Here is a 56342-nt window from a genome sequence, read left to right on the forward strand (position 1 = left end):
TCGCATTCGTCGACATGAGCAGCCTGACCACGGCCGACCTGGCCGACCCCCTGCATCCCAACGACGCCGGCTACCAGAAGATGGCCGACGCCTTCCACCGCGGTGTCCAGTCCGCCGACAGCGCCGGGTGGCTGAAGAACCCCGCCCCCGCCCCCGCCCGCGTGCAGTCCGGCATCGCCGGCAAGTGCATGGACGTCAACGGCGCCAACACCGCCGACGGGACCGCCGTCCAGACATGGAGCTGCGGCGACAGCGCCAACCAGTACTGGTCCGCCTACACCGACGGCACCCTGCGCTCCCTGGGCAAGTGCCTCGACACCGCCGGCGGGGCCACCGCCAACGGCACCAAGATACAGACCTGGACCTGCCACGGCGGCTCCAACCAGGTCTGGCAGCCCTACAACGGCGGCTACCGCAACCCCGCCTCCGGCCGCTGCCTCGACCTACCGGGCTCCTCCACGACCGACGGCACACAGCTCGTGCTGTGGGACTGCAACGGCGGCTCCAACCAGAAGTGGACCACTCTGACCACCGGATGACCCCCGCTCCCGTGGCCTGAGCCCGGCTCGTGCCACGGGCTGAACGACGCGTGGGACGGCAGGCGTCAGACTGCCCAAGCCATCCGCACGGTCGTCGAGGGTGTGTGCGCGGCGGGCGAGGACCGGCCGCTGCCGCTGGTCCGCTCCGCGTGGGCGGGCAACCGGCGTCACGGAGCAAACCCGCTGTCGAGCTCCGCACTCATGGGCGCGGTGAGGGTTCGCCGGAGCTCGGGGATGCCTGGGTGCCGTGGTGCACAACCTGGTCATGCTCTTCGCCGGCCTGCTGCACGCCCACCGACGCCGACGTCCTCCGCACGGGCGGCGCCCGCCCGTCACTTCCGCACTGATGTCCCGAAAAGCGGGGGCTCGCCCGATCGCAGGTGTTCCCTCAGCCACTGCTCGGTGTTGCTCACGTGCAGCAGTGCGGCAGCCTGGCTGAGGGCGGCGTCGCGAGTGGACAGGGCGTTGAAGATCGCCTCGTGCTCTGCGAGGGTGCGGCCCGCGGCCTTGTCGTCGACCAGACCGCGCCAGATGCGGGCGCGCAGGGTCCGGCCGGAGATCCCTTCGAGGAGGGTGAGGAGGCTCTCGTTGCCCGTGGCCGAGACGACGGCCCGGTGGAAGGCGGCGTCGTGGGCGTTGAGCAGTTCCACGTCGTCGCGGGCCTCGCGCATGGCGTCCAGGTGTCGCTTGACCTCGGCCAGTTGGGCGTCGGAGATCCGAGTGGCGGCCAGCGCCGTGGCGACCGGTTCGAGGAGTCGCCGTACCTCCATGAGGTCCTGCAGGGCGGCCGAGTCGCCCTGGAGCAGCTCCACCGCGCCACCGAGCCCCTCCAGGAGCAGGCTCGGCTGGAGGCTGGTCACATAGGTGCCGTCGCCTCGCCGGACTTCCAGGACCCGCGCGACGGCCAGTGCCTTGACCGCTTCCCGGGCGAGGTTGCGCGACAGGCCCAGCTGGGCCGCCAGGTCCGGCTCCGGCGGCAGCTTCGAGCCCGGCGGCAGGGCACCGGTCCGGATCAGCTCACGGATCTGCTCGATGGCCTTGTCCGTCAGAGACACCGCGACTCCCTCCCCCACCGTGCCCCGCAAGCACATCCGACCTGATCAGCCCCTGGGCGCGGAGATCTTGCCAGAGACCGTCAGGTACGCACTGATCTTGGAGTTTCGCGTTCCGTACGACCTGTTCCGGGGTCCGCATGCCGAGGGTGACGTTGATGATACTTGGATGCGTCCACGGGAAGGCGATCGCGGCGGCGGGCAGGGTGGTCCCGTGCGCCTCGCAGACCTGGGCGATCGCCCGGGCACGGGCGATCAGGTCCGGCGGGGCGTTCTGGTAGTCGTACTTCATGCCCTCGGCGGGCCGGTCGAGGGAGAGCAGTCCCGAGTTGAACACGCCTGCCGCCACCACGCTCTTGCCGAGTTCGCGTGCGGCGGGCAGGACGTCGTCCAGGGCCGACTGGTCGAGGAGCGTGTAGCGCCCGGCGAGCATCACCACGTCGGCGGCCGTCTCGCGCAGGAAGCGGGCGAGCATGGCCGACTGGTTCATGCCGGCGCCGATCGCGCCGATCACGCCCTGGTCGCGCAACTCCGCGAGCGTGGGCATGGCCTCCTCGGCCGCCTGCCGCCAGTGGTCGTCAGGATCATGCAGATAGACGATGTCCAGCCGGTCCAGGCCGGTGCGCTCCAGGCTGTCCTCGATGGAGCGGAGCACGCCGTCGCGGCTGAAGTCCCACTGTCGTCGCAGGTCGTCCCGTACGACGAAGCCCTCGGTGTCGACGCCGCGCGGCTGCTCGTTGGGCACCAGCAGCCTGCCCACCTTGGAGGAGATGACGTACTCGTCACGCGGTCGGCCGCGCAGGGCGGCGCCCAGACGGCGTTCGGAGAGGCCGAGGCCGTAGTGCGGCGCGGTGTCGAAATACCGGATGCCGGCTTCCCAGGCCGCGTCGACGGCGGCTGTCGCGTCCTCCACCGGCGTGACCTGGTAGAGGTTGCCGATCACGGACGCCCCGAAGCCGAGCTCGGTGAGGGAGACGGACCTGTTGTGGATCTTCCGCTGCTGCACGACGTGCTCCTGGGCTGTGGACGATGGGGCGCCGGTCAGCGTCTGACGTGGGCCGAGCCGCCCGCGATCAGTGCCTCGACCTCGGCGAGCGTGGCCATGGAGACGTCTCCGGGCGTGGTCATGGTGAGCGCGCCGTGGGCGGTGCCGTAAGCGAGGGCGCGCTCCAGGCCGGTGCCGCCGAGCAGTCCGTGGATGAGGCCGGCGGCGAATGCGTCGCCGGAGCCGATGCGGTCCAGGACGTGCAGGCCGGGCATACGGGGGCTGGTGACGAAGCCGGTTTCGGCGGACCAGGCGGCCGAGGACCAATCGTTGACGCCGGCCGAGGGCACCTCGCGCAGAGCCGTCGCCCATACCCTCACCTCGGGCAGGAGGGCGGCGACGGAGGCGAGGGCGTCGGGCACCTCGTCGGCACTGACTCGCACGCCGCCCGGACACGGCCCGGCCAGGCCCAGCGCGCCCACCACGACGTCGGCGTGCCGGGCGAGGCGCAGGTCGACCTCGCGGGCGGCGTCGGCGCCGCCCCGGCCGGCCCACAGGCTGGGTCGGTAGTTGGGGTCGTAGGAGACGGTGACCCCGTGACGGCGGGCCGCCGCCATGGCCTCGTCCGCGACGTCCACGGTGGTGTCCGACAGCCCCGCGAAAATGCCGCCGGTGTGGAACCAGCGCACCCCGGCAGTGAACACGGCGTCCCAGTCGACGTCCCCTTTGCGCAGCTGGGACACGGCGGTGTGCGCGCGGTCGCTGACGCCCAGCGCACCACGGATGCCGTAGCCGCGTTCGACGAAGTTCAGGCCGTTGCGGGCGGCGCGGCCGATGCCGTCGTCGGGCATCCAGCGGATCAGCGAGGTGTCGACGCCGCCCTGGAGGATCAGGTCCTCGACGAGCCGGCCCACCGCGTTGTCGGCGAGCGCGGTCACGACCGCCGTCCGCAGACCGAAGCAGCGCCGCAGCCCGCGTACGACGTTGTACTCGCCGCCGCCCTCCCACACCTGGAAGGTGCGGGCGGTGCGGATGCGTCCCTCGCCCGGGTCGAAGCGGAGCATCACCTCACCCAGGGCCACCACGTCGGTCACGTCATGCTCCTCTCCACCGCGTCGGCGGTCAGCCGACGGATCTCGTCGTAGTCGCCGCGCTCCAGGTGGTCGGCGGTGGCCATCCAGCTGCCGCCGACGGCGAGGACCGCCGGGTGGGCGAGATAGGCGGCCAGGTGGGAGGCGTCGATCCCGCCGGTCGGCACGAAGCGCACCCCGGGGAAGGGCGCCGCGAGCGCTCGCAGCGTCGGCACACCGCCGAGCGGCTCGGCGGGGAAGAGCTTCACGGTGGCGAGGCCCGCCTTCAGCGCGCGCATCAGCTCGGTGGCGGTGGCGATGCCGGGCACCACGGGCACCCCGAGCTCGCGGCATTTGGCGACGACCTCCTCCTCGAAGCCGGGCGAAACCACGAAGCGGGCCCCGGCCGCCACGGCCCGCTCCGCCTGCTCGGGCGTGAGGACCGTGCCGGCGCCGACGGCCAGGCCACCGTGGGCGGCCATCTCATTGAGCACCTGCTCGGCGTCCGGTGTGCGGAAGGTGACCTCGGCGCACCGGGCGCCCCCGCCGGCGAGCGCGTCGGCCAGCGGGCGGGCGGTCGAGAGGCGCCGCACCGTCAGTACCGGCAGCACGCGGGCTCCGGCCAGTGCGGAGGCCAGGTCCGTACCGGTCACCGGCCCAGCCATCCGCCGTCGACGGGCAGGACGACTCCGTGGACGTAGGCGGCGGCGTCGGAGGCGAGAAACACCGTGGCGCCCGCCAGGTCGTCGGCGTCGCCCCAGCGTCCGGCCGGTATGCGGTCCAGGATCGCCTTGCTGCGTACCGGGTCGTCCCGCAGCGCCTGGGTGTTGTCGGTGGCGATGTAGCCGGGGGCGATGGCGTTGACGTTCACCCCGCGTGGGGCCCACTCGTTGGCCAGCGCCTTGGTCAGGCCGGCGATGCCGTGCTTGGCGGCCGTGTAGCCCGGGACAGTGATGCCGCCCTGGAAACTGAGCAGTGACGCCGTGAAGATGACCTTCCCCCGGCCGCGGGCCACCATCGCCGCGCCGACCGCCCGGGTCAGCGCGAACTGGGCGTTGAGGTTGACCTGGAGCACCAGCTCCCAGTCCGCGTCGCCGTGTTCGGCGGCCGGGGCACGGCGGATCGTGCCCGCGTTGTTGACCAGGATGTCCACCGGCCGTTCGCGCCCGGCGAGTTCGGCCCCCAGCGCCCGTACGGCCTCGGCATCGGCGAAGTCGGTCCGGATCGCCTCGAACGTGCGGCCGGCGGCCAGCACGTCCTTCTCCACCGCGCTGCCGGACTCCTCCAACGAGGCGCTGACTCCGATGACGTCCGCGCCGGCTTCGGCGAGGGCGCGGGCCATGGCCCGGCCGATGCCGCGACGGGCACCGGTGACGACGGCCAGCTTGCCGGTGAGGTCGAAGGCGGTCATACGGTGGCTCCCTGGGTGTCGTCGGTGCAGTCCACGAGGATCTTCATCACGTCACCGCCGCCCTCCAGGGCCTCGAAGGCGGCGGGTGCCTGCGTGAGCGGCACGACCTTGCTGATCAGCCGGTCGGCCGGGATCGTGCCGTCGGCGACCAGGGCGACCGCCTTCTCGAAGTCGGAGCGGTCGTACAAACGAGCGCCCACCAAGGTCAGTTCGCGCCAGAAGAAGCGGTGCAGGTTGACCTCACGGGGCCGGGGGTGGATGGCCACCAGGCACAACCGTCCGCGCACGCCGAGGACTTCGACCGCCGTGTCCACGCCGCCCGCCGCGCCGGACACCTCGAAGGCGACGTCCGCGCCCGCGTCCCCGGTCCACTGCCCCACCAGCGCGGGCACGTCCTCGTCCGCCGGGTTCCACGTCGCCATCCCCAACTCCTCGGCGAGCGACCGGCGGTGGGGGTTCAGCTCCACCACCCGGACGTCGGCGCCCGCGGCCCGCGCGACCAGCGCGATGAGGATGCCGACCGGGCCACCGCCGACCACGACGACGTTCTCCCCCGCCGCGACCCCGGCCCGGCCCACGTCGTGCACGGCGACCGCGGTCGGTTCGACGAGCGCGGCCCGGTCCAGGGGAAGGGAGTCGGGCAGCCGGACCAGTGTCGAGGCGGGCACGGTCCAGCGCTGCTGCATCGCGCCCGGGGAGTCGATGCCGATGAAGTCCAGGTGCTGGCAGACGTGTTGATGCCCGGAGCGGCAGGCCGGGCAGGTGTCGTCCCAGCGCAGCGGCATCACGGTCACCGCGTCGCCGGCCTGCCACCCCTCCACGTCGGGACCGACGCGTACGACGCGGCCGGACATCTCGTGTCCCAGAACGGCGGGTGTGGCGACCCGGGCGTCCATGTCACCGTGGAAGATGTGCAGGTCGGTGCCGCAGATGCCGACGAAGGCGGGGGCCAGTTCCACCTCGCCGGGACCGGGAGCTGAGTGCGAGGCGGGAGCCGTGTCCAGGGTGCGGGCGGATGTGTAACGGACGGCCAGTGTCATCGTGTCGTCAGGGTCCCTTCAGCGCGGACGCCGATGGTCAGCAGCAGGTTGGCGTAGGTACGGGTGTCGGCGGTGACGATGGCGAGGGCCAGGTCGGGTGAGCGGGCGGCGTCGTAGAACTCGAAGCGCCCCAGCGTGTCGACCGGGAGGGGCGCGAGCATCGAGCGGTACTCGGCGATGGCCGGCGGCTCCGGTTCGTCCTCGGGCGGCACCATCACCTGGGCCGCCTCGACGGGCAGGGCGCGCAGCAGGACGTCGAGGACGGTGGTGACGTCCAGCAGGCCGGGGGCCAGGTTGAGGTGGACGGTCCTGGCGCGCTCGCCGGTGGCGGTGCTCGCGGGGTAGTGACCGTCGGCGAGCAGGACTCGGGCGCCGTGGCCGGCTCCGGCCAGGGATTCGAGGATGCCGGGGTGGAGCAGTTCCGTCAGGAGCATGCTGTCCCCTCCTTCGTGGGGGCGGGGGTCAGGCGGTAGAAGGTGGTCGCGGTGCCGGCGAGCACGGCGTGGATCTCGGAGTCGGAGCAGCCGTCCAGGAGTTCCTCGACGGTGGCGGCCCAGCGGTTCCAGCCGCCGGCGAGGACGCAGACCGGCCAGTCGGAGCCGAACATCAGCCGGTCGGGGCCGAAGGCGGAGAGCAGGGCGTCCCATACCGGGCGGATGTCGTCAACCGTCCACTTCTCGTGGTCGGCCTCGGTGACGAGACCCGAGACCTTGCAGCGGACCTGGGAGTGCCGGGCCAGCGTGCGCAACTGCTGTGCCCAGTCGGTCAGTTCCCGCCGCGCGATGGGGGGCTTGCCCGCGTGGTCCAGGACGAGCGGCAGCTCGGGGAGCCGTTCCGCGAGGCGGATCGCCTGCGGGAGCTGGTGGCTGCGGACCAGCACGTCGTATCCCAGCCCGCGCTCCCCGACCGCCCGCAACCCGCGCTCGACGTCGGGTCGTTGGAGCCAGTGCGGGTCCGACTCGCCCTGCACGACGTGTCGTACGGCCCGCAGGTAGCGGCCTGGGGGCCCGGTCCTCAGGTCGTCGAGCACGTCGCCGATCGCGGGGGACGTCAGGTCCGCCCAGCCGACGACGGCGCCGATCAGCGGGTCGCTGCCGGCCAGGGCTAGGAGGTCGCGGGTCTCGGGCAGGGAGGCGATGCACTGGACGACGACCGTGCGCGTCAGCGGGCGACCGGCGATCGTCCGGGTGGCCGCCGAGCGCAGGTCGTGCGCACCGAAGCTGCGGCGGATCGGCTCGTGGCCCGGCTCGTCCAGCCAGGGCTGCGGCCTCACATGCAGGTCCCACACGTGGTGGTGGGCGTCGACGAGCCCCTGGGCATCAGACACGGGAGGTCCAGACGGGGCCGTCGGGGTAGGCGTACTCCTTGAGGGACTCGGCGTGCATCTGCGCGCTCAGGCCCGGCAGCGTCGGCGCCAGGTAGTGGCCGTCGACGATGCGCACCGGGTCGACGAAGTGCTCGTGCAGATGGTCGACGTACTCGATGACCCGGTCCTCGGTCGTGCCGGAGACGGCGACGTAGTCGAACATCGACAGGTGCTGGACCATCTCGCACAGGCCGACCCCGCCGGCGTGCGGGCAGACCGGCACCGCGAACTTGGCGGCGAGCAGCAGGATCGCGATGTTCTCGTTGATGCCGCCGACCCGGGCGGAGTCGATCTGCACGATGTCGACCGCGCCGGCCTGGAGGAGCTGCTTGAAGACGACCCGGTTGGCGATGTGCTCGCCGGTGGCGACCTTGATGGGACTGACCGCCTTGCGGACGGTGGCGTGGCCGAGGATGTCGTCGGGGGAAGTGGGTTCCTCGATCCAGTACGGCTTGTATTGGGCCAGGGTGCTCATCCAGTCGATCGCCGCCTGGATGTCCCATCTCTGGTTGGCGTCCACGGCGATGCGGATGCCGTCGCCGACCGTCGCGCGGGCGGTGCGCATGCGCCGTACGTCGTCCTCCAGGTCCGCGCCGACCTTCAGCTTGATCTGGGTGAAGCCGTCGGCGACGGCCTCGCGGGCCAGGCGGGCCAGCTTCTCGTCGGAGTAGCCGAGCCAGCCGGGGGTGGTGGTGTAGGCGGGGTAGCCCCGCTCGAGCAGGCGGCTGATGCGGTGCTCGCGGCCGGGCTCGGCGTGGCGCAGGATCTCCAGGGCTTCCTCGGGGGTGAGGGCGTCGGACAGCCAGCGGAAGTCGACCTGTGCGACCAGTTCCTCGGGCGACATCTCCCCGAGAAAGCGCCACACGGGCTTCCCGGCCCGCTTGGCCGCCAGGTCCCAGGCGGCGTTGACGACGGCGCCGGTGGCCATGTGGATGGCGCCCTTCTCCGGTCCCAGCCAGCGCAGTTGGGGGTCGTGCACGAGGGAGCGGGAGAACGCGCCCAGGTCGGCGCAGACCTCCTCGACGGACAGGCCGACCACGTGCGGGGCCAGGGCCGCGATGGCGGCGGCCTGTACGTCGTTGCCGCGGCCGGTGGTGAAGGCCAGAGCGTGGCCTTCCAGTCCGTCGCCCGCGTCGGTGCGCAGGACGACGTAGGCGGCGGAGTAGTCGGGTTCGGGGTTCATGGCGTCCGAGCCGTCGAGGTGTTCGGAGGTGGGGAACCGCACGTCCAGGACGTCCAGGGCGGTGATGCGGGCGGATGAGGGCACAGTGGAGGTCATGGCGGCAACTCCTGTGAGGGGCAAGGAGGGATCGGCCCCCTTGCGGCGAGACGTGAACGCGGCCGAGGTCGGGCGGTCGGGGACGGCCGCCCGGGTCACTCCTGGACCTTGCCGCCGGTGATACGGGAGATGGCGAGGGCGACCAGGATGATCAGGCCGTTGAGGGCGCCGATCCACTGGGCGGGGACGCCGCCGAGTGTGAGCACGTTCTGGATCATGAACAGCAGCAGGATGCCGCAGAAGGCGCCGAACATGGTGCCCTTGCCGCCGTTGAGGCTGATGCCGCCGATGACGGCGGCAGCGAAGACGGTGAAGATGTAGCCGTTGCCCTGCGCGGAGGCGACGGAGGCCAGGCGTCCGGAGAGCATCAGTCCGGCGAGCGCGGCGAGCACGCTGCCGGTGACGATGACGATCCACAGCACCCGGTCGGTGCGGATACCGGCCGCCTTCGCCGCGTCGACGTTGCCGCCGATGGCGTACAGCGAGCGGCCGAAGCTGGTCCAGCCGAGCACCACGATGGCGACGGCGAACAGCACCAGGCAGATCCAGATCGACGCGGGCATCCCGAACCACTCGGCGGTGCCCAGGTAGAGCATCGACTCCGGCAGCTGGAAGAACGTCTGGCCGCCGGAGATGCCGGTGAGGACGCCGCGCAGCACGATGAGCATGCCGAGGGTGACGATGAAGCCGTTGAGCCCGAACCGGATGATCAGCAGGGCGTTGACCACGCCGACGAGCGCGCCCACGGCGAGGGTGACGGGGACGGCCCACGCGCCGGAAAGCAGTCCGAGTCCGTGGCCCGCGCCGACCGGCACCACCAGCCAGGCCGCGACGCCGGGTGCGAGGCCCATGGTGGACTCCAGCGACAGGTCCATCTTCTTGACGATCAGGACCATCGTCTGGGCGAGGACCAGCAGGGCTATCTCGGCCATGGTCTGCAGGACATTGATCAGGTTGTCCGCCTGCAGGAAGACCGGGTTGATGATCTGTCCGACGACGGCGATGACCACGATGGCCGGGACGAGCGCGAGGTCGCGCAGGCGGGCCAGGGGTATCCGGCCGCCGAGCAGCGCGGTCCGCTTGGGCCCTGCCTCTTCCGTCTTATGGGCGGGTGTGTCCGCGAGGGCGGTTTCAGGCATCGAGGTCCACTCCTTCCATCGCGGCCACGAGGTCATGGTCGTGCCAGCCGCGGGCGATCTCCGATGTCACACGGCCCTGGAACATCACCAGGACCCGGTCGCACATGCGCAGGTCGTCGAGTTCGTCGGAGGCGATGAGCACTCCGGTACCGGTCCGCGCGGTTTCCTCGACCTTGTCGAGGAGGAACTCCTTGGAGCGCACGTCCACGCCCGCGGTCGGGTTGATCAGGACCAAGAGCTTCGGGTCGTCGGCGAGGGCACGGGCCATGACGACCTTCTGCTGGTTGCCTCCGGACAGGGCGGAGACGGGCAGGTCGGGTCCGGGAGTCTTGATGGCCAGGTTCTCGATCAGGCCCTGGGCGAGGAGATCCCGTCGGCTGCGGCTCAGGAACCCGCTGCGGCCCAGCCGCCCCGGCACCGACAGGGTGGCGTTGTCGGCGATCGACATGTCGGGGACGAAGCCCTGGTGGTGCCGGTCCTGGGGGACGAATCCGGCGCCGGCGGCGAGCGCGGCGGGCACGCTGCCGGGCCGGGGCCGGTTGCCGGCGATCTCCACGTCGCCCGCCGTTGCCGCCCGTAGTCCTACGACGGTCTCGGCGACCTCCGTGCGCCCGCTGCCGGCGGCGCCCGCGAGGCCGACGATCTCCCCGGCACCCACCTGGAAGCTGACATCGCCGTAGGTGGCGCCACTGTCCAGCGCGCGCACGGAGAGCGCGGGCGTGACGGTGGTGGCGAGGGAACTCGACCGCTCCTGCAGCCGGTCGGCCGCCGCCTCGCCGGTCATCGCCGCGACCAGTTCGGTGCGGGGCAGTTCCGCGACCGGGGCGGTCACGATGTGCCGGGCGTCCCGGAACACCGTCACCATGTCGCAGATCTCGTAGACCTCCTGGAGGTGGTGGCTGATGAACAGGAAGGTCACCCCCTGGCGCTGCAGGTCGCGGATCCGGTCGAAGAGGCGGTTGATGGCCGCCCCGTCGAGCTGGGCGGTCGGCTCGTCGAGGATGATGAACCGGGCGCCGAAGGACAGCGCCCGGGCGATCTCCACGAACTGCCGCTGCTCCACGCTCAGATCACCGGCCGGGCTCTGCGGATCCACGTCCACCGACCACGTCGACAGCAACTCCTGTGCCCGCCGGCGCACACCCTGCCAGCTGATCAGCCGGCCGCGGCCGCGGCCGTGCCGGTTCAGGAAGAGGTTCTCGGCCACGGTCAGCGTGGGGATGATCGTCGACTTCTGGTAGACGCAGGCCACACGCTCTCGCCAGGCGTCGCGGTCGGCGAGTCGTGGTGCGGGGCTGCCGCCGAAGGTCACCGTTCCCTCGTCGGCGGCCTGGAGGCCGGTGAGGACGGACACCAGGGTCGACTTGCCGGCGCCGTTGCGGCCGACGAGCGCGTGGGTCTCACCGGGCCTGATGGTGATCCGGGCGCCGTTCAGGGCCACCGTCGGACCGAATCGCTTGACTATGCCCGCCGCCTCGACGACGGGCAGGCCCGAGGGGACCCGTCCGTTGTCCGCCGGGACGGGCGCGGGGGTGGCCGTTCGCTCCCCGTCGCTCATCTCAACCGCCTTGTGCTGGATAGCCGTTGGGTTCTGAAGAAGGGATGTCAGCCGAGGTTGTTGCCCCACAGCGACTTGTCGTCGCTCTTGATGCTGGGCACGCCGCCGTAGGTGCCGCCGTCGGCGGTGACGAGCGGGGCGGAGAGCTGGTCCTCGAGCAGTCCGTCGCGGACCTTGATGATCGTGCTGTCATGGTCCGTCTTGCCGGGCTTGAACGTCTTCCCGTCGATCGCGGCCTTCAGGTAGTACAGGGCGTACTTGGCGTAGAGGTCAGCCGGCTGCGAGACCGTGGCGTCGATCTTCCCCTCGGCTATGGACCTCAGCTCCTCGGGGATGCCGTCGTTGGACACGACGAAGACGTGCTTCTTGTCCTTCGGGTCCACCAACAGCCCCTTCTGCTTCAGGACTTGCAGCGTGCCGGACAGGGCGAAGCTGGACTGCATGTAGACGCCCTTGATGTCCGGGTGCTGGGTCAGCCGCGTCTGGAGCTTCTGCGCGGCGACCGCGCCGTCCCAGTTGGTGGCCTCACCGAACACCTTGATGTCCGGGTAGTTCTTCTTCATGCAGTCGCTGAACGCCTCGGTGCGGTCACGGCCGTTGATGGAGTCCAGGCCGCCCTGAAGCATGACGACCTTGCCCTTGCCGCCGAGCTTGGTCCCGAGGTACTGGCAGGCCTTCTCACCGTAGGCGCGGTTGTCGGCGCGTACGACCATGAACACCTTGCCCGTGTCGGGGCGGGTGTCCACGGTGACGACCGGGATCTTCTTCGCCTCCATCTGCGCCAGGGTCGGGGCGATGGCGGCGGTGTCCTGCGGTGCCATCGCGAGGCCCTTGACGCCCTGACTGATGAAGGTCTGCGCGTTGGCGGTGAGCTTGGCGACGTCGTTCTGCGAGTTGGTGGTCTTCAGGTCCAGCCCCAGCTCCTTGGCGTACTGGGGCGTGTACTTGATGTACGAGTTCCAGAAGTCGGTGTCGGAGCGCGGATAGTCGACGCCGACCAGCGGCACGCCATTCGATGACCCCGTGGTGGTGGAGCCGCTGCCGCAGGCACTGAGCAGCGCCAGAGCTGACAGGGTGGAGACGACGGAACAGAGGGCGGTTCTGAGTCTCATCGGTGCTTCCTCACGCCGGTCCCGTAGCGGGAGTTGCTTCGCCTCGACGACATCTGCGTATCGCCGCGCAGCAGAGATGGGATGTTTATAGGCCCGATCTCGAGGCGCTGTCCAGCCCTCTGTCGACTTTGCAGTGAAGTCCCAGCTCGTCTCGCGCGGCAAGGTCAAGGGTGGACAAGATCCATCCCATCAATCATCGCTATCGAGCAGGATCAATCAGCCATGAGGCCCAAGAGGCATGCCATGCCCGCTCGGTCCGGAGGAGGCGGAGGCGGCATCCGGCGTCATCGCATCCACATGCCGCGCTTGATGCAAGCAAGTTGATCTCCTGACACTCCCTTGCGTTGGCTCAAGCGTCGAAGCGCTTCCTAGCACTTGCCGGCAACGGACCGTCCACGCACCGGGGGCGGTGGTCTCGCCCCTGACGGGCGGCGCGCCACCCGTTCGCGGGCGAGTCGGCCCCCGCCCTTCGAGACCCGCCGACCCCAACCAGCTCCCCGTGAGGCACAGCAAATGGAGGCGGCCCGCATCGGCGGACGCACTGCGGACGCTGCTGCGAGAGGACGCGCAGGCCCCGGCCTCGGTCGCTCTGGCACCCGGCCCCCGATCGCGCCAGTCGGAGCGCCGTGGAGCGGGGGCCGATCCAGGCTGGACGCAGCCGCTGGAAACCAGCACTGACGGACCCGGCGGTCCGGACGGAGGCGTGGCGGGTGGAGATGGCCGACAAGCAGGACGCGCCCACTGCCGTTGTCGTGGTGGACCCGGACGGCACAGTGAGCGGCTGGAGCGAGGGGGGCCGGCTGCTGCTGGGCTGGACGGCGGAGGACACGGTCGGGCGCCCCGTGACGGATCTGCTGGTCGATCACGCGCCGCCCGGCTTCCCCGAGGGCTACGGCACCGGCCCCGACCCCACGGGCTTCATCCTCCTGCGCCACCGGGACGGCTCCACGGTGGACGCCGTAGTGACGGCTCACCCGCTGTTCGGCCCCGACAGGCGGGCCCTGGGCACGTGATGACCGTCCAGCGTTGGGGACGCCGCCCGGTGGTCGCCGACCGGGCCTTCGAGCAGTCTCCCTTCGCTCCGGGCGTCTACGACCCTGAGCTGCGGTTCCTGTCAACGCCTCCTCTGGCCGGGTGATCGCGCACTCCGAGGAGCAAGTGCTCGGTGAGAAGTACCGCGAGGTGCTTCCTGAATTCGACCGCACGCTGTTTCCCGAAAGGGACGACAAGCCCTGCACCGACGCGCTGGCCGAGGTGGCGAGGACGGGCGAGGCCACACGTCTCATCACCGTCTTCCGCCCTCGCGGCAGCAACTGCGCCAATGCCTGGGCCACCAGCTTCTGGCCCGTCCGGGATGCCGAGGGCAGGGTCCGCGCGATCGCCAACTGGGGATTCGACATGAGCGCCGAGTACTGGGCTCGGCAACGCCTGCTCCAGCCGACCGGCGAAACCGGGGCCACCTGCCTGTACGCCGTCTACGACCCGGTCTCCCGGCGCCTGACGCCGGCGAGAGCCGGGCCATCCCCTGCCGCTGATCATCTCCCCGGACGGCACCAGTACCCCGGTACCCGCCCAGCCGGGACCGCCGCTCGGCATCGGTGGTCTGCCGTTCGAGGCCACCGAGCTCGAACTGCCCGAGGGCAGCCTGCTCGCCCTCTACACCGACGGACTGCTGAAAAGCCGCGAGCGCGACGCCGACCAGCGGACCGCCGAACTGCAGCGCGCCCTGGACCCCTCGGCCACCTCACTGGAGGCCCTGTGCGACACGGTGATGAACGCGATGCTCCCCGACCGGCGCACCGACGACGCGGCCCTGCTGCTCGTTCGCACTCATGCGCTGGATCCCCACCACGTCGCCGACTGGGACGTCGAGCCACCGATCAGGCTCCGGCTGATCCGCGACACCTCCCTGATCGACAGCGAATTTCCTGGCGCGCGGCACACCAGCAACGGCAAGACGATCTGGTGCGCGCAGACCCTCCCCGCCTCTGGGCCGTAATGAGATCTCAGCCCACGGAGCGGCACCGGCCGAACGGCAAGGCACGGCAACGGCACTGCTCGTCCGTACGGGAGCCCGCCGCCTGGCGAGGGCCGGCACCACATACGAGGCCGGCGACGACCGAAGAAGATCCGTCAGGTGACGTCATACCGGCCTCCGTTGCCTGGGGTGTCGTCGCGCTTGACGAGCCGGACGATGTGTGTGCTGTAGGACAGGCGGTGTTCCCAGCGTCCTCGACCCGTCCCGTGTGAACTACACGGCCTTGACCTTACGAAGAATCGCTTTCCATCCCATGTTTCGACGCGATGCCTACCCACTACACGCCAATTGCATTACGTTTCCGTTCTTGAAGCCGCCCAAACATGTGATGACTGGCGGGTTTCTAGACAAGGAACGGGATCGTGGACATCACCAGAAGACAGCTCGGGCAGCTCGCCGCGGTCGGCGCCGGGGCGCTCGTGTTGCCCGGCATGCTGCCACCGAGCCGGGCGGCGGCGGCCGTTCCTCCGGCCGGTGCGTGGGGCGATCAGGGCGACGGCACCTACCTCAATCCGATCATCCCGGCCGACCTCAGCGACTGGGACTGCATCCGGGTCGGTGGCGACTACTACGGAATCACCAGTACGTTCGGGTACTCGCCCGGCATGGCCGTCCTGCACTCGAAGGACCTGGTCAACTGGCGGACGCTCGGCGGCGCGGTCGACGATGTCACCCGTATCGGACCGGCGCTGAACTGGGACCGGATGAACCGCTACGGGCGTGGCGTGTGGGCCGGGGCCATCCGCCACCATGCGGGGCGGTACCGGGTGTACTTCAACACGCCCGACGAGGGCTTCTTCATGACGTCGGCCCCGTCGCCGACCGGACCCTGGGAGCCGTTGCACGCGCTGTGGCGGACCTCCGGCTGGAACGACGTGTGCCCGTTCTGGGACGACGACGGCCAGGGCTACCTGGTCACCACGAACTACGCGGACAGCTACAAAATACATTTGTTCAAGCTGTCCGCGGACGGGAAGTCACTGGTCGGCCCGTCCACGGTCATCCACCAGTCGTCACGCAGCGAGGCCAACAAGCTGTACAAGATCGACGGTGTCTACTACCACCTGTTCAGTGAGGTGAAGTCCGAGGGCCGGGTGCTCATGATGAACCGTGGCTCCAGCCTCCACGGCCCGTTCGAGACCAGGCAGTTGCTGCACGTCAACACCTCGGTGGACCGCGAGCCCAACCAGGGCGGGCTGGTGCAGACTCCGGGCGGGGCCTGGTACTTCGTGACCCATCACGGCCACGGCGGCTGGGAGGGGCGTGTGCTGTCCCTGCTGCCGGTGACCTGGGTGGACGGCTGGCCGATCCTCGGTGAGGTGGGCGCGGACGGCATCGGCACCATGGTGTGGACCGGCCAGACCCCCGCCGGCGGCACGCCCGGCATGCCGGTGGACGCGCTGCCTCCCGTGGTGACCAGCGACCTGTTCACCGACACCCGGCTCAAGCCGCAGTGGGAGTGGCACTACCAGCCACGCGCGGACCACTGGTCGCTGACCGAACGCCCCGGCTACCTGCGGTTGAAGGCCTTCACACCGCTGGCGGCCGACAACCTGACCAAGGCCGGGAACACCCTCACCCAACGCGTGCTGCGCACGGCGGGCGGCGCGACGGTGACCGTCCGCCTCGAACTGGCCGGCCTCACCGACGGCCAGCACGCCGGACTGTGCCACTACGCGGCCACCTACGCCGGGCTGGGCGTGCGGCGCTCCGGGACCACCACCACGATCGCCCACAACGAGGGCGGCACCCTGACCTTCGGGCCGGAGATCATCCAGAACGCGGTGTGGCTGCGCACCTCCTGGGACGTCAACGGGGTCAGCCGGTTCTCCTACAGCCTCGACGGGAGCACGTTCACCCCGTTCGGCGGCACTTACCAGCTCACCTGGGGCGGCTACCGCGGTGACCGGCTCGGCCTCTACACCTACAACCCCAACGGCACCGGCCACGTCGACGTCGACTCGGTGCATTACACCATCGCACCCACCAGGACCCACACATGCGTCAGCGTGCGCAGCGGCAAGGTCGTTGACGTCTTCCGCGCGTCGAACGCGGACGGCGCTGCCGTGATCCAGTGGCCCGACAACGGCAAACCGAACCAGCAGTGGGCCTTCCAGTCCACGGGGGACGGCCACCACACCATCACCTGCGTCGGCAGCGGCAAGGTGCTCGACGTGGCGGGGTCCTCGACGGCGGACGGCACGGCGGTCGTGCAGGCGACCGCCGACGGCCGGACGAGCCAGCAGTGGCAGCTGCGCCCGCAGACCGGGGGCGAGTTCGTCCTGGTCAACCGCAACAGCGGCAAGGTGCTCGATGTCAAGGCAGGCAGCACCGCCGACGGCGCCGCGCTGATCCAGTACCGCGACGTCGGCAGCTCCAACCAGCGATGGACCTTCCGCCGCGTCACCGGTTAGGTGACGCCGACCACGGCCTCGTTCGACGCCTTCACCAGCTCCTGTTGCTCTTACTGCCCCCGCCGCGTCTCCCCCTGATCCCCGCCACCGCTCGCAGGCCCTCTGCCGCCCGGATTCCGCACCCCTTCAGCAGAAAGAGGACTTTTCACAGTGGACCACTCCATGGATCGCAGGCGCTTCCTGACCACCGCCGCACTGGCCGCGGGAGCAACTGCCCTCCCCGGCGGCCTCCTCCCGGGGGAGGCCGCGGCCGCCGTACCGCCGCAGATCACGGTTCCCGACCGCGGCATCTACGACACCTCCCCCGCCTCCTCCTGGACCGACGGCTTCCTCACCGGCAACGGCGAGTACGGAGCCATCATCCACGGAGCGGCCACGCTGGAGAAGGTGGTCTTCAACTACCACCGACTGGTGCTGCCGAACGGCACGCGCACCGTGAAGCCGCCCGTGATATCCGGGCGTCTGGAGGGCGTACGCGACAAGGCACTCGCCGGGGACTACTCCGGCGCCAACGCAGACTTCGCCTCCGGGTGGTCACTGCGCTGGACGCAGACGTACCACCCCGCGTACGAACTGCGCATCGACACCCCGGGCATGACCACGGTCAACGACTACGGCCGGGTCAATGACTTCCGCACCGGCGAGGTCAGCTCCAGCTGGACCGACCAGTACGGCACCTGGACCCGCAGAGCCTTCGTCTCCCGCGCCGACAACGTGATCGTCCACGAGCTGATCCCCGCCCCCGGCCGCACGGTCGACACCACGCTGAGCGTCAACACCGCGCTCGACGGGCTGCCCACCAGCCTGAGCTTCGCCACCCGCGCCACCGTCAGCAACGGCAACGGCTACCTGAACCTGCGCGGCACCTACCCCTCCGGGAGAGGCGCCTTCGGCTATGAGGGCGTCACCCGGGTCGTCGCCTCCGGCCCGGGCGCCTCCGTCAGCGTCAGCGGCTCCACCCTCGTGGTGGCCAGGGCGACCAGAGTGGTCCTTCTGACCAAGCTGGACCGCTACGAGACCTCCACCGCGTGGGACTCCGAGCCGCTGCACGCCGAGTTGGCCGCGCTCGGCGCCGACTACGCGGCGCTGCGCTCCGCGCACACCGCCATCCACAGCGGGCTGTACGACCGCTCCCACCTCGACCTGGGAGTCTCCGACACCGACCGCAAGCTCTCGGTCAGCGAGCTGATAGCCCGCCAGAACGCGGACCGGAGCGCCATAGACCTCGCCCTGCTGGAGCGCCTCTACGACTCCGGCCGCTACCTCTTCATCAGCTCCAGCGGCGTCCTGCCGCCCCGGCTCACCGGCATCTGGACGGGTTCCTGGAACGGTGCCTGGGCCGACGACTTCACCACCGACGCCAACGTCAACCTCCAGGTCGCGGGCGGCAACATCCTCGACACCACCGACGTCATGAAGGGCTACTTCGACCTGGTCCTGGGCCAGCTCGACGACTGGCGCACCAACGCCACCAACCTCTACGGCGCCCGCGGCTTCCTCGCCCCGTCCCGCACCGACGGGGAGTACGGCCACATGCTGCACTTCAACAACGGCTCCTTCCCGGGCCACACCTGGACCGGCGGTGCCGACTGGCTGCTCTACCCGCTGCTGGAGTACTACGAGGTCACCGGCGACACCGACTTCTACCGGAACAAGCTGGCGCCGGCCCTGATGGAACTGGCCCTGTTCTACGAGGACTTCCTCACCCGCACCGACTCGGCCGGCAAGGCGGTCTTCGTGCCGTCCTTCTCCATGGAGAACTCCCCCGGCAACACCGGCGTGTGCCTGTCGATCAACGCCACCGGCGACATCATGGCCGGCAAGCACGCCCTGCGGGCCGCCATCGACGCGGCCGACACCCTCGGTGTGGAACAGGGCAGCGGCCAGGGAGTCGCACGCTGGACCGCACTGCTGCGGAAGATCCCCGACTACCGCGTCAACGGCGACGGCGCGCTCGCCGAATGGTCCTGGCCGACCTTGACCGACCGCTACAACCACCGGCACATCCAGCACCTGTACGGCGCCTGGCCGCTGCACGAGATCAACCCCGAGGAGGAACCCTCGCTCGTCCGACCGGCGCTCAAGGCCCTGGAGAACCGCGGCGACCAGAACATCTCCGCCCACGGCAGCCTGCACCGCGCCCTGGCCGGCGCCCGGCTGAAGGACGGCGGCAAGGTCTACGACAACCTGAAGAAGATCATTGGCAACAACATGGTCTTCAAGTCGCTGATGACCTCCCACAACCCGAACCTCGACATCTTCAACGCCGACGCCGCGCACGCCCTGCCCGGCGTACTCGCCGAGGCACTGATCTACTCCCGCCCCGGCGTCCTGGAGATCCTCCCGGCCCTGCCCGAACAACTGCCCAAGGGCTCCATCACGGGCGTACGGGCACGCGGCCGCATCCGTATCCACACCTTCGGCTGGGACCTGTCCGCACGCACCGCCACCCTGTCCGTCACCTCCGCCGTCAACCAGGACGTCACACTCGTCAGCCGCCGGGGCATGACCGCAGTGACCACGTCGGCGGCCGTCGCCTCCTCCTCACTGGGCACCCACGCGCGTAAGGTCTCGCTGGTCGCCGGGCAGCGCACGGACATCACCGTGTCCCTGCTGAGCGGCTGGTTCCGGCTGGTCAACCGGCGTAGCGGCAAGGTCCTGGACGTCTCCGGCGCAGGCACTGCCGACGGCGGGAAGATCATCCAGTACACATCCTCGGGCGCTGTCAACCAGCAGTGGCGGTTCCTGCCCAACGCCGACGGCTCCTTCCGCCTCGCCGCCCGCCACAGCGGCAGAGTCCTCGACAACCCCGGCGGCTCAGGCCAGAGCGCCCAGCTCATCCAGTGGCAGGACACGGGCGCCGACAACCAGCGGTGGAAGCTCGTCGACGCGGGCAACGGCTACCACCGGCTCGTCAACGTCCGCAATGGCTGGTGCGCGGACGTCGAAGGCGGATCGGCGGCCGACGGCGCCCGCGTCATCCAGTGGCCGGTCGGTACCGGCACCAACCAGCAGTGGCAGCTCGACGCCCTGTGACGGAACGGCGCGGTGCGGCTCCCCAGCCGCACCGCGGCGGGCTGGTGGCAGGGGCGACCGTCGGCGCGAGTGACCTGAACCGCCGCGGCGGCCGGGATGGTGGGCGTCTCCCCACGTCTGCCGCGGCGGCGCGCGGGCCGGGAGGGGCCGGGCTCACCACAGCGGCTGTCTTCCTCCTTCACGCCGGCCCGTCGGGGTCACTCTCCGACGGCATCGCTGGCAGACCGTCTTCGAGGGCCCGCCGAGCTTCTGCGAGCTGTGACTCGGCTTGTTGCAGGGCAGTGATCAGCTTCGGGAGTCCTGTGCCTGCAGCCGGATCGCCATCGGCACCATCGGTGTATGTCTCGAGGGTGCGTGCCAGCCGGAGGAGGGCGTCCCGGGCCGCTCGTTGTTCGTCCGCTTCGAGATGTTCCGAGCATCGAGGTGGGCACAGGCGCGAGTGAACATGTAGTTGCGACGGTCTGTGACCGCTGGAGAGACCTGTCCGCGTTTTTCGTTTCAGGTCGCCTGCCTGGCCAGCCTGTGCAGGGCCCGCACGGCAGGTGATCCGGGGTCGGCTGTGATCAGGACGACTTCCTGGTCATCCTCGGGCACGAGCAGGACGTCGCAGTTCAACCGCAGCGTGCCGGCTTCGGGGTGGTCCAGGGTCTTGGTGCGGTGCCCGGGTGCGTGGACCGGACGTGTCTGCCAGATCTGCCGGAACTCCTCACTGCCGGCGTGCAGTTCGGCCAGCAGGGCGGTCACCTGCGGGTCGTGCGGGTAGCGGTCGGCGGCCCGGCGCAGCCGCGCCACCACGATGTGCCCGAACTCCTCGGCGCTGGAGCTGTCGTACAGCTGTCCCTGGCTCAGGAAGCGGCGCCGGGCCAGGTTCGTTGTCCCGCATGCGAGGTCGCCGCCGAGCAGTGCCTGGGCCAGGGGGTTCCAGGCGACGACGCCGTACGCCGCGTCGGTGACGATGGCAGCGGTCTCCGGCAACCGCTCCAGCATCCGGGCCACGTGCGGGCGTACCCGCCGCACGGCGCTGACGCCGGGCGGCACGCTTGATCCCGCCAGGTGGAACAGGTGGCTGCGCTCGGCCGGCGTGAGTCGCAGGACCTGGGCCAGCGCGTCCAGGATCCGGGGCGATGGCCGCGGCCCCCGGGCCTGCTCCAGCCGCGTGTAGTAGTCGACCGACATGTGGGCGAGTTCCGCCACCTCCTCGCGGCGCAGGCCCGGCGTACGGCGGGCGGTGCCCGTCGTCATCAGTCCGGCCTCGTGCGGACGCAGGCCCGCCCGACGGTCCCGCAGGAAGCGGGCCAGCTCCTGCCGCGCCATGCCACCTCCTCCCACTGCCTGGTACAGACTGTCCCTGGCAGGGCGCCCACCGCCAGGGGACCGTAGTTTCCATGAACGATCGCATAGCTCTGGTCACCGGTGCCAACAAGGGCATCGGCAAGCACATAGCCCGGCTGCTCGCTGCCGAGGGCCTCACCGTGTACGTGGGCGCCCGCGACCTGAGGCGCGGACAGCGGGCCGTTGAGGAGATCGGTGCCGGCGCCCGGCTGCTGGTCCTCGATGTGACGGATCCGGACGGCATCGCACGAGCCGCGGCTCAGGTGGAACGCCTGGACGTGCTGGTCAACAACGCCGGCATCTCACCGTCACTCGCCTCGCCGGCCGTCACCCTCGTCGAGGAATACCGACGCACGTACGAGACCAACGTGCTCGGGGTGGTGGCGGTGACCAACGCCTTCCTGCCCGCCCTGGGCCGGTCCCCGCATCCGCGCATCGTCAACGTCTCCAGTGGCACCGCGTCGCTGACCTGGAGCACAAACCCCAACCCCCAATTCACTCCGGGAAGCGGTGGCGCTGCCGCCTACCGGTCGTCCAAGGCGGCCCTCAACGCCCTCACCGTCTTCTACGCCCAGACGCTGGCCGAGGACGGCTTCAAGGTCAACTCGCTCGCCCCCGGCCTGCGGGCCACCGATCTCAACCCCCGGGCCGCCGCTGCCGGCGGCGACCCGGCCGAGGCAGCGCAGGGTGCCCTCCGCCTGGCCCTGCTGCCGGACGACGGCCCCACCGGTGGCTTCTTCTCCTGGGACGGGACGCCCGTGCCCTGGTGATTGGTGATCAGTCATGGGCGGCGTCGGGGACGGGTGTCCCAGCGGTGGGTCGTCCATGCCTGGCGGATCAGGCTACGTACGGTGATGACGGCGTCGGCGAGGTCGAAGAGGGCGTCGATGACGGTGGCACGGCGCTCGTAGCAGCGGGCGAGGCGGTGGAAGGCGTTCTGCCAGGCATGGGTGCGCTCCACGTGCCACCTCCGACTTGCCTGGATCCAGGTGGACGGTGATGTCGTCGGGTAACGGTCCGAGGTCCTCCAGGCGGTCCAGGGGCGGGGCGAGCAGCGGGGAGTCGTGGCGGTTGGCCCCGACCAGGACACGGCCCAGTGGAATGCCGTAACCGTCCGTCATGCCGGAGCGTTTCAGGCCCTGTTTGCCGCGGTCGACCGGGGAACGCCCGGCCACCTCGCCGCCGCCGGCAAGAGTCCTGCCACAGCTGCCCACAGACAGCCACACCGTGGAATCGCCAACCGCACCGGCCTGAGCCATCCAGCCGTTCGGACGCCTCCCGGCAAACAGATGGAAGACAGTGAGAATTACCCGACCGCCTTCCATCCTGCGGCCACCAACGCTGACACGTTTCCGCAGGTCAGCGCACCCTCCCCCGCGGCTTCAACGGCACCGCCGGCAGTTCCGGAGCAGGCAGCGGGTCACCGTCGTACCCCTTCACCTCCCCGAACCGCCGCCCCGCCATCCAGTCCTCCCGCGCCTGGACGATCTCCTCCTGCGTGCGCCCGATCCAGTTCCAGAACATGACCAGTTCCTCCTCGAACGGCTCACCGCCGAGGAGCATCAGGTCGGCGTCCGACTCGGCGCGCAGCGGGAGTTCGGTGCGGCCGCAGCCGAGGTAGAGCATGGAGCCGGGCAGGACCGGTACGCCGTCCACGTGGGCCTCGCCGGACATGGACAGGACGGCGTACTCGAAGTCCGGTTCCAGCGGGAGGCGTACGTCGGCGCCGTGTGACAGGGCGAGGTCCGCGCCGACGATCGGGGTGTACGTCGTGCCGGGTGACGACGCCCCGTCGATGCCGCCCAGGATCAGCGTGGCCCGCAGCCCCGGCGCCATGACGACCGGCAGTTCGGCGTGGTGTTCGAAGTGCGGGTCGGTATGGCGGTGGGCGTCCGGGAGGGCGACCCACAGCTGGGCGCCGTGCAGCAGGCGGGCGTGCGACTTCGGGCTCTCCTCGGAGTGGCTGATCGCCCGGCCGGAGGTCATCAGGCCCAGCTCGCGCGGGTGGATCGTCTGGAGGCTGCCCGTGGAGTCGCGGTGCAGCACCTCGCCCTCGTGCAGCCAGCTCACCGTCTGCAGGCCCATGTGCGGGTGCGGCGGCACCTGCATGCCGGGCTCGTCGGCGATGTCGTCGGGACCGTAGTGATCGACGAAGCACCAGGCGCCGACCATGCGCCGGCCCAGGTTGGGCAGCAGGCGGCGGACCTCGGTGGATTCGCCGAGCTTGACCCGGCGAGGGCTGAGGAGTTCGCGTACGGGCTCCGCCACGACAAAGCCGCGGCCGCCGCAGACGGCGGGAACCGCCTCGCGATCAAGATTGCTCATGTCGCCCAACCTAGCCCCGCCGGGGCCGCCTCGTCAGTCCGTACCCCGCGGCTGGCTCGATGCGTTCGAGAAATAGTAGCCATGTACATAGTCGCCATGTATGGTATTTCGTCATGAGCAAGGATTCCGAGAACGCCTCCCCCGGGTTCCTCGTATGGCGCCTTTCGACGAAGTGGCGGGTCGCCGTCGACCGAGCCGTCACCCCGCTGGGGCTGACCCACGCGCAGTACGCGCTGCTGGCCTCGCTGTACGGCATGCAGCGCCACGGCGAGCGCCCCAGCCAGCGACGCCTCGCCGACCACACCGGGCTCGAACCGCTGTACGTCTCCAAACTGGCGCGAACCCTGGAGACCGCCGGCCTCATCGAGCGCACCCGGGATCCCCGCGACCCGCGCGCGGTGCAGCTCGCGCTGACCGAGCAGGGGCGTGAGCGGACGAGGCAGGCGATCAAGGTCGTCCAGGGGCTTCTGCAGCAGTTCCTGGAGCCGCTCGGCGGGCTGGACAGCGCGCGCACCCGGGAGTTCACGCGTGATCTGGCGATCCTGCTCGACGTACCCCTCGACCCGTCCGCCGCCAAGGAGCAGTCATGACCACCAGCACGACCACCGGTACTCCCACCCCCACTCCTCCGCTCAATCCCCGCGTCATCGCCCTGGCCCACTACGCCAGCCGTGCGCTTCTGGAGCATGTGCTCTCTCGCCACGACGTGACCTTCCAGCAGTCCGTCACCCTCCGGCTGGCCGCCGTCGCCGAGGGGCCGGTGGAGCGGGAGCGCATCGTCGACGGTGTGACCGGCGCGTTGAAGATTTCGGCGGCGGAAGCGGGCTCCGTCGTCGATGAGCTGGTCGCCGCGGAACTTCTGGCCGCTCGGGGGCCGGCGCAGGTGCGGATCACGGACGCCGGGCGGGAGTTGTACGAGCGGACTTCCGCCGAGACCGCACCGATCACCGCCCGGATCTACGCAGGTATCCCCGCGGACGATCTCGCCGCCGCCGGACGGGTACTGACCCTCATCACCGAGCGGGCCGACGCCGAGTTCGCGGCTCTGGGCGCGCTCCACGAGTAGTGGAATATTGAACCACTCTTCTCCGTTGAGGGCGGCGAAGGAGGTCAGAGTGGAGACGATGTACTACGACCACGGAACACCGGCCGAGCGCTGGGAGCGCGCGCAGCTGTTCTTCGACGCCAAGGACTACGCGGGTGCCGCGCGCGTCCTCGGCAAGCTGGTCGAGGAGGTGCCGGAGCAGACCGGGCCGCGGCTGCTGCTGGCGCGCTCCTACTACCACTCGGCCCAACTGGGGCGCGCGGAGGGCGAGTTGCGCGTCATCGTCGAGCGCGACCCGGTCGAGCAGTACGCCCGGCTGATGCTGGGCCGCACCCTGCAGCGGCAGGGACGGCACGAGGAGGCCGAGCCGCACATGCGCCTCGCCTCGGCGCTGGCGGGCGACTTCGAGTAGCCGTGAAGCATGCTTGGGGCCCGGTTCCCCCCGGAACCGGGCCCCAAGTCGTTCACTCCCCTTGCTCAGCCGTTCAGCTGCTGGGCTGCTTGGCCGCTCGGCCCCGCCGGTGCGCCACCTCTCCCAGGATCACGTCTACGACCACGAACGCCGCCAGCGAGATGCCCAGCAGCGGCACGAAGTAGCCGATCACGGCGACGACCGCCACCAACGGGACCAGGATCTGCGGCGGCACCTGCTGCCAGGCGCCGCGTGGAATGGGCCGGCCGAAGGCGGAGTCCCGGCCGCGCTGCCACCACATGCGGTAGCCCCACACGATCAGCAGGATCAGGGAGAGTGTGAGGCCCATCAGGAGGATCTGGTTGGCCAGGCCGAACAGGACCCCGGTGTGCAGGTCGATGCCCCAGCGGGTCAGCTTGGCGAGCACCGGATAGTCGGCGAACCGCAGCACATCGGTGACCTCGCCGGTCGCCGGGTCGATCGCGACCGAGTCCTGCTTCGTCGGCCAACTGCGCTGCACCTGGCTGACGACGTACGCGGACGAGGCGTCGGCGGGCGGCACGATCTCCACGGGGTCGCCGAGGCCCTCGGCGCGTGCCGCCGCGAGGACCTTGTCGAGGCCGACGCCGTGTTCGCCGCTTCCGCCGCTGGCGGCGGCGCCGCCATGGCCCCCGTGTTCCCCGCCCGTCGACGCCGAGATGGACGGGGTGGCCTGTCGGAGCGAGGTGCGCAGTTCGTCGATGTTGGCTCCGGCGTACGTCGACCAGGTCAGGCCGGTCGCGGAGAGGAAGAGGAAGCCGAGGGCGGCCCAGGCGCCGACGGTGCCGTGCAGGCCGAGGGTGCGGCGGCGTCCGCTGGTGCCCCGTACCTTGCGCAGGGCGCGGCGGCGGGAGAACCACAGCACCAGGCCGCCGGCCGCGATCACCCACAGCCAGCTGGCCGCGAGTTCGCTGTAGAGGCGGCCGGTCTCACCGAGACGCAGGTCGCGGTGGAACTCGTCGATCCAGGTGCGCAGGGGCAGCGCGCCGGTCGAGCCGTACTGTTCGAGGGCGCCGCGCACCTCTGCGGTGTACGGGTCGACGAACACGGCCAGCTTGTGGTCGGCGTCGACGCCCTTGACGCCCGACAGCAGCACCCGGGTGGACTCGTCGTCCGCCGGGGAGGGCCGTACCGCCGACACGGTGCCCTCGGGGTGGGCCTTGCGGGCGGCGGCGACCTGTTCGGTGATCGGCAGTTTCTCGTCACCGACCGGGACGTACATCTCGTGCGCGTACACGAACTTCTCGGCCTGGAACGCGCCGGCGTACAGGAAGCCGGTGGCCGCGGCGACGAGCAGGAACGGCGCGACCAGGACGCCGGCGTAGAAGTGCAGGCGCAGGATCAGCGGGCGCAGCGGTGCCCATCTGCGGGGTGACGGCGCCAGGGCGTCGGGTTGTGACGCCTCCGCCGGGGAGGTCGTGGGAGCGGTGGACATCGGCGGCTTCTCCGGGGATGGGGAGTGGGGAGTGCGGAGTTCTCTGGCGTGGCGTCCCAGTAGTCGGTAGGAGGAGGCGCCGAGTTCCCGTCACCTCAAGTGACGTACGCCACAAGGGAATCCGCCGGTGATACGTCCGTCATGGCATCCTGGCGCGATGGCACTTCCGAACCATCGCGCTCCGCTGGCCGAGCAGGTCGAGCAACTCCTGGCCACCGAGGGCCCGTTGCCCATCGTGGCGGCCGGCGACCCGGTGCTGCGGCGTCCCGCCGAGCGCTTCGAGGGGCAGCTGGCGCCCACGCTGCTGGCCCGCTTCGTGGAGGCCCTGCGCCTCACCATGCACGCGGCGCCGGGGGTCGGCCTCGCCGCGCCGCAGGTGGGTGTGGGGCTGCGGATCGCGGTGATCGAGGATCCGGCGCCGGTGCCGGAGGAGGTGGCCCTGGTGCGGGGGCGGGTGCCGCAGCCGTTCCGGGTGCTGGTGAACCCGTCGTACGACGGCGCGGGTTCCGCTCGTGCCGCGTTCTTCGAGGGCTGTCTGAGCGTCCCGGGCTATCAGGCGGTGGTGGCGCGGCCCGCCGAGGTGCGGCTGACCTGCGAGGACGAGCAGGGGAGCGCGGTGGACGAGGTGTTCTCGGGGTGGCCCGCCCGGATCGTGCAGCACGAGACGGACCACCTCGACGGCATGCTCTATCTGGACCGGGCCGAGCTGCGCTCACTGTCCTCCAACCAGGCGATGGCGGAGTACTGGGCGCAGCCGGACCCGGGTGCGGCGGCCGGTGCCCTCGGCTTCGAACTGCCGCGCTGAGTACGTCAGTTGTCCCGGTACGACTCCAGCAGCCGCAGCCACACCTCGCTGATCGTCGGGTACGACGGGACGGCGTGCCACAGCCTGCTGATCGGCACCTGTCCCACGACCGCGATCGTCGCCGAGTGGATCAGTTCGCCGACGCCGGGGCCGACGAAGGTCACTCCGAGGAGGATCTCGCGTTCCAGGTCGACGACCATGCGGGCGCGGCCCCGGTAGCCGTCGCCGTACAGGGACGCGCCGGAGACGGAGGCGAGGTCGTAGTCGACGGCGCGGACGCGGTGGCCGGCCTGTTCCGCCTCCGCCAGTGACAGGCCCACGGCGGCTGCCTCGGGGTCGGTGAAGACGACCTGGGGGACGGCGGCGTGGTCGGCGGTGGCGGTGTGGGCTCCCCAGGGGTCGGATTCGAGGATGGGGACCCCGGAGGCGCGGGCGGCGATGGCCGCGCCCGCGATGCGGGCCTGGTACTTGCCCTGGTGGGTGAGGAGGGCGCGGTGGTTGGCGTCGCCGACCGCGTACAGCCACTCGCTGCCGGTGACGCGCAGGCTGTCGTCGACCGCCAGCCAGGAGCCGGGCTCCAGGCCGATGGTGTCCAGGCCGATGTCGTCGGTGCGCGGGGCGCGTCCGGTGGCGAAGAGGATCTCGTCGGCCTCGATCCGGCCGCCCTGGTCGGTGACGACCACGACCGTGCCGTTCTCCCTGGTCACCGACTGGACCGAGGTCCCGGTGCGGACGTCCACGCCCGCCTCGGTGAGCGCGTCGGCGATCATTTCGCCGGCGAAGGGCTCCATGCGGTTCAGCAGGCCCTTGCCGCGGACGAGGAGGGTGACGCGCGAGCCGAGGGCCTGCCAGGCCGTGGCCATCTCGGTGGCGACCACTCCCCCGCCGACCACGACCAGCCGCCCGGGCACACTCTGGGCGCTGGTGGCCTCGCGGCTGGTCCAGGGCTTGATCTCGTCGAGTCCCGGCAGGTCGGGCAGCACGGCCCGGCTGCCGGTGCAGACGGCGACGGCATGCCGGGCGGTCAGGACATGCCGTGTGCCGTCGGGGCCGGTCACCTCCACCGTGCGGGGTCCGGCGAGGCGGCCGTGGCCGCGGTAGAAGTCGGCGCCGATGCTGTTCAGCCACTCGACCTGGCCGTCGTCGTGCCAGTCACCGGTGAACGCGTTGCGCCGGGCGAGGACCGCGGCCGCGTCCAGTGGGCCCTGTACGGCCTGACTGAGGCCCGGCAGGCGGCGGGCGTCGGCCTGGGCGAGGACCGGGCGCAGCAGGGCCTTGCTGGGCATGCACGCCCAGTACGAGCATTCGCCGCCGACGAGCTCGCTCTCCACCACCGCGGTGGCCAGTCCGGCCGCCCGGGTGCGGTCGGCGACGTTCTCGCCCACCGGCCCGGCTCCGAGCACCACGACGTCGTACGCGTTGGAATCCGTTTCCGTCATGCGCTCAGTCTTACGGGTGGTGTGCGACGTGGCCACACGGGTACGCGCGCGGAATACGTGACCGTACGGTCGTGTTGTCGCCGACGGCTTCGCCCGTACACCAGCAAGAGGGATTGAGGGATAACGCCATGAGCAGCACCGTGGAGCTCACCAAGGAGAACTTCGACCAGACGGTCACGGACAACGAGTTCGTCCTGATCGACTTCTGGGCGTCCTGGTGCGGGCCGTGCCGTCAGTTCGCTCCGGTCTATGAACAGGCCGCCCAGGACAACCCGGACCTTGTGTTCGGCAAGGTCGACACCGAGGCGCAGCCGGAGCTGGCCGCCGCCTTCGGTATCCAGTCGATCCCGACGCTGATGATCGTCCGCGACCGTGTCGCCGTGTTCGCGCAGCCGGGTGCCCTGCCCGAGGCCGCCCTCACGGACGTCATCGGGCAGGCCCGCAAGCTCGACATGGACGAGGTCCGCAAGGCCGTCGCCGCCCAGCAGGCGGAGGCCGAGCAGGACGGCCAGTAGGGCCTAGAAGGGGTACGCAGCCACGTCGCCGCGCACCGTCGTCCAGCGCACGTCGGTGAACGCCTCCAGGTTGGCCTCGCCACCGAACCGGGCCCCGGTGCCGGAAGCGGCGATGCCTCCGAAGGGGGCGACGGCCTCGTCGTTCACGGTCTGGTCGTTGATGTGCACGATCCCGGTCGGGATCCGCTCGGCCAGATCCAGGCCGCGGGCGGCGTCGCCGGTGACGATGCCGAGGGAGAGGCCGTAGGAGCTGGCGGCGGCGAGCGCGGCGGCCTCGTCGGCGGTGGCGAAGGGGCGTACCGGCGCGACCGGGCCGAAGACCTCCTCGGCGTACGCGGGGGTGTCGTCGTCGACACCGGCGAGCACGGTCGGCCGGTAGAAGAGCTGCTCATGGGTGCCGCCGGCCGCGAGCTTGGCGCCCCGGGATGTGCTGGCCTCCACCAGGCCGTGCACCTTGCCCAGTTGACCGGCGTCGATGAGCGGGCCGAGGTGGACCTGGGCGCGGTGCGGGTCGCCGACGGCGAGGGCGTCGGCCTTGGCCGCGAGGCGCTCGACGTACTCCTCGTAGAGGGACTCGTGGACGAGGTGGCGGCCGGTCGTCATGCAGATCTGGCCCTGGTGGAAGAAGGAACCCCAGGCCGCCGTGGAGATCACGGCCTCGATGTCGGCGTCCTCCAGCACGATCAGGGCGGAGTTGCCGCCCAGCTCCAGATGCGCGCGCTTGAGATGGCGTCCGGCGGCCTCGCCGACGGCCCGGCCCGCGCCGGTGGAGCCGGTGAAGGAGATGACCGGCACCCGCGGGTCGGCGACGAGGGCCTGGCCCGCCTCGGGGCCGCCCGGCAGGACGTGCAGCAGCCCCTCGGGCAGACCGGCCTCGGCGAAGACCGCGGCGAGGGACAGGCCGCCGCAGATCGCCGTGCGGGGGTCCGGCTTCAGCACAACGCCGTTGCCGAGCGCGAGGGCGGGGGCCACGGAACGTATGGACAGGATCAGCGGGGCGTTGAACGGCGCGATGACGCCGACGACACCGACCGGCACCCGGCGTGTGTACGAAAGCCGGGGCGCCTCGCTGGGCAGGACCTGTCCGGCAGGGCGGGAGGCGAGGGCGGCGGCCTCGTAGCACTCCTGGGCGGCGACGTGCAGCTCGAAGTCGGCCTTGCCGGGGATGGAGCCGGACTCGCGGACGAGCCATTCGCGCAGTTCGTCGGCGTGCGCGGTGAACAGGTCGCCGGCCTTGCGCAGGACGGAGGCGCGCACGAAGTGCGGGACGCGCGCCCACTCGGTCTGGGCGGTGCGGGCGGCCTCGGCGGCGGTGGCGATGTCCTCGGCACCGGCCAGGGTGACGCTGCCGAGCGTGTCGCCGGTGGCGGGCTCGGTGACGGCGTACTCGCCTCCCGCGAGGGTGCGGGGCTGCCAGGTCCTGGGGTCGAGCAACGGCATTGCGACTCTCCGTTCGATCACCGGGCGGGACTCACACGGGGAGTGGAAGTCCCGCGTAGTTCGTCGCCAGTTCGGCGGCGGCGTGGCGGGATGCGGTGATCCGGCGCAGACGTGCGAGCTGCATCCGGTGGTCGAACGCATCCCCGTCTGGTTGAGCATGCAACATCTTAGTCATGTCATCCGAGAAGCGGGTGGCCTGCCACACACGCTGAAGGCACAACTCCGAGTACCTGTCGAGAAGCTGTGTGTCGCCTGTGCGATGCAGCCGGGTGAGGCCGCGGGCCAGCACCCGTACGTCCGACACCGCGAGGTTGAGGCCCTTGGCGCCGGTCGGCGGGACGATGTGGGCGGCGTCCCCGGCGAGCAGAAGGCGGCCGTGCCGCATGGGTTCATGCACATAACTCCGCATCGTCGTCACCGACTTGGACATGATGGGGCCGCGGTGCAGGGTCCAGTCGCCGTCGATCGCGAAGCGCGCGGCGAGTTCGTCCCAGATGCGGTCGTCGGGCCAGTCGTCGGGGTCGGTGCCGTTGGGGACCTGGAGGTAGAGCCGGGACACGGTCGGTGAGCGCATGCTGTGCAGGGCGAAGCCCCTCTCGCCGCGCGCGTAGATCAACTCATCGCCGGACGGGGCGACTTCGGCGAGGACGCCGAGCCAGGAGTAGGGATAGTCGTGCGCGTAGGAGCGGGCGGTTCCGGCGGGGAAGGCGTCGCGGGAGACTCCGTGGTAGCCGTCGCAGCCGGCAACCCAGTCGCAGGTCAGCGTCCGCTCGCGGCCCTCGTGCCGGAACCGTACGACGGGCGTGGCGCTCTCCGGCTTCTCGACGGCGAGCGCCTCGGCCTCGTACAACAGCGGTGGCCCGTCGGCGAGTTGGAGGGCGACGAGGTCCTTCACGATCTCGGTCTGCGCGTAGATCGTCACCGTACGGCCGCCGGTGAGGGCCGGGAAGTCGATGTGGTGGCGTTCCCGCTCGAAGCGCAGCTCGATGCCCTGGTGCACCAGGCCTTCGCGCTCCAGCCGCTCGGCGGCGCCGGCCTCGCGCAGCGCGTCGACCGTGCCCTGCTCCAGCATCCCGGCCCGCTGGCGCTGCTCGACATACTCCCGGGTCCTGGCCTCCAGGACCACGCAGTCGATACCCGCGCGGTGCAGCAGCCGGGCGAGGAGCAGTCCGGCGGGACCGCCGCCGATGATGCCGACCGTCGTGCGCATCCGTACGCCTCCTGGCTTTCGACGGTACGTCGGCCGGGCCGCCGGGGCCTGCCGGCGACGGGGCTCAGCTGGAGTCGCGGTGCACCACCGTCGCCCCCAGCACCCTGTGCGTTCCGGGCGCTGCGCCGGGGTCGCGCACCGCGCGGTCGACCAGCTCCGCGAGGTCGCGGCCGGACGGCAGCTCGATGTGGACGGTGCTCAGCCTAGGCCGCAGCAGCCGTCCGAGCATCAGGTCGTCGGCACCGATGACGGCGACTTCGGCGGGGATCCGGACGCCCCCGTCCTTCAGGGCGCGCGTCAGCAGCATCGCGTACTCGTCGTTGTAGGCGAACACCGCGTCGAGGCCGAGGTCGCGCCAGCGGGCGGCGAGGCGGGCGGCGGACTCCTCGTCGTAGGCGAGGGGCAGCGTGGTCACGGCGGCGTCCGTGCCGTGCAGGGCGCGGCGCACGCCTTCGAGGCGGGGCGCCGAGAATGCCTCCAGGCCGTCCTCCTCGGGCACGACGACACCGATACGGCGCCTGCCGCGGTCGTACAGATGGCTGCCGGCGCAGTGGCCCACGGCCTCGTAGTCCATCACCAGGGCGTGGGCACCCTCGACGGATTCGGGGCCGAGTGTGACCACGGCGCGGGCGCCGGAGCGCTTGAGCACGGTGACGCCCTTCGGGCCGAGTCCCGCCCCCGACACCAGGACGGCGACGGGGCGCAGCTCGGCCCAGGCGCGGGCGGCCTCGTCGCCGTGCAGGCCGACGCTGCCGTGCTGGACGACGGTGTAGTCGAGGCGGCCGAGGGCCAGCTGGAGGTCGCTGAGGAAGTGGCTGTAGAGATGGCCGGCGGCGAAGCTCGGCGTGGGCATCAGGACCATGCGGCTGTGCCCGGCGCGCAGGCTGCGGGCCGCGGCGTGCGGGACGTAGCCGAGTTCCTTCGCGGCCTCGTGGACCCGGCGGCGGGTGGGTTCACTGATCCGGACGGCACTGGTGTTGTTCAGGACGTAGGAGACGGTCGCGCGCGAGACGCCGGCCAGGCGGGCCACATCGGCGCTCGTGGGTACCGAGCGCGTTGCGGGGAAAGCGGGCGCGGGCGTTTTCGGTATCTGCACCATGACGTACCGCATCTTTGCAGAAGCTCTGCGTGGACCTCCGGCCAGGGCCCCCGCCCGTTCACCCCACTGTGCGCGTCACCCGGTCGACCAGGTCGAGCCAACCCTTCTCCAGGCGCTCCATGGGCATCCCGCACTGCCTGGTCAGGTGGTTGATCAGGGCGGGGTCCAGATACGCCAGGAGCGTCTGGGCGAGGAGGTCGCAGTCGGCATCGGGGTCGATCTGCCGCAGCAGCACCGTGACATGGGTGCGCAGGGCCTGGACCGAGGGGTGGGAGTACCGGCGGGTCGGCTCCGGCTGGGCCGCCAGTTCCAGGTCCAGCCGGTCGACCGCGCGGTAGAGGACCGCCACGCCGAACGCCCTCAGCCGCTCGACGGGCGGGGCGCCCGGGCCGAGCGGCGGTGGGCCGCCGAGGAAGTCGGCCTGGAGATTGCGCGCGGAGTGGTCGAGCAGGGCCGTCAGCAGGCCGGTGCGGTCGCCGAAGCGGCGGAAGACCGTCCCTTTGCCCACGCCCGCCTCCGCGGCCACGGCCTCCATGGTGACCCCGGCCGCGCCGTGCTCCGCGATCAGCCGCGCGGCGGCGTCCAGCAGCCGGGCGCGGTTGCGGGCGGCGTCGGCACGCAGACAGGGCTCGTCTGGGGCGGAGCCGACCTCCAGCAACTGGGGCCCGCCGAGGGGCTCCTGTGGCTCCTGCGGCTTCGGGAAGGGCGGCTCGGATGCGGACATGAAGCCAGAGTAAAGCATCGGGAATGAAACTGGACCGCGGTCCGGTTATGGTGGTACACATCTAAACGGACCTCGGTCCGGATCGTAACGGCAGTGTTTCAGCGCAGTGTTTTCAGCCCCTTGGAGTTCGCATGTCTGTTCGCATCCTCGCGCTCGTCGGCAGCCTTCGCGCCGGTTCGCACAACCGTCAGCTGGCCGAGGCGGCCGTCAAGCTCGCTCCCGAGGGCGCCGAGGTCGTGCTCTTCGAGGGCCTGGCCGAGATCCCCTTCTACAACGAGGACATCGACGTCGAGGGCGGCGTCCCGGCCGCCGCCGCCAAGCTGCGTGAGGCCGCGCAGGCCGCCGACGCCTTCCTGCTCTTCTCCCCCGAGTACAACGGCACGATCCCGGCCGTGCTGAAGAACGCCATCGACTGGCTGTCCCGCCCCTTCGGCGCCGGCGCCTTCGGCGGCAAGCCGGTCGCCGTGGTCGGCACCGCGTTCGGCCAGTACGGCGGCGTATGGGCGCAGGACGAGACCCGCAAGGCCGTGGGCATCGCCGGCGGCAAGGTGCTGGAGGACGTCAAGCTCTCCATCCCCGGTTCCGTGACCCGCTTCGCCGAGACCCACCCGGTCGACGACACCGAGGTCGCCGCGCAGCTGACCGAAGTCATCGCGCGCGTCCACGGGCACGCGGGCGAGGCCGTCGCGGCCTGACCCGTCGCCGAGAAGGGCCGGAGCCGAGCGCTCCGGCCCTTTCGCACGCCTCAGGCCACCGCCTTCGGCGCCAGTTCGCGCAGTTCCGCCAGTGCCGCCGCCACCGCCGGGCGTTCCCGGCAGCCACGGCGGGTGCAGGTGAGCACCTTGCGGTGCGGGTCGCCCGTGCAGCGCACGCGGGCGATCGGCAGGTGCGGGGTCAGCTGGGCCAGCCGTGGCACGAGGGCGACGCCGAGCCGGTGGGCGACCAGGTGGGCGGTGACATTCCAGTCCAGGGCGTGATGGAGCACGTCAGGGGTGAAGCCGGCCGCGCCGCACGCCTCCATCACCCGCGGACGGCAGGGGCTCCCCAGCACCGGCGCGATCCAGTCCTCGTGCGCCGCCTCCGCGAGGTCGACGCGCTCACGTCCGGCCAGCGGATGGTCGGCGTGGACGACGAGGTCGTACGGGTCGTCCAGCAGCGGTTGCTGATCGAAGCGCGCATCGCCCAGCGTCGGGTTGTGCGGGGTCACCTCCACGACGGCCAGGTCGGCCTCACCCTCGAAGAGCAGGTCGAAGCTCTCCGGCGCTCCCGTCTCCCGGATCCGCACGGTCAGCCGGGGATGCCGCTCCCGCAGTCGTACGGCCATCGGCGCGAGCAGCACCGGCACGGACATGGGGAAGCCGCTGACGCGCAGTTGCCCGGCGGGGGCGCTGTACTCGGCGCGCAGGTCGAGTTCGGCCTCCTCCCAGCGCGCCGCGATCGCGTCGGCGTGCGCGAGCAGACTCTCGGCCGCCGAGGTGAGCCGCACCCCGCGGCCCTGCGGCTCCAGCAGGACGACGTCCAGGTCGCGGGCCAGCTGACGGATCTGCTGGGAGGCGGCGGACGGGGTGAAGTGCAGGGCGTGGGCGGCCGCGGTGACCGTGCCGTAGTGCGCCACGGCCCTCAGTACATGCAGTCGGCGCAGGTCAATCATGAAGTCCACGCTTCAAGGTGACGTCCATAAAGTCAACCTGGACGTGTACGAAAGCTCGTCGCACCCTTGATTGTGTCGCGACCATCGATCAGTCACACGAGGAGCGAGGAGTCACCATGACCAGCACGACCGGCACCGTCTGCCCGCACTGCGGATGGCCCGACGGCGCCGAGCCCTTCCAGATCGTCTCCCGGCACATGACGGCGGCGGGCGGCACGGTGTGGACGCGGTGCGGCTGCGGTTCGCTGCAGGTGAGGGTCGTCGACGCCCGCGGGATGCGGATCGTCTCGCGCGGCCGCCCCGCCGACACCGGCACCCGGTCCGGCACACCGTGCCGCTGAGCCGCCGGGCTCAGTCGAGCCCGGCCAGCCGCTGTACGGCGGGAGCCGCGAAGTTCTCGATGAACGCCGCCGGCTCCCCCGTACGAGGGCCGAGAATCACCGTGTCGATGCCGAGCTTGGTGTAGCCCGAGATGTCCCGGGTGAAGGCGTCGAGGTCGCCCGTCATGGCGGCCTCGCCCGAGTAGACGACGGTCTTGCGGATCTCGTCGTAGTCGCGCCCCTCGGTGTCGCAGTGGCCGCGCAGCACGTCGAGCTTGTGCCTGACCTCCTCCGGCGAGGTGAGGAACAGATTGCACGCGTCGCCGTACCGGGCCACCAGCCGCAGGGTCTTCTTCTCCCCTCCCCCGCCGATCATGATCTCGGGGTGCGGGGCGCTGACCGGCGCCGGGACGCAGAGGGTCTCGGCGAGCCGGTGGTGCTTGCCCTCGAAGGGGCCGTTCGCCTCCGGGTCCCACATCTGGAGGCAGATCCGCAGGGTTTCCTCCAGCCGCTCGAAGCGCTCGGCGACCGGCGGGAACGGTACACCGAGGCCCTCGTGCTCGCGGTCGTACCAGGCCGCGCCGATACCGAGGGCGGCCCGGCCCCCGGACAGCACATCGAGAGTGGTGACGATCTTGGCGAGCAGCCCTGGGTGGCGGTAGGTCACGCCGGTCACCAGGGCGCCGAGGCGGACCGTGGAAGTGTGTGCGGCGAGGAAGCCGAGGGTGGTGTACGCCTCCAGCATGGGGTCCTCGGCGCGGTCGTTGAACTCCATCTGGAAGTAGTGGTCCATCACCGACAGCCAGCTCACTCCGGCCGCCTCGGCGGCGGCGCCCGCGGCGGCGAGTTCGCCGCCGAGCGCGGGACCTCCCCCGGGGTGGTCGAACCGGTTGATGTGCACGCCGACCCGCATGTCCTGTCTCCGTTCGCCCCGACCTGGCCCCCGTCACCGACGACGCTAGATCTTCGAGCGCTCTCGAAGTCAAGCCCGGTCGGCCAGTTGGTCACCGAGCGCGGTGCGCCGGTACAGCACGCGCCGGCCGTCGCGGGCCCGGCCGACCAGTCCCGTGGCGTGGAGCACCCTCAGATGCTGGGAGACCGCGCCGGGCGTCACGCCGAGGCGGCGGGCCAGCTCGACCGTGGGCAGCGGTTCGGCGAGCAACCGCAGGATCGTGGTCCGGGGTGCGCCGAGCAGGGCGGCGAGGGCGGAGTCGCCGGGGTCGGGGCGCGGTTCCCACAGGGTGGCGGCGCCCCTGCCGGGATAGGCGAGCATCGGGGGTTCGTCGGCGCTGACCGGGGGCGCGGGCTTGTGCGCGAACAAGGACGGCACCAGGCGCAGTCCGCGCCCGGATCCGTCGACCTCGTGCCGGCCGATCATCTGCTCGACCCGCAGCACACCGTCGCGCCAGCGCACATTGCGGTGCAGATCGGAGAAGAGGAGCTGGGCACCGCCCATGGCGAGCTGCCGGGCGCGGTGGGTGATGTCGGCCTCCAGCACGAGCCGCATACGCGGCCAGTCCGGACCGATGGCCAACTCCCAGTAGCGCAGCAGCAGTTCGGACAGTTCCTCCAGCAGCTCCGCCACATGTGCGTCGCCGGGAGCGGTGGTCTGCCGGAGCGCCTCGGGCAGCGGGTGCGGGGCGTGCGTGGCGAGCAGGTCGCGGCGTACGAGTTCGGGTGGCGTCGCCCGTACGACGGCGAGCTGGTCCTCCAGCGCGGGCGCGAACGTCGTCGGGCGCGGGGTGAGGAAGTCGGGCAGGACCAGAGTCTGTCCGACCAGGGCGCCCAGCAGCCGGGCGTCGGCGGGGTCGAGGCGGTCGAGCACCGAGCGGCGCCACGGGGTGTGCAGCGGGAAGAGGGCGGGGGCGCGCAGGGCCCGCAGGCTGCCCATGACCTCGCGCAGCGGCGAGATCGCGAACCGGGTGTCCGCGAGGTCGTCGACGTCGAGCAGGAAGCTGATCATTGAGCCCCGGGCTAAATCCTTTGGCAACCGGCCGTCACCGGCGTGGACTTCGGCACATGACGGATCACGACCACCGGCAGACTACCTCCGCGATCGCACTGCTCGCCTTCGCCTGCGGAGTCGCCGTGGGCAATGTCTACTTCCCGCAGGCGCTCGGCCCGTTGGTGGCCGCAGGCCTCGGTGTCCCGCCCGACGCGGCCACCACGGTGGTGACGGCGACCCAGTTCGGCTACGCGGCCGGCATCTTCTTCCTCGTCCCGCTCGGCGACCGGCTGCGGCCCCGCCGGCTGCTCGTCACCCTGCTCGCGGTGACCGGGCTCGGCCTGCTCGCCGCGAGTACGGCGCGGACGCTGATGCCGCTGCTCGCCGCGAGCGTCCTCGTCGGCGCGGCCACGGTGATCGCGCCGCTCGCGGGCCCGCTGGCGGCCGGTCTGGTGCCCGCCGAGCGACGCGGCGTGGTCAGCGGCACCCTGCTCAGCGGCTGCCTCGCCGGGATGCTGCTGTCCCGAGCGTTCGGCGGCGCCCTCGGCGACTGGCTGGGCTGGCGGGCGCCCTACGTCGCCGCCGCGGCGCTGTCCCTCGTGGTCGCGGCCCTGCTGGCCCGTCTGCTGCCGCAGCTGCCCCCGGCCACCGCGACGTCCTACCCCGCGCTGCTCGCCGCACCGCTGCGGCTGCTGCGCACCGAGCCGGAACTGCGCCGCTCGTGCCTCTACCAGGCCTCGCTGTTCGCCGCGTTCTCCGCGGTGTGGACCGGCGTGGTGCTGCTCCTCACGGGCCCGGCGTACGGCCTGGACACGACGGCCGCCGGGCTGCTGGCCCTGGTCAACGCGGGGACGATGCTGGCGACGCCGGTAGCGGGGCGGCTGGTGGACCGCAGGGGCGCGGACCCGGTCAACCTCGTGTGCTTCCTCGTGGTCGGAGTGTCGGCGCCGGTCCTGGCGTTCGGCGCGCTGGGCGGCGTACCCGGACTGGTCGCGCTGGTCGTCGGCACCCTGCTCCTCGATGTCGGCATGCAGTCCGGGATGGTCGCCAACCAGGTGCGGATCTACGGCCTCGGCGCCGATGTCCGCAGCCGTCTCAACACCGCGTACATGACCTGCTCCTACCTCGGCGGCACCGCGGGCTCCTGGCTGGGCGCCCATGCGTACGGCCGCTTCGGGTGGATCGGGGTGTGCGCGCTGGTCGCGGCACTCACGGCGGTGGCACTCACGCGCCATCTGCTCCCACGCGCTCGGCCCCGGCCGGTTCCTGCCGCTCCTGACGCTTCGAGGCGCGCAGACTGGTCACCGTCGTCACAGCCAGGACGAGCACGATGAAGCCCAGCGAGAACGGGATGCTGATCTCGGGGACATGGACCCCGGACTCGTGCAGCGCGTGCAGCACCAGCTTCACGCCGATGAAGCCGAGGATGATCGACAGGCCGTAGCTGAGGTGGACCAGCTTCTTCAGCAGACCCCCGATGAGGAAGTACAGCTGCCTCAGACCCATCAGGGCGAAAGCGTTGGCGGTGAACACGATGTACGGGTCCTGCGTCAGCCCGTAGATCGCCGGGATGGAGTCCAGGGCGAACAGCACGTCGGTGGAGCCGATCGCGAGCATCACGACCAGCATCGGGGTCATGACCCGCTTGCCGTTCTGCTCGATCCACAGCTTGGTGCCGTGATAGCGGTCGGCGACACCGAATCGCTCCTCCGCCATCTTGAGCAGCTTGTTCTCCTGGTACTCCTCGTCGTGCTCGTCCTTGCGGGCGTCCTGGACGAGCTTGTAGGCGGTCCAGATCAGGAAGGCGCCGAAGAGGTAGAACACCCAGGAGAACGTGGAGATGATCGCCGCACCGGCCGCGATGAACCCGGCGCGCAGCACCAGCGCCATGATCACGCCGACCATCAGGACCCGCTGCTGATACTGGGAGGGGACCGCGAACTTCCCCATGATCAGGACGAAGACGAAGAGATTGTCCACGCTCAGCGACTTCTCGGTGATGTAGCCGGCGAAGAACTCGCCCGTGGGCCCGCCACCGCCGTAGAAGTACAGCCCGAGCCCGAAGAGACAGGCCAGAACGACCCAGACGAGCGTCCAGGTGCCCGCTTCCCGGACGGAGACGTCGTGGGGTTTGCGGCCGATGAAGAAGTCCACGGCGACCAGCGCGCACAGGGCCACGATGGTCAGCAGCCAGACGGCGAGGGAAACGTTCACAGGTGCTACTCCTGGTGCAGGTGGGGCGTTGACAGCGTTGTCTGCGTGCGGCAGGTTCATCCACCCCCGGCGGGTGAACAGCGGGTCATCTCCTGGCAAGCTCCAGGTCACGGGCGTGCCACCCGCCGGGCGGCGGGGAGGTTCCGCCGAACGGCGGCCCTCGGCCCGGTGCCGGGGCACGGATGCTGGCCGCAGAGCCGCCGGGCACGCTCGTGCCCCTGTGTGAGGAGACGCCATGACCCAGGCCCCGCCGCCCCCGTTCGACCCCGAGCTCGCCGCCGCGCTGGAGCTCATCAAGGACGTGATCTCGCCCGGCCTCACGATGGACGAGATAGCCGACGTCCGTCAGGGGCCGGGGATCGAGATGCTGGCCGAGCTGGATCTGACCATGGACGGCTTCTTCGAGGTCGAGGACCGGGCGGTGCCGGGCCCCGAGGGCGCGCCGGAGATCTCGCTGCTGATCTGCCGGCCGGCCGTGGCGGCGGACGCGGGCCCGCGGCCCGTGATCTACCACGTGCACGGTGGCGGCCTGATCCTCGGCGACAATCGCGTCGGGGTCGAGGCCGCCCTGTCCTGGGCGAAGGAACTGGACGCGGTCGTGGTGTCCGTGGAGTACCGGCTCGCGCCCGAGCATCCGTACCCGGCGCAGATCGAGGACGTGTACGCGGGTCTGGAGTGGACGGCGAAGCACGCGGCCGAGCTCGGCGGCGACGCCCGGCGGATCGTCGTCGCCGGGGCGAGCGCCGGCGGCGGGCTGTCGGCGGCGCTGGCGCTGCTCACCCGGGACCGCGGGGGTCCGGAGCTGATCGGGCAGATGCTGATGTGCCCGATGCTGGACGATCGCAACGACAGTCCGTCCACGTACCAGATGGCGGGGCTGGGCATCTGGGACCGCACGGCGAACGAGACCGGGTGGACGGCGCTGCTCGGCGAGCGGCGGGGCGGGGCGGACGTGCCCGCGTATGCGGCGCCTGCCCGTGCGGAGGATCTGTCCGGCCTGCCGCCGGCGTTCCTCGATGTCGGCTCCGCGGAGACCTTCCGTGACGAGGTCGTCGCCTATGCCTCGCGGATCTGGCAGGCGGGGGGTGTGGCCGAGCTGCATGTGTGGCCCGGTGGCTTTCACGGCTTCGACGGATTTGCTCCGCAGGCGGCGGTTTCTCAGGCTTGTCAGAGGGCTCATGTGGGGTGGTTGCGGCGGTTGTTGGAGCAGTGACGGGAATTGTTGTGGCTGGTCGCGCCCACGCGGCGGAGCCGCATGACGACACAGCCTCGCGCCCATGGATTTCGGCCCAGGCGGCACCGGCTCTTGACCGCATGTCGCACCATTGGCCTATGAAAGAGCTGGCCGGGCGGTTGACCGCCCTCGACCCCGACGCGGGGGCCGCCGTTCGGGTCATCGCCTACTTCGATCGGCTGGCCGAGTCCCGTGCCGGGCTGGAGGCGCTGGTGCGCGGTGCCGCCGTGCTCGCCGGGGTCGCGGCACGGCTGGTGGACGGGGACCGGCGGGTCCATGTGCGGGTCGAGGCGGACGGCACGCGCCGGGACAGCGAGCTGCCGCCGGATCCCGCGTGGCCGTCGGCCGCGCTGACGCCGGGCGGCGCACCCGCGCTGTGGCTGGAGCGGGACGGGCGGGCCGAGCCGAGCGTCGTGGACGCGGTGATCCTGGAGCGGGCCGCCGGTGTCATACGGCTCGTGCTCGACCGGACGCGAGGACGGGCCCCCGCCGATGACCCGGCGCTCGTCGAGACCGTCCTCGACGGCACGGCTCCGGAGACGGCACGGCTGCACGCGGCCCGGCGTCTGGGCCTGGACCCCACCGCACCGGCCCGCGTCCTCGCCCCGCTGGACGGGCGCCCGCATATCGTCCCCGCGCACCTCGACGCCGGGGCGCCCGCCGGCCGCGTCGGCGTGGGGCCCGCCGTCCCGGTGCCGGACCTGCCCCGCTCCTGGTCCGAGGCCCGCGTCGCCCTGCGGTTCACGGCCGAGGGCACCGCACAGGACCCGGGCCCCCGCGTCGTGCACGCCGAGGAACTGGGCGGCACCGCCCTGCTCGCCGACCTCGTGGCACCGGGTGCCGAGCCGCCGCCCGACGTACAGGCCCTGGAGGCGGCCGCCGCGGCGGCGCCCTGGCTGCTGGCCACGCTGCACGCCGTCGCCTCGACGGTGAGCCTGCGCGCGGCGGCGACCGAGATCAACGTCCACCACTCCACACTCCAGGAGCGGCTGGCCCACGCCGAACACCTGCTGGGCTGGCCACTGCGCACACCGCAGGGCCGGTTCAGGCTGGGGCTGGCGCTGGCGATGCGGCAGCTGACGCGGACGTAGAAGCTCGCCTCAGCGGAACTCGTGCACTACCTCGATCGTGCCGACGACATGGGCGTTGAACTCGGCCAGTTCCTCCGCCGGCACCCACAGTTCGAGGATCGTCCCGCCGCCCGCCTGCTGGACCGGATACCGGCTCAGGAACGCCGACTCGACCTCGAAGCGGGTGACGAAACCGGCGCCATCGTGCTTGACGTTCCAGTCCCGGGCGATCCGTACCGCGTAGTCCTCATTGAGCACCGGGTAGAAGATCGGCTGCTCGGGCAGGCGTGGCGGCCAGGCCCGCCAGTTCAGCTCGCGGACCAGGTCCAGTTCCTTGGGGCCGGTGGGTCGCCACAGGGTGGTGGTCGGAGGCTGGCTGATCATGGGCGCCGACGATAGCCGGATCGCGGAGGGGACCGCGACGGAGTTTCCGGTAGTGCTTGCAGGCGCGCAATAGACGCAATCGCTGGAAATTTCGCGGATGCCCTATCCTGAGGTTCATGACAGCGACGGATCCCGCGCTCACCGCACTCGCCCAGGGCTGGTGCGCCCTCTCCCTGCTGCACGGCAGGATCGAGACGCATATCGAGCGCGCTCTTCAGGCCAAGCACGACCTGAGCGTGCGCGAGTACTCGCTGCTCGATGTCCTCAGCCGCCAGCACAGCGGTGAAGGCGGACATCTGCAGATGAAGCAGGTCGCCGACGCCGTCGTACTGAGCCAGAGCGCCACCACCCGCCTCGTCACCCGCCTCGAGGACCGCGGGCTGCTCTCGCGCTACCTCTGCCCCACCGACCGCCGCGGCATCTACACCGACGTCACCGAGGCCGGGCAGAAGCTCCTGGAAGAGGCGCGGCCGACCAATGACACGGCCTTGCGCGAGGCCCTCGACCAGGCCGCTGAGAACCCCGAGCTCGTCCCCCTGGTCCGCGCGGTCGAGACTCTCCACGTCCCCGCCTGATCTGCGCCGTTGACGCGATCTCCCTGGTCGACGTACACATGGCCCCTATGAGCACCCCCCGCCTCCCTCTGTCCGGCATCACCGTCGTCAGCCTCGAACAGGCCGTGGCCGCCCCGTACGCCACGCGGCAGCTGGCCGACCTCGGGGCTCGGGTGATCAAGGTCGAGCGGCCGGGGGGCGGGGACTTCGCCCGCCGGTACGACACCACGGTGCACGGGGAGTCCAGCTATTTCGTCTGGCTCAACCGGTCCAAGGAATCCCTCACCCTGGATCTCAAAGCGCCGGGGGGACTGGCGATTCTCCACCAACTCCTCGACACCGCCGACGTGTTCGTGCAGAACCTCGCGCCCGGCGCCGTCGACCGCCTCGGCCTGGGCACCGAGGTGCTCGCCGAGCGGTGGCCGCGGCTGATCCCGTGCACGATCTCCGGGTACGGGACGTCGGGGCCGTGGGCCGATCGCAAGTCGTACGACCTGCTGGTGCAGTGCCAGACCGGGCTGGTGTCGCTGACCGGTACCGCCGAGGAGACCGCGCGGGTCGGGATCTCCGTCGCCGACATCGCCGCCGGGATGTACGCGTACAGCGGCGTCCTGACCGCCCTGTACACCCGCGCCACCACGGGCACCGCGCACCCGGTGGAGGTGTCCCTGTTCGAGGCGCTGGCGGAGTGGATGGGGCAGCCCGCGAACTACACCCGCTACGGCGGCACCCAGCCTCAGCGCCTGGGCACCCAGCACCCCACCCTCGCCCCGTACGGCGCCTACACCGCCGCCGACGGCCGGGAGGTGCTGTTCTCCATCCAGAACGAGCGCGAGTGGGCCGTGCTGTGTGCGCACTTCCTCGGCCGGCCGGAGCTGACCGACGACCCGCGCTTCGCCACGAGTTCCGCGCGGGTGGCCCACCGCGACGAGCTCAACGCCGTCGTCGCCGAGCGCTGCGCCCGCTCCGACACCGAGGACATCCTCAAGGACCTGGAGGCGATCAACATCGCCTGCGCCGGGGTCAACGACGTCGCCGCGTTCCTGGACCACCAGGTCCTCGCGGCCCGGGGCCGCTGGCGTGACGTGGCACTCCCCGGTGGGGCGACGGCCCAGGCCCTGCTGCCGCCTGCCGACCTCGCGGGGCTGCCGGTGCGCATGGACCCGGTGCCCGCCGCGGGCGAGCACACCGAGGCGATCCTCGCCGAACTCGGCCGCAGCGGCGAGGAGATCGAGGCCCTGCGCACCGACGGTGTGATTTAGCGGCTCTCACCGAACGCCGCACCCCCTTCCCGCGTCACAGTCCCGGGCGGTACCGACACCGCCCCGACCGGCTCACCGCCGTCCGTTCGGGGGGTTTCCATGCGTACGACCGCTTACCGCACCGTCCTGTCACTCACCGCGCTCGGTCTGCTCGCCACCGGATGCGGCAGCTCTCAGCCCGGCGGCTCCGACGAATCCGAGCCGGCGCCGAACACCGAGCCCCGCGCCCTCAAGGTCGCCGAGGCCTGGGACGGTTCGACGGCAGCCGACACCTGGCGCACCGGCTACTACCCGATCGCCGACCCGGCACAACTGCCCGAGGACGCCTTCCACGACGATGCCGACAAGGAGGCGTACCTCACCCAGAACGTCGTCCTGCGCGGCAACCTCCCCGAGACCCCGCAGACGGACGCGAAGGTGACCTGGCGGAGCGGTGAGTCGCTCACGCTGCCGCTCCTGGGGGCGCGGGCGGCGTACGAGAAGCTGGGCGGCGGCGACCTCAGCCCCGGGCCCCACCTCACGGTGACCGGGGCGAAGCTGGGCGAGACGACGCTGGCCACCAGCCGCGGCCCGGCCACCGTCCCGGCCTGGCTGTTCACGATCGAGGGCTACGACACCCCGCTCAAGCGGGTCGCTCTCAACCCCTCGAAGCCGCCGAAGCCGCCCATCGGACCGGCCGGGCAGCTCGGCAGCGCGTTGTGGGAGCTGAACAAGGTGGTCGAGGTGACCGCCGACGGCAGGTCCGTCACCGTACTGGCCCACCACGGGGCCTGCGACGACGGACCCGCCGTGGATGTGCTGGAGACGGACGGCAGTGTGGTGTTGTCCGGCTACGTCGTCGGCGCGAGCGACGAGCTTTGCACGGCGCAGCTCCTGTCCAAGAAGGTCACCGTCGAACTGGACCGCCCGCTCGACGACCGGATCCTGCTGGACGCGTTCACCGGCCGCCCAGTGAGTCACTCCTCCTGAAGAACCCTCACATCCCATGCGGCCAGGCGTACTTCACCGCCACACACCTCACCGGACAGCACATCCCGCACGCCCCCTGGCACGGGTACGGTCACCGGATCCCACGACCAGTTGTGCAGGAAACGGACCCGGCGACCGTCACGCGAGTGGGCCGACGTCGCTGTCACGCTCGGGTGGGCCGGGCGCCACGCGTCGCCGTCAGGGGCCGCCGCCCACCGAAGCAGGGCCTGGGCGAATACGGGGTCCGGGACGGTGCCCACGTAGGTGATGCGGCCGGTGCCGTGGGGGTGGGTGGTGGCAGCGGGCCAGCGTCCGAAGTGGGGGTGGTCGTAGGTGGCCAACTCCTGCGCGCCCTGGGGCTGGAGACCGTCGGCCCAGTGCAGGGCGTGGGCCTCGGGTGGGAGGGCGAGGCCGTTCGTGCCGGTCACGGGCAGTGGGGCGTCCAGGTTGCTGAACTCGTCGTACGTCACCCCGGCGGCCTCCGCCAGCCGCGCGGGCTGGGCATCGGTGCGGGCCCGTGCCTCGTGGTCGCCGTAGGCGGTGCGGGGGCCGAGGACGAGGTGGCCGCCCTGCTCGGCGTACGCCTTCAGCCGGTCCAGGGTCGCGTCGTCGGCGGCGTAGTAGGCCGGGACGACGAGGACCGGGGGCAGTTCGGCGTCGGGGAGCTGGCCCGGGTGCAGGATGCGGGACTGGAGGCCGGCGTCGAAGGCGCCCCGGTAGAAGGCGTCGAAGAGGGTCTCGTACGACCGCTTGTCCGGGTCCCCGTCGGGCGTGGCCAGCGGGGGCTGTGCCTGGAGCGCCCATTTGCTGGGGCCGTCGTAGAGGAAGGCGACGTCGGCGTCCGGGGTGAGTGCCGCGACCAGATCGCCCGCCCTCTCCAACTCCCCGCCCAGCGCGGCGAGTTCGCGGTACACCCGCCCGGGGCGGCCGTTGTGCGGCAGGATGCCGCCCCAGTAGGTCTCGGTGCCGAAGTGCAGGGTGTGCCAGTGCCAGTACTCGATCATCGAGGCGCCGCGCGAGATCAGCGCCCAGGCGGCCTGGCGGTACTGGCCGTCGTAGGCGGGCCGGTTGTCCCACGGTCCGCTGATGGCCTGCGCGTTGGTCTCCGTCACCAGGAACGGCTCCTGGCGTGAGGAGTACATGCGGTCGGCGCTGCGGTACAGGGCCCAGGTGCCGTTGGTCGTCCAGTCCTGGCCGGAGCGGTTCCGGTCGGGCAGGGCGAGGGCGTCCTGCATCGTGTAGTACGGGTTGCCCGCGGTCATGTCGAGGCGCTCGGTCAGCTTGTCGTCCTCGACAGCCTGGCGGTCGTAGGAGATGCAGGTGGTGACGAACTGGCCGGGGCGGGCGTACTCGCGCACGATCTCGGTCTGCCAGGCGATGAACTCGGTGGTGAGACGGGCCTGGAAGCGCCGCCAGGCCAGGTCGTACTGGGGCTGGGCGTTGCCGTCGGGGGTCCAGAGGTCGGCCCAGGTGGAGAGGCGGTGCGACCAGTAGACGAGGCCCCACTCGCGGTTGAGGGTCTCGACGTCGCCGTAGCGTTCCCGCAGGTCGTCGGTGAAGCGCTGGAAGACGCCGTGGTTGTGGAAGAGGTGCAGTCCGGGTTCGTTGTCGACCTGGAAGCCGATGACGGCCGGGTGGTCGGCGTACCGGGCCACGATCCTGCGGATGATCCGCTCGGCGTGGAAGCGGAACGCCGGGTGGGTGAAGTCGACCTCCTGGCGGGCGCCCCAGCCGTGCCGCCTGCCGGTGCGGTACTCCCCCGCGATCTCCGGGTACTGCCGGGCCAGCCACGGCGGCACGGCGTACGTCGGTGTCCCGAGGATCACCGCGATGCCCCGCTCATGGGCGCCGTCCAGGACCGGCTGGAGCCAGTCGAGGTCGAAGCGCCCGTTCTCCGGCTCCCAGGTCGACCAGACGGACTCGCCGACCCGGATCACGGTGAACCGGGCCTCGGCCATCAGGTCGAGGTCGTCCTTGAGGCGTTCGTAGGGCTGGTACTCGTGGTAGTAGGCGGCGCCGAACAGGACGCGGGGTGGCAGCTCGAACATCCTTCTCCCATACGGTGGTTGAGGGTGGCCCCATGGGGGGTGTCAGCCCTTGACGGCGCCCGTGGACAGGCCTTCGAGGAGCTGTTTGCGCAGCACGACGAAGAGGGCTACGGCGGGCAGGACGGCGAGGACCGCCCCGGCGAGCACGAGGTCGTACTGGCGCTGTTCCGAGACGAACAGGGTCTGCAGGCCGAGCGGCAGGGTGTACTGGGAGCTGTCGGAGACCAGCACCAGCGGCCATAGGAAGCTGTTGTAGCTCTGCAGGAAGGTCCACACCGCGAGCGCGCCGAGCGAGGGGCGCAGCAGGGGCAGCACGATCCGCCGGAAGATGCCGAACTCGCTCGCGCCGTCGATACGGGCGGCCTCCAGCACGCTGTCCGGAACGGACTGCACGATGTACTGCTGCATCATGAAGATCCCGAACGCGGGCGCCACCCACGGCACGATCAGCGCGAACCACGGGCTGCCGAGGCCGGTCTTCACCAGCATCACGAACAGCGGCACCAGGATCACCGCGAACGGGATGGACAGCGAGCTGAACATCACGCCGAACAGCAGGTTCTTGCCCGCGAACCGGAACTTGGCGAAGCCGTACCCGGCCAGGGCGCACACGAAGACGGACACGGCGGTGGCGACGACGGCGACCACCGTGCTCATCAGGAACCAGCGGCCGAAGGGCTGATCGGTGAGCAGGGTGCGGTAGTTGTCGAGGGTGAACGGGGACGGGAGCAGCTTCGGCGGGTAGGCGAAGATATCGCCGCGCGGTTTGAAGGAGCCGCTCAACGCCCACAGCAGCGGGGCGAGGAAGCCCAGGAACAGCAGGATCAGGAAGGCGTAGAGGGGCAGGCGGGCGCGTGTCATGAGGTGGCCCTCCCGATGCCGAGGAGACGGTTGACGAGCTGACTCAGTCCGAAGACGAGGACGAAGAGGACCACGGCCGCGGCGGCCGCGTAGCCGAACTGCTGGCGCTGGAAGGCGGCCCGGTAGATGAACATCGTCACCGAGAGGGTGGACTCGGCCGGTCCGCCGCCGGTCAGCAGGTACGGCTCCTCGAAGATCTGGGCCGCGCCGATGAAGGACGTCACGACGACGAAGGCGGTCACCGGCTTCAGTGCCGGCAGGGTGACCGTGGTGAAGGTGCGCAGGCGTCCCGCGCCGTCCAGGGCCGCGGCCTCGTACAACTCCCTCGGTACGTTCTGGAGTCCGGCGAGGAAGAACACCGTGAGGTAGCCGGTCCAGCGCCACAGCATCACCAGGGCGATGCTCACCCTGGCCCAGCCCGGATCGCCCAGCCAGTCGACGCCGCCGGTGCCGAACAGGGCGCGCAGCACCGAGTTGGCGAGGCCGAACTGCCGGTCGAAGACCAGGCCGAAGATGAGGGCGACGAGGATCGGGGAGACGACGACGGGCACGAAATAGGCCGTGCGCCACAGGTCCCGGACGCGCAGGCCACGGGTGTTGAGGGCCTGGGCGATCAGCAGGGCCAGGGGTACGACGACGCAGACGGCCACGAGCACGAAGACGGCCGTGTTGCCGAGAGCCCGGTGGAAGCTGATGTCGGTGGCGAGCAGGCGGTAGTTGCGCAGGCCCACCCAGTGCGGGGTGCCGAGGCCGACCCACTCGGTCAGGCTCAGCCAGAGCGAGACGGCGATCGGGACCAGCATGAACAGGACGTAGAGGAGATAGAAGGGGGAGATGAAGAGGTACGGCGCCCAGGAGCTCCTGGCGCGGTGGGGGCCGGCTGTCGTGGTGGTGGACATGGTGGGCGCCTCCTAACGGCCGGCCTGGTCGCGGAAGTCCGCCGCGGTCTGTTTCAGGGCCTGACGTGGGCTCAGATCGCCGTGGTAGGCGCGCAGGAGGTTGCCCGCGAGCACGTCGTAGAGGATCGACTGGTCGGGGCTCTGGTGGAACGGGGGGACCTGGGGCAGCAGTTCGCGGTAGAGGGGGAAGAGGCGCTGGCCGCCGCAGAAGTCGTCCCGGGCGGCGCTCAGGCGCGGGTCGTCGTAGACCGAGCGGCGGGTGGGGAGGTAGCCGGTCTCGGTGAAGCGGCGGACCTGGCCCTCGTGGGTGAGCCAGGTCTTGAACAGGAAGTCCCTCGCCGCCCGGGTGTTGGCCTTGTCCTTGATGACGCCGAACCCGGTGCCGCCCGCGGCGGCCGTGACCGCGCCGCCGCCCTCGAAGCGGGGCAGGGCCTTGACCCGCCATCTCCCGTTCTGCTCGGGCACGTTGGGCATCAGGCCGTAGTTCTTGTACCAGATGGCCATGGGGAGCCCGATGACCCTGCCCTGTTTCAGGGCGGTCTGCATGGCGGCGCCGTAGTAGTCGGAGATGTCGATGACGAAGCCGGTGCGCAGTCCGTCGCACAGGAAGCGCAGGACCTCCTCGGCCTCCGGCGAGTCGAGGACGAGGTTCTGGTCGGCGTCGAAGAAGGCGCCGCCGCGCTGGTAGAGCAGCATCTGGAAGGACTGCACGACCTGGCCCGCGTCGCTGCCGACCGTGGAGACGACGCACATCGACGCGCCGTGGTCGCGGTGGACGCGGGCGCCGACTTCGGCGAACTCCTCCCAAGTCGCCGTGTTCTTGGGCATGTTGTAGCGGTCGAAGAGGTCGTCCCGGTAGAAGTAGACGACCATCGGGGTGTCCGAGTCGAAGGCGTAGACCCGGCCGTCCTTGCTGAAGGGGGCCGTGCGGGCGGGCAGCAGGTCGTCTTTCAAGCCCGGTACGGCGGCTATGTCGTCGGTGAGGTCGTACAGCAGGCGTTCGGCTATGTCGCCGCGCAGCATGCGCGGGAAGCTGCCGATCTCGAAGCCGATGAGGTCGGGGGTGCCGCGTCCGGCGACGGCCTGGGCTAGGAGCTTGGTGACCACGTCGGGGGCTCCGGCGCGGGTGACCTTCAGGTGGTAACGGAAGTCGGTGAGCCGGTCGGCCTCGGGGATGCCCTTCTCGAAGAAGGCTTCGTAGCCCGGGTCGTGGGTCCACAGGGCGAGGGTGACGTCTCCGGAGGTCAGGGCGGTGGTGCTGTCTGCTCCGCAGGCGGTGAGGGCGGCGGCCGTGCTCAGGCCGAGGGCGCCGCGCAGGAGGGTGCGGCGGGTCGGGTGGGGTGGTGGGTACACACGTGACTCCTCACGTGGTGCGGGTATGGGGTGTGCGTGTGCTCGGGTTCAGCCGCGCATGGGTCCGGTGGAGGCCCGTACGGTCAACTCGACGGCCGGTTCAGGGTGTTCGGCCGGGGCGGGGCGGCCCTCGATCAGGGCGATCAGATGGTCGACGGCGCGGTCGGCGACGGCGGTGAAGTTCTGTCTGACGGTGGTCAGGGGCGGGGAGAGATAGGCGGCGGCCGGGATGTCGTCGTACCCGACGAGGCTGATGTCGCCCGGCACGTCACGGCCCGCCTCCGCGAAGGCGTGCAGTGCGCCGATCGCCATGTCGTCGTTGGCGGCGAACACGGCGGTGACGTCGTCGAGTTCGGCCAGCTGTCGGCCGGCGGCGTATCCGGCGGCCGGGGTCCAGTCGCCCTCCAGGGCGAGGGGCGGTTCGGGGGCTCCGGCGGCGGCGAGGGCCTCGCGCCAGCCTCGGAGGCGGTCGCGGGCGGCCCACCAGTTCTGGGGACCGGGGATGTGGTGGACGGTGCGGTGGCCGAGGGTGAGCAAATGCTCGGTGGCGATACGGGCGGCGGCGACCCCGTCGGCGTCGACCACCACGCCCACGCCCTCGCCGAGACTGATCACCGGGACGTCCGCGCCGAGCCGGAGCGGTGCGCCGTCGTCGATGGGCTCGGACAGCACGATCCCGTCGACGCCCTGCTCCAGCAGCGCCTCTACGGCGACGGAGACTTGCTGCCCTTCCAATGTGCTGGCCAGGGCGAAGGAGTACCCCGCGCGCTGCATCGCCCTCTCCAGGGCGATGAGCAGGGTCGACGGGCCGTACAAGGCGGTGCCGAGGGAGACGACGCCGATGCGCCGGTAGCGGCCCAGGAGCAGGGCGCGTGCCGCGTTGTTCGGGCGGTAGTCCAGCTCCCGTATGGCCCGGAGCACGCGGTCGCGGACGTCCGGGCTGACGTGCGGTTCGCCGTTGACGACCCGCGACACGGTCTTCTGGGAGACACCGGCGGCGCGGGCGACCTCGGTCATCGTCGTCGCCATGGAAGGGCTCCCGGGGTGGTCGGGGTCGGCGTTGACTACGTAGTCAAATGCGGGAGTGGCTGTGCCGGGGCCGCGTTGACTACGTAGTCACGCCAGTGTGGGGAGCGGTGGGAGCGCAGTCAATGGTCTGTACGCCGGCAACAGTGATCCGGCGGCGGTCAGATCCTCAGGGCCGACTCGGCGGCGGCCAGGGCCTGTTCCGCGTAGCCCCGGCCGAAGAGCACGGCGTGCACCAGGAGCGGGAAGAGCTGATGGAGGCCGATCCGGTCGGGCCGGCCGGCGGCGAGGGGCGCGACCTCCTGGTAGCCGTCCAGGACACGGTCCAGGTGGGGGCAGCCGAAGAGGTGCAGCATGGCGAGGTCGGTCTCGCGGTGCCCGCCGTGCGCGGCAGGGTCGATCAGCCAGGTGTGCCCATCGGCGCCCCAGAGGACGTTGCCGTTCCAGAGGTCACCGTGCAGCCGGGCGGGCGGCTCGGCGGGCCCTGCCAGTTCGGGGAGCCGCTCGCAGACCCGCTCGATGACGGGAGCCTCCGTCCTGCGGACCGTGCCCTGGTCGACCGCGCTGCGCAGATACGGCAGCACCCGGTGCTCGGCGTACCAGCGGGGCCAGTCGGACCCGGTGACATTGCGCATCGGGGCGAGCCCGATATAGGCGTCCTCGGGGCCGCCGGGCGGTGGGGCGCCGAACGCACGCGCCCCGGACGCATGGAGGGCGGCCAGCTCCCGACCGAACCGCTCCGCCGCCCCGGCGCTGGGCGTTCCGGTCGCCACCCGGTCGGTGACCAGCCACCGCGCGTCCCGGCCGTGCACGGTCGGGATACGCACCGTGCCGGCTTCGGCCAGCCACCGCAGCCCCGCCGCCTCGGCCCACGCGGCCCTCTCGCCATCCCCCCGCTTGACCATCACCGTCCGGCCGTCGCCGAGGGTGACTTCGGCGAGCGTCCCGGAGAGGCGACGCTCGCCGCTCACGGGACGCCCGGTGAAGCGCGCCGCCACGGCAGCCGGGGTCTCGTTCTGCACGGGCCTCAGCGTACGGCCCTCAGCTGTTGGCGGCCGCCTTCTTGATCGCCTCTCGGATACGGGCGTACGTCCCGCAGCGGCAGACGTTCTCGATGCCGTCGATGTCGGCGTCCGTCGGACGGGGCGTCTTCTTCAGCAAGGCGGCGGTCGCCATGATCTGGCCCGGCTGGCAGAAGCCGCACTGGGCGACGTCGCAGTCGAGCCAGGCCTGTTGGACGGGGTGGAGGCGGTCGCCGTCGGCCAGGCCCTCGATGGTGGTGACCTCGCGGTCGGCGCAGTCGGCGACCGGGACGACACAGGGCTGGATCTCGTCGCCGTCGAGGTGGCTGGTGCAGGCGCGGCAGGCGCCCACGCCACAGCCGTACTTGGGGCCGGTGACGTGCAGAAGGTCGCGCAGGACCCAGAGCAGCGGCATGTCGGCGGGGGCCTCGACGGTGACCCGCTTCCCGTTGAGGGTGAAGGTGTAGGAGGGCATGGGGGCCTTCTCTTCGGGGGACACGGAAGTTTTGGGTGGGTCAGAAGTTCAAGGGGAAGCGGCGCGGCTTTCTGCCGGTCGCGCGGGCGTAGGCGTTGGCGACGGCTCCGGACGCGGCCGGGACGCCGAGTTCGCCGGCGCCTCCGGGGTCGCGCCGTGAGGGCATGATGTGTGCCTCGAAGTGGAGCGGGGAGTGCCGGCCGCGGGCGTAGTGGAAGTCGGCGAAGCTGCTCTCGCGGACGGCGCCCTTGTCGATGTGCAGGCCGGCGAGCAGCACGGTGGAGATGCCGTCGACGGCCGTGCCCATGAGCTGGGCCTGAAGTCCGCGCGGATTGACGGCCGTTCCGACGTCGGCCGCCATCACCACCTTGGTCACCCGGGGGTTCTTCGGATCGACGGCGTCGATCTCGACCAGACAGGCCACGCAGGAGCCGTACTCCTCGTGCACCGCGACGCCCTGCCCATGGCCCCGTGGCATGGTCCGGCCCCATTTCCCGGCGGTCGCGACCTTGTCCAGTACGGCCTTGACGGTCTTGCTCCGCAAGGTCGTACGGCGGAAGGCGACCGGGTCCTTGCCGAGGCTGCGGGCGATCTCGTCGACGACGATCTCCTCGGCGGTGCGCACCGTGCCGGAGTCCACCGAGCGCCAGGCGCCGAGGGGGACCGCGAGGTCGATCGAGCCCGAATCGCCGGAGAGGCGGCCGAAGTTGTACAGGCCGCTGTCACTGGGAAGCGGGGCCGCGGCGGGGGCGCGCGAGCCGCCCTGGGCGGACAGGCCGCGTTCGCCGGAGGACTCGCTGACCTGGGCCGTGGCGTGGGCGAAGGCCACCACCCGCCCCCGGGCGTGACTGGCCCGGATGTGGTGGTGGGAGGCCGGGCGCATTCTGCCGTGCCGGATGTCGTCGGACCGGCTCCACATCAGCTTCACCGGCCGGCGCGCCTTCTTGGAGATCACGGCCGCCTCGATCGCGGCGTCGTGGTTGAGACGCCGCCCGAACGAGCCGCCGCCCCGGAGCACATGGACCCGCACCTTCGCCGCCGGCACCCCGATCAGCGAGGCGATCTCCTCCCGCGCCGACTGCGGGGTCTGCGAGGAGAACCAGATCTCGGCCCGCCCGTCGCGTACGTCCGCCACCGCGGTGAGAACCTCCATCGGAGCGTGGCTGACGAAGGCGAACTCGAACTCGGCCTCGGTCTGCGCCGATCCGCGCGGCGGGGTGCCCAGTTTCGGCACCGCGGCGCGCAGCCGGGAGCGGATCTGTGCGTCGGAGAGGTTGGCGAGCGGTCCCGGGGCCCACTTCACGCGTAGGGCGTCACGGGCCTGGAAGGCATGGTGGAAGGTCTCCGCCACGACGGCCACTCCCCCGTCGAACCGTACGACGGCGTGCACCCCGGGCATCGCGCGGGCGGCGGCGTCGTCGACCGAGACGATCTTGCCACCGAGCGTCGGCGGCCGGGCCACCACCGTCGGCTTGGCTCCGGCCGCCGTGAGGTCACCGGTGTACTTGGCCTTGCCGGTGATGATGTCGCGGGCGTCGATACGGGTCGTGGGCCGGCCGATCACCCGGTGCTTGGACGCCGGTTTGGGCGTGCTCGGCACGGCGGGCCTGGTGATCGGGGCGGCGCTTCGGGTCAGGGATCCGAAGGTGGCCGAGCGGCCGTCCGGTCCGTAGACCCGGGTGCCCCGGGTGCGCAGGGTCCGCGCCGGGACGCGCCAGCGGCGGGCGGCGGCGGTCACGAGCTTGGCGCGGGCGGTGGCCGCCAGTTGGCGGGCCGGGCCGTACAGCGAACTGACCGAGCTGGAACCGCCGGTGAACTGGTTTCCCTTGCTGCGGGCGTCCGCGAGCGGGATGTCGACGTCGACGAGCCGGGCGTCGAGTTCCTCGGCGATCATCATCGCGACGGCGGTGGTGACACCCTGGCCGACCTCGACACGCGGCAGCCGTACGACGACCTTGTTGGCCGGGGTGACCTCCAGGACCAGCATTTCGGCGTCGGTGCCGGTGACCAGGACGTCGGACGGGCCGCGCTCGCCGTCCGGGCCGGCGGCCTTCTCGGCGCCCTCGGCGGTGGCGGCGTCGCAGCCGAGCGGTGCCGCGACGGTCAGGGTGGTCGCCGCGAGCGAGTAGACCACGAACTGTCGACGGGACAGCCGGGACGGGCCGGACGGGCGGGACAACTGGCGGGCCAACGCGCGCTCCTCTCCGCGAACCTGAGATGGTTCGACCTCTATGAGGGGCCTGTGCACGGCGGGGTTGCACTGGTTGGCCGCTGCATCGACTTATGTCGTGGGCCGCCAGAGGTCGCTGTCCCACTCCAACTGCCGTATGAGGTCGTCATCGCCGGGCCGGTTCGGGGCGGAGCCCCGGGGGCCGGGCCCCGACGGGGTGTGGGTGCCTCGGGAGATATTTGCCGCTGACGGTGATGTTCTGCTCCACGCGGGGGCGGCGCAGGGTTTCGTAGAGGGTCAGCGCGGCGTCCGTGTCCGGTGCGTCCCGCAGGGACTTGGCGAGGACGACGGCGTCCTCCAGGGCCATCGACGCGCCCTGTCCGGTGGCGGGGGACGCCGCGTGGGCCGCGTCGCCGATGAGCAGGGTGCGGCCGGAGCGCCAGGGGGTGCCGGTGGGCAGTTCGGTGGCGTTGGTGACCATGAGGTCGTCGGTGGTGGCGGCGACGAGGTCGGCGGCCGGGGTGGTGTCCTTGCGGAGCCGGGGCAGCAGCATCTCGCGCAGGCGGGCCGGGGTGCCCTGCTCGATGTCGGCCGCGGTCAACGGCTCGTCGGAGACTCGGGCGAACCAGTGGGCCTCCCCCTCGGGCGACACCGCGTACCCGAACGCGGCCGAGCTGCCGCGCACCATGGTGATGGTCCCGGCCGTGGCCGTGTCGGGCGCTTCGCGCGTATAGCCGTAGAAGACGAACTGTCCCGCGTAGACGGGCCGCACATCCGGGGCGGTGAGCCGGCGGACGGTGGAGCTCAGGCCGTCGGCGCCGATGAGCAGATCGGCGGTGGCCGTGGTGCCGTCGGCGAAGTGGGCGGTGACGCCGTCGGGACCATCGTCGACGGAGACGAGGCGCATGCTGTGCCGGATGCCGATGCCCCGGCGGGTGACCTCGGTCTGCAGGGCGGAGTTGAGGTCGCCGCGGCGCACGCAGCGGTACCTCAGGTGCGGTGTACCGGCCTCGCCGAGCGGTACTT

Annotated in this window: 51 protein-coding genes and 4 pseudogenes (1 of these 55 running past the window's edge); 20 read left to right on the forward strand and 35 right to left on the reverse strand. The window is 71.2% G+C overall.

Features of this window, described 5'->3' with window-relative positions; genetic code table 11:
- Positions 1-539: ricin-type beta-trefoil lectin domain protein (locus tag IE325_RS29360; RefSeq protein WP_190073110.1), on the forward strand; the 539-nt coding region annotated here is incomplete at its 5' end.
- Between the two features lie 332 nt (positions 540-871).
- Here IE325_RS29360 and IE325_RS29365 read toward each other — a convergent pair.
- The 12 genes from IE325_RS29365 to IE325_RS29420 all read right to left on the reverse strand — a co-directional run bounded on the left by IE325_RS29365 (position 872) and on the right by IE325_RS29420 (position 12551).
- The gene (locus IE325_RS29365) at positions 872-1594 is read right to left on the reverse strand and encodes a FadR/GntR family transcriptional regulator (protein WP_190073111.1); all 723 of its coding nucleotides are present in this window, start codon (positions 1592-1594) and stop codon (positions 872-874) included.
- Positions 1557-2597: an aldo/keto reductase gene (locus tag IE325_RS29370; RefSeq protein ID WP_190073112.1), complete on the reverse strand. Its 1041-nt coding sequence runs from the start codon at positions 2595-2597 to the stop codon at positions 1557-1559. Before IE325_RS29370 ends, IE325_RS29365 begins: the two co-directional genes overlap by 38 nt.
- 35 nt (positions 2598-2632) lie before the next feature.
- A complete protein-coding gene (locus tag IE325_RS29375) occupies positions 2633-3670 on the reverse strand; it encodes a sugar kinase (protein WP_190073113.1) in 1038 nt (345 codons plus the stop codon).
- On the reverse strand, positions 3667-4299 hold the full coding sequence (eda, locus tag IE325_RS29380; protein ID WP_373315238.1) for a bifunctional 4-hydroxy-2-oxoglutarate aldolase/2-dehydro-3-deoxy-phosphogluconate aldolase: 633 nt from the start codon (positions 4297-4299) through the stop codon (positions 3667-3669). Before eda ends, IE325_RS29375 begins: the two co-directional genes overlap by 4 nt.
- The gene (locus IE325_RS29385) at positions 4296-5057 is read right to left on the reverse strand and encodes an SDR family oxidoreductase (RefSeq protein WP_190073115.1); all 762 of its coding nucleotides are present in this window, start codon (positions 5055-5057) and stop codon (positions 4296-4298) included. The genes eda and IE325_RS29385 overlap by 4 nt, the downstream gene beginning before the upstream one ends.
- Positions 5054-6097, reverse strand: coding sequence for a zinc-dependent alcohol dehydrogenase (locus IE325_RS29390; RefSeq protein ID WP_190073116.1), 1044 nt, complete (start codon positions 6095-6097; stop codon positions 5054-5056). Before IE325_RS29390 ends, IE325_RS29385 begins: the two co-directional genes overlap by 4 nt.
- Complete coding sequence (locus tag IE325_RS29395) at positions 6094-6531, reverse strand: RbsD/FucU domain-containing protein (protein ID WP_190073117.1); 438 nt, start codon at positions 6529-6531, stop codon at positions 6094-6096. The genes IE325_RS29390 and IE325_RS29395 overlap by 4 nt, the downstream gene beginning before the upstream one ends.
- Positions 6522-7424, reverse strand: a complete 903-nt coding sequence (locus tag IE325_RS29400) for an amidohydrolase family protein (protein WP_190073118.1) — start codon at positions 7422-7424, stop codon at positions 6522-6524. The genes IE325_RS29395 and IE325_RS29400 overlap by 10 nt, the downstream gene beginning before the upstream one ends.
- Positions 7417-8742, reverse strand: a complete 1326-nt coding sequence (locus tag IE325_RS29405) for an L-fuconate dehydratase (protein WP_190073119.1) — start codon at positions 8740-8742, stop codon at positions 7417-7419. The genes IE325_RS29400 and IE325_RS29405 overlap by 8 nt, the downstream gene beginning before the upstream one ends.
- Positions 8743-8837: 95 nt before the next feature.
- A complete protein-coding gene (locus tag IE325_RS29410) occupies positions 8838-9881 on the reverse strand; it encodes an ABC transporter permease (protein ID WP_190073120.1) in 1044 nt (347 codons plus the stop codon).
- Positions 9874-11439: a sugar ABC transporter ATP-binding protein gene (locus IE325_RS29415; RefSeq protein ID WP_190073121.1), complete on the reverse strand. Its 1566-nt coding sequence runs from the start codon at positions 11437-11439 to the stop codon at positions 9874-9876. Before IE325_RS29415 ends, IE325_RS29410 begins: the two co-directional genes overlap by 8 nt.
- Positions 11440-11486: 47 nt before the next feature.
- On the reverse strand, positions 11487-12551 hold the full coding sequence (locus tag IE325_RS29420; RefSeq protein WP_190073122.1) for a sugar ABC transporter substrate-binding protein: 1065 nt from the start codon (positions 12549-12551) through the stop codon (positions 11487-11489).
- Between the two features lie 716 nt (positions 12552-13267).
- On the opposite strand from IE325_RS29420, the gene IE325_RS46280 reads away from it, so the two are divergent.
- The 5 genes and pseudogenes from IE325_RS46280 to IE325_RS29435 all read left to right on the forward strand — a co-directional run bounded on the left by IE325_RS46280 (position 13268) and on the right by IE325_RS29435 (position 20039).
- Positions 13268-13564, forward strand: coding sequence for a PAS domain-containing protein (locus IE325_RS46280; protein ID WP_229912125.1), 297 nt, complete (start codon positions 13268-13270; stop codon positions 13562-13564).
- Positions 13565-13709: 145 nt separating this feature from the next.
- A pseudogene (locus IE325_RS46285) lies at positions 13710-13895 on the forward strand (hypothetical protein); the annotation flags it as partial.
- A gap of 102 nt (positions 13896-13997) precedes the next feature.
- Positions 13998-14550, forward strand: a pseudogene (locus tag IE325_RS47245) (PP2C family protein-serine/threonine phosphatase); the annotation flags it as partial.
- A gap of 401 nt (positions 14551-14951) precedes the next feature.
- Positions 14952-17003, forward strand: a complete 2052-nt coding sequence (locus IE325_RS29430) for a family 43 glycosylhydrolase (protein WP_190073123.1) — start codon at positions 14952-14954, stop codon at positions 17001-17003.
- Between the two features lie 162 nt (positions 17004-17165).
- Positions 17166-20039 (forward strand): glycosyl hydrolase family 95 catalytic domain-containing protein, encoded by a 2874-nt coding sequence (locus tag IE325_RS29435; protein WP_190073124.1) that lies wholly within the window; start codon positions 17166-17168, stop codon positions 20037-20039.
- Between the two features lie 498 nt (positions 20040-20537).
- Here the strand turns inward: IE325_RS29435 and IE325_RS29440 are convergent, their stop codons facing one another.
- Positions 20538-21353 (reverse strand): helix-turn-helix transcriptional regulator, encoded by an 816-nt coding sequence (locus IE325_RS29440; protein ID WP_190073125.1) that lies wholly within the window; start codon positions 21351-21353, stop codon positions 20538-20540.
- Positions 21354-21424: 71 nt separating this feature from the next.
- Here IE325_RS29440 and IE325_RS29445 point away from each other — a divergent pair, with 71 nt between their 5' ends.
- Entirely contained in the window at positions 21425-22141 is a 717-nt protein-coding gene (locus tag IE325_RS29445; protein ID WP_190073126.1) for an SDR family oxidoreductase, read from the forward strand.
- 11 nt (positions 22142-22152) lie between these two features.
- Here IE325_RS29445 and IE325_RS29450 read toward each other — a convergent pair.
- Both IE325_RS29450 and IE325_RS29455 read right to left on the reverse strand, forming a co-directional pair.
- Positions 22153-22558, reverse strand: a pseudogene (locus IE325_RS29450) (transposase family protein); the annotation flags it as partial.
- Positions 22559-22730: 172 nt separating this feature from the next.
- Positions 22731-23696, reverse strand: coding sequence for a pirin family protein (locus tag IE325_RS29455; protein WP_190073127.1), 966 nt, complete (start codon positions 23694-23696; stop codon positions 22731-22733).
- A 113-nt stretch (positions 23697-23809) separates the two neighbouring features.
- Here IE325_RS29455 and IE325_RS29460 point away from each other — a divergent pair, with 113 nt between their 5' ends.
- Genes IE325_RS29460 through IE325_RS29470 form a run of 3 tightly spaced genes read left to right on the forward strand, consistent with a single transcriptional unit; the run spans position 23810 to position 25153 of the window.
- A complete protein-coding gene (locus IE325_RS29460) occupies positions 23810-24286 on the forward strand; it encodes a MarR family winged helix-turn-helix transcriptional regulator (protein WP_190073128.1) in 477 nt (158 codons plus the stop codon).
- A complete protein-coding gene (locus IE325_RS29465) occupies positions 24283-24762 on the forward strand; it encodes a winged helix DNA-binding protein (protein WP_190073129.1) in 480 nt (159 codons plus the stop codon). Before IE325_RS29460 ends, IE325_RS29465 begins: the two co-directional genes overlap by 4 nt.
- Before the next feature lie 49 nt (positions 24763-24811).
- Positions 24812-25153, forward strand: coding sequence for a tetratricopeptide repeat protein (locus tag IE325_RS29470; RefSeq protein ID WP_190073130.1), 342 nt, complete (start codon positions 24812-24814; stop codon positions 25151-25153).
- Between the two features lie 73 nt (positions 25154-25226).
- Here the strand turns inward: IE325_RS29470 and IE325_RS29475 are convergent, their stop codons facing one another.
- A complete protein-coding gene (locus IE325_RS29475; protein WP_190073131.1) occupies positions 25227-26627 on the reverse strand; it encodes a PepSY-associated TM helix domain-containing protein in 1401 nt (466 codons plus the stop codon).
- A gap of 157 nt (positions 26628-26784) precedes the next feature.
- On the opposite strand from IE325_RS29475, the gene IE325_RS29480 reads away from it, so the two are divergent.
- Positions 26785-27432, forward strand: coding sequence for a peptide deformylase (locus tag IE325_RS29480; protein WP_190073132.1), 648 nt, complete (start codon positions 26785-26787; stop codon positions 27430-27432).
- A 5-nt stretch (positions 27433-27437) separates the two neighbouring features.
- Here IE325_RS29480 and IE325_RS29485 read toward each other — a convergent pair whose 3' ends face one another.
- Positions 27438-28871, reverse strand: coding sequence for a dihydrolipoyl dehydrogenase family protein (locus IE325_RS29485; protein WP_190073133.1), 1434 nt, complete (start codon positions 28869-28871; stop codon positions 27438-27440).
- A gap of 128 nt (positions 28872-28999) precedes the next feature.
- On the opposite strand from IE325_RS29485, the gene trxA reads away from it, so the two are divergent.
- Entirely contained in the window at positions 29000-29386 is a 387-nt protein-coding gene (gene trxA, locus IE325_RS29490) for a thioredoxin (protein ID WP_190073134.1), read from the forward strand.
- 3 nt (positions 29387-29389) lie between these two features.
- On the opposite strand, the gene IE325_RS29495 is transcribed toward trxA, so the two are convergent.
- The 4 genes from IE325_RS29495 to IE325_RS29510 all read right to left on the reverse strand — a co-directional run bounded on the left by IE325_RS29495 (position 29390) and on the right by IE325_RS29510 (position 33877).
- Positions 29390-30826, reverse strand: coding sequence for an aldehyde dehydrogenase family protein (locus IE325_RS29495; RefSeq protein ID WP_190073135.1), 1437 nt, complete (start codon positions 30824-30826; stop codon positions 29390-29392).
- Positions 30827-30857: 31 nt separating this feature from the next.
- Positions 30858-32036 (reverse strand): 4-hydroxybenzoate 3-monooxygenase, encoded by a 1179-nt coding sequence (locus IE325_RS29500; protein ID WP_190073136.1) that lies wholly within the window; start codon positions 32034-32036, stop codon positions 30858-30860.
- Positions 32037-32100: 64 nt separating this feature from the next.
- Positions 32101-33147 (reverse strand): LacI family DNA-binding transcriptional regulator, encoded by a 1047-nt coding sequence (locus IE325_RS29505; RefSeq protein WP_190073137.1) that lies wholly within the window; start codon positions 33145-33147, stop codon positions 32101-32103.
- Between the two features lie 46 nt (positions 33148-33193).
- Positions 33194-33877 carry a TetR/AcrR family transcriptional regulator gene (locus tag IE325_RS29510; protein WP_190073138.1) on the reverse strand — a complete coding sequence of 228 codons (684 nt, stop codon included), beginning with the start codon at positions 33875-33877 and terminating at the stop codon, positions 33194-33196.
- A gap of 113 nt (positions 33878-33990) precedes the next feature.
- Between IE325_RS29510 and IE325_RS29515 the strand changes: the two genes are divergently transcribed.
- The gene (locus IE325_RS29515) at positions 33991-34554 is read left to right on the forward strand and encodes an NAD(P)H-dependent oxidoreductase (RefSeq protein WP_190073139.1); all 564 of its coding nucleotides are present in this window, start codon (positions 33991-33993) and stop codon (positions 34552-34554) included.
- Between the two features lie 50 nt (positions 34555-34604).
- Here the strand turns inward: IE325_RS29515 and IE325_RS29520 are convergent, their stop codons facing one another.
- Positions 34605-35510, reverse strand: a complete 906-nt coding sequence (locus tag IE325_RS29520; RefSeq protein WP_190073344.1) for a LysR family transcriptional regulator — start codon at positions 35508-35510, stop codon at positions 34605-34607.
- A 116-nt stretch (positions 35511-35626) separates the two neighbouring features.
- Between IE325_RS29520 and IE325_RS29525 the strand changes: the two genes are divergently transcribed.
- Entirely contained in the window at positions 35627-35851 is a 225-nt protein-coding gene (locus IE325_RS29525; RefSeq protein WP_190073140.1) for a hypothetical protein, read from the forward strand.
- Positions 35852-35861: 10 nt separating this feature from the next.
- Here the strand turns inward: IE325_RS29525 and IE325_RS29530 are convergent, their stop codons facing one another.
- Both IE325_RS29530 and IE325_RS29535 read right to left on the reverse strand, forming a co-directional pair.
- Positions 35862-36743 carry an LLM class F420-dependent oxidoreductase gene (locus IE325_RS29530; protein WP_190073141.1) on the reverse strand — a complete coding sequence of 294 codons (882 nt, stop codon included), beginning with the start codon at positions 36741-36743 and terminating at the stop codon, positions 35862-35864.
- A 69-nt stretch (positions 36744-36812) separates the two neighbouring features.
- A complete protein-coding gene (locus tag IE325_RS29535; RefSeq protein ID WP_190073142.1) occupies positions 36813-37793 on the reverse strand; it encodes an ArsR/SmtB family transcription factor in 981 nt (326 codons plus the stop codon).
- A gap of 56 nt (positions 37794-37849) precedes the next feature.
- On the opposite strand from IE325_RS29535, the gene IE325_RS29540 reads away from it, so the two are divergent.
- Positions 37850-39109, forward strand: coding sequence for an MFS transporter (locus IE325_RS29540; RefSeq protein ID WP_190073143.1), 1260 nt, complete (start codon positions 37850-37852; stop codon positions 39107-39109).
- Here the strand turns inward: IE325_RS29540 and IE325_RS29545 are convergent.
- Positions 39000-39989: a TerC family protein gene (locus IE325_RS29545; RefSeq protein WP_190073144.1), complete on the reverse strand. Its 990-nt coding sequence runs from the start codon at positions 39987-39989 to the stop codon at positions 39000-39002. The genes IE325_RS29540 and IE325_RS29545 overlap by 110 nt on opposite strands.
- Before the next feature lie 235 nt (positions 39990-40224).
- Here IE325_RS29545 and IE325_RS29550 point away from each other — a divergent pair, with 235 nt between their 5' ends.
- Positions 40225-41202 carry an alpha/beta hydrolase gene (locus tag IE325_RS29550; RefSeq protein WP_190073145.1) on the forward strand — a complete coding sequence of 326 codons (978 nt, stop codon included), beginning with the start codon at positions 40225-40227 and terminating at the stop codon, positions 41200-41202.
- Between the two features lie 119 nt (positions 41203-41321).
- A complete protein-coding gene (locus tag IE325_RS29555; RefSeq protein ID WP_190073146.1) occupies positions 41322-42314 on the forward strand; it encodes a helix-turn-helix domain-containing protein in 993 nt (330 codons plus the stop codon).
- A 9-nt stretch (positions 42315-42323) separates the two neighbouring features.
- On the opposite strand, the gene IE325_RS29560 is transcribed toward IE325_RS29555, so the two are convergent.
- Positions 42324-42677 (reverse strand): hypothetical protein, encoded by a 354-nt coding sequence (locus tag IE325_RS29560; protein WP_190073147.1) that lies wholly within the window; start codon positions 42675-42677, stop codon positions 42324-42326.
- 116 nt (positions 42678-42793) lie between these two features.
- Between IE325_RS29560 and IE325_RS29565 the strand changes: the two genes are divergently transcribed.
- The 3 genes from IE325_RS29565 (at position 42794) to IE325_RS29575 (ending at position 45462) form a co-directional block, all read left to right on the forward strand.
- Positions 42794-43252: a MarR family winged helix-turn-helix transcriptional regulator gene (locus IE325_RS29565; protein WP_190073148.1), complete on the forward strand. Its 459-nt coding sequence runs from the start codon at positions 42794-42796 to the stop codon at positions 43250-43252.
- Between the two features lie 47 nt (positions 43253-43299).
- Positions 43300-44493, forward strand: a complete 1194-nt coding sequence (locus tag IE325_RS29570) for a CaiB/BaiF CoA transferase family protein (RefSeq protein WP_190073149.1) — start codon at positions 43300-43302, stop codon at positions 44491-44493.
- 99 nt (positions 44494-44592) lie between these two features.
- Positions 44593-45462 carry a hypothetical protein gene (locus IE325_RS29575; protein ID WP_190073150.1) on the forward strand — a complete coding sequence of 290 codons (870 nt, stop codon included), beginning with the start codon at positions 44593-44595 and terminating at the stop codon, positions 45460-45462.
- Here IE325_RS29575 and IE325_RS29580 read toward each other — a convergent pair.
- The 9 genes and pseudogenes from IE325_RS29580 to IE325_RS29620 all read right to left on the reverse strand — a co-directional run.
- Positions 45450-47510, reverse strand: coding sequence for a beta-galactosidase (locus tag IE325_RS29580; RefSeq protein WP_190073151.1), 2061 nt, complete (start codon positions 47508-47510; stop codon positions 45450-45452). The two genes, IE325_RS29575 and IE325_RS29580, sit on opposite strands and share 13 nt — an antisense overlap.
- A gap of 42 nt (positions 47511-47552) precedes the next feature.
- Positions 47553-48371, reverse strand: a complete 819-nt coding sequence (locus tag IE325_RS29585) for a carbohydrate ABC transporter permease (protein WP_190073152.1) — start codon at positions 48369-48371, stop codon at positions 47553-47555.
- Positions 48368-49270: a carbohydrate ABC transporter permease gene (locus tag IE325_RS29590; RefSeq protein ID WP_190073153.1), complete on the reverse strand. Its 903-nt coding sequence runs from the start codon at positions 49268-49270 to the stop codon at positions 48368-48370. Before IE325_RS29590 ends, IE325_RS29585 begins: the two co-directional genes overlap by 4 nt.
- A 12-nt stretch (positions 49271-49282) precedes the next feature.
- Complete coding sequence (locus IE325_RS29595; protein ID WP_190073154.1) at positions 49283-50623, reverse strand: ABC transporter substrate-binding protein; 1341 nt, start codon at positions 50621-50623, stop codon at positions 49283-49285.
- Positions 50624-50671: 48 nt separating this feature from the next.
- Positions 50672-51652 (reverse strand): LacI family DNA-binding transcriptional regulator, encoded by a 981-nt coding sequence (locus IE325_RS29600; protein ID WP_229912102.1) that lies wholly within the window; start codon positions 51650-51652, stop codon positions 50672-50674.
- A 158-nt stretch (positions 51653-51810) separates the two neighbouring features.
- Positions 51811-52671 (reverse strand): fructosamine kinase family protein, encoded by an 861-nt coding sequence (locus IE325_RS29605; RefSeq protein ID WP_229912103.1) that lies wholly within the window; start codon positions 52669-52671, stop codon positions 51811-51813.
- A 19-nt stretch (positions 52672-52690) separates the two neighbouring features.
- Entirely contained in the window at positions 52691-53146 is a 456-nt protein-coding gene (locus IE325_RS29610) for a (2Fe-2S)-binding protein (RefSeq protein ID WP_190073155.1), read from the reverse strand.
- Between the two features lie 40 nt (positions 53147-53186).
- On the reverse strand, positions 53187-55280 hold the full coding sequence (locus IE325_RS29615; protein ID WP_190073347.1) for a xanthine dehydrogenase family protein molybdopterin-binding subunit: 2094 nt from the start codon (positions 55278-55280) through the stop codon (positions 53187-53189).
- Positions 55281-55427: 147 nt separating this feature from the next.
- Positions 55428-56342 (reverse strand): annotated as a pseudogene (locus tag IE325_RS29620) (FAD-dependent oxidoreductase) (it continues 253 nt past the right edge of the window).

This window comes from Streptomyces lanatus (assembly GCF_014655715.1).
Classification (GTDB): domain Bacteria; phylum Actinomycetota; class Actinomycetes; order Streptomycetales; family Streptomycetaceae; genus Streptomyces; species Streptomyces lanatus.

Coding starts and splice junctions, on each gene's coding strand:
- IE325_RS29385 (WP_190073115.1), bottom strand. CDS start 5,057: ATGACCGCCTTCGACCTCACCGGCAAGCTGGCCGTCGTCACCGGTGCC.
- IE325_RS29390 (WP_190073116.1), bottom strand. CDS start 6,097: ATGACACTGGCCGTCCGTTACACATCCGCCCGCACCCTGGACACGGCT.
- IE325_RS29395 (WP_190073117.1), bottom strand. CDS start 6,531: ATGCTCCTGACGGAACTGCTCCACCCCGGCATCCTCGAATCCCTGGCC.
- IE325_RS29405 (WP_190073119.1), bottom strand. CDS start 8,742: ATGACCTCCACTGTGCCCTCATCCGCCCGCATCACCGCCCTGGACGTC.
- IE325_RS29410 (WP_190073120.1), bottom strand. CDS start 9,881: ATGCCTGAAACCGCCCTCGCGGACACACCCGCCCATAAGACGGAAGAG.
- IE325_RS29415 (WP_190073121.1), bottom strand. CDS start 11,439: ATGAGCGACGGGGAGCGAACGGCCACCCCCGCGCCCGTCCCGGCGGAC.
- IE325_RS29420 (WP_190073122.1), bottom strand. CDS start 12,551: ATGAGACTCAGAACCGCCCTCTGTTCCGTCGTCTCCACCCTGTCAGCT.
- IE325_RS46280 (WP_229912125.1), top strand. CDS start 13,268: ATGGCCGACAAGCAGGACGCGCCCACTGCCGTTGTCGTGGTGGACCCG.
- IE325_RS29435 (WP_190073124.1), top strand. CDS start 17,166: ATGGATCGCAGGCGCTTCCTGACCACCGCCGCACTGGCCGCGGGAGCA.
- IE325_RS29440 (WP_190073125.1), bottom strand. CDS start 21,353: ATGGCGCGGCAGGAGCTGGCCCGCTTCCTGCGGGACCGTCGGGCGGGC.
- IE325_RS29445 (WP_190073126.1), top strand. CDS start 21,425: ATGAACGATCGCATAGCTCTGGTCACCGGTGCCAACAAGGGCATCGGC.
- IE325_RS29455 (WP_190073127.1), bottom strand. CDS start 23,696: ATGAGCAATCTTGATCGCGAGGCGGTTCCCGCCGTCTGCGGCGGCCGC.
- IE325_RS29460 (WP_190073128.1), top strand. CDS start 23,810: ATGAGCAAGGATTCCGAGAACGCCTCCCCCGGGTTCCTCGTATGGCGC.
- IE325_RS29465 (WP_190073129.1), top strand. CDS start 24,283: ATGACCACCAGCACGACCACCGGTACTCCCACCCCCACTCCTCCGCTC.
- IE325_RS29475 (WP_190073131.1), bottom strand. CDS start 26,627: ATGTCCACCGCTCCCACGACCTCCCCGGCGGAGGCGTCACAACCCGAC.
- IE325_RS29480 (WP_190073132.1), top strand. CDS start 26,785: ATGGCACTTCCGAACCATCGCGCTCCGCTGGCCGAGCAGGTCGAGCAA.
- IE325_RS29485 (WP_190073133.1), bottom strand. CDS start 28,871: ATGACGGAAACGGATTCCAACGCGTACGACGTCGTGGTGCTCGGAGCC.
- trxA (WP_190073134.1), top strand. CDS start 29,000: ATGAGCAGCACCGTGGAGCTCACCAAGGAGAACTTCGACCAGACGGTC.
- IE325_RS29495 (WP_190073135.1), bottom strand. CDS start 30,826: ATGCCGTTGCTCGACCCCAGGACCTGGCAGCCCCGCACCCTCGCGGGA.
- IE325_RS29500 (WP_190073136.1), bottom strand. CDS start 32,036: ATGCGCACGACGGTCGGCATCATCGGCGGCGGTCCCGCCGGACTGCTC.
- IE325_RS29505 (WP_190073137.1), bottom strand. CDS start 33,147: ATGCGGTACGTCATGGTGCAGATACCGAAAACGCCCGCGCCCGCTTTC.
- IE325_RS29510 (WP_190073138.1), bottom strand. CDS start 33,877: ATGCTTTACTCTGGCTTCATGTCCGCATCCGAGCCGCCCTTCCCGAAG.
- IE325_RS29515 (WP_190073139.1), top strand. CDS start 33,991: ATGTCTGTTCGCATCCTCGCGCTCGTCGGCAGCCTTCGCGCCGGTTCG.
- IE325_RS29520 (WP_190073344.1), bottom strand. CDS start 35,510: ATGATTGACCTGCGCCGACTGCATGTACTGAGGGCCGTGGCGCACTAC.
- IE325_RS29525 (WP_190073140.1), top strand. CDS start 35,627: ATGACCAGCACGACCGGCACCGTCTGCCCGCACTGCGGATGGCCCGAC.
- IE325_RS29530 (WP_190073141.1), bottom strand. CDS start 36,743: ATGCGGGTCGGCGTGCACATCAACCGGTTCGACCACCCCGGGGGAGGT.
- IE325_RS29535 (WP_190073142.1), bottom strand. CDS start 37,793: ATGATCAGCTTCCTGCTCGACGTCGACGACCTCGCGGACACCCGGTTC.
- IE325_RS29540 (WP_190073143.1), top strand. CDS start 37,850: ATGACGGATCACGACCACCGGCAGACTACCTCCGCGATCGCACTGCTC.
- IE325_RS29550 (WP_190073145.1), top strand. CDS start 40,225: ATGACCCAGGCCCCGCCGCCCCCGTTCGACCCCGAGCTCGCCGCCGCG.
- IE325_RS29555 (WP_190073146.1), top strand. CDS start 41,322: ATGAAAGAGCTGGCCGGGCGGTTGACCGCCCTCGACCCCGACGCGGGG.
- IE325_RS29560 (WP_190073147.1), bottom strand. CDS start 42,677: ATGATCAGCCAGCCTCCGACCACCACCCTGTGGCGACCCACCGGCCCC.
- IE325_RS29565 (WP_190073148.1), top strand. CDS start 42,794: ATGACAGCGACGGATCCCGCGCTCACCGCACTCGCCCAGGGCTGGTGC.
- IE325_RS29570 (WP_190073149.1), top strand. CDS start 43,300: ATGAGCACCCCCCGCCTCCCTCTGTCCGGCATCACCGTCGTCAGCCTC.
- IE325_RS29575 (WP_190073150.1), top strand. CDS start 44,593: ATGCGTACGACCGCTTACCGCACCGTCCTGTCACTCACCGCGCTCGGT.
- IE325_RS29580 (WP_190073151.1), bottom strand. CDS start 47,510: ATGTTCGAGCTGCCACCCCGCGTCCTGTTCGGCGCCGCCTACTACCAC.
- IE325_RS29585 (WP_190073152.1), bottom strand. CDS start 48,371: ATGACACGCGCCCGCCTGCCCCTCTACGCCTTCCTGATCCTGCTGTTC.
- IE325_RS29590 (WP_190073153.1), bottom strand. CDS start 49,270: ATGTCCACCACCACGACAGCCGGCCCCCACCGCGCCAGGAGCTCCTGG.
- IE325_RS29600 (WP_229912102.1), bottom strand. CDS start 51,652: ATGGCGACGACGATGACCGAGGTCGCCCGCGCCGCCGGTGTCTCCCAG.
- IE325_RS29610 (WP_190073155.1), bottom strand. CDS start 53,146: ATGCCCTCCTACACCTTCACCCTCAACGGGAAGCGGGTCACCGTCGAG.